The 46,048-nt window shown below is 34.9% G+C and carries 38 protein-coding genes; 26 read left to right on the top strand and 12 right to left on the bottom strand.

Features of this window, described 5'->3' with window-relative positions:
• Positions 1 to 28 precede the first annotated feature (28 nt).
• Both KAOT1_RS06040 and KAOT1_RS06035 read right to left on the bottom strand, forming a co-directional pair.
• The gene (locus tag KAOT1_RS06040) at positions 29 to 967 is read right to left on the bottom strand and encodes a hypothetical protein (protein ID WP_007093856.1); all 939 of its coding nucleotides are present in this window, start codon (positions 965 to 967) and stop codon (positions 29 to 31) included.
• Positions 968 to 1,129: 162 nt separating this feature from the next.
• Entirely contained in the window at positions 1,130 to 1,501 is a 372-nt protein-coding gene (locus tag KAOT1_RS06035) for a DUF2200 domain-containing protein (protein WP_007093855.1), read from the bottom strand.
• Positions 1,502 to 1,616: 115 nt separating this feature from the next.
• Here KAOT1_RS06035 and KAOT1_RS06030 point away from each other — a divergent pair, with 115 nt between their 5' ends.
• The 4 genes from KAOT1_RS06030 to KAOT1_RS06015 all read left to right on the top strand — a co-directional run bounded on the left by KAOT1_RS06030 (position 1,617) and on the right by KAOT1_RS06015 (position 7,468).
• Positions 1,617 to 2,840: a peroxiredoxin family protein gene (locus KAOT1_RS06030; RefSeq protein ID WP_007093854.1), complete on the top strand. Its 1,224-nt coding sequence runs from the start codon at positions 1,617 to 1,619 to the stop codon at positions 2,838 to 2,840.
• A gap of 327 nt (positions 2,841 to 3,167) precedes the next feature.
• Positions 3,168 to 5,282 (top strand): endonuclease, encoded by a 2,115-nt coding sequence (locus tag KAOT1_RS21920; RefSeq protein WP_007093853.1) that lies wholly within the window; start codon positions 3,168 to 3,170, stop codon positions 5,280 to 5,282.
• Between the two features lie 76 nt (positions 5,283 to 5,358).
• Complete coding sequence (locus KAOT1_RS06020) at positions 5,359 to 5,802, top strand: DUF4174 domain-containing protein (RefSeq protein ID WP_007093852.1); 444 nt, start codon at positions 5,359 to 5,361, stop codon at positions 5,800 to 5,802.
• 556 nt (positions 5,803 to 6,358) lie between these two features.
• Positions 6,359 to 7,468 carry a DUF2911 domain-containing protein gene (locus KAOT1_RS06015; protein WP_007093851.1) on the top strand — a complete coding sequence of 370 codons (1,110 nt, stop codon included), beginning with the start codon at positions 6,359 to 6,361 and terminating at the stop codon, positions 7,466 to 7,468.
• 542 nt (positions 7,469 to 8,010) lie between these two features.
• Here KAOT1_RS06015 and KAOT1_RS06010 read toward each other — a convergent pair.
• Together KAOT1_RS06010 and recG are read right to left on the bottom strand one after the other, a co-directional pair.
• Positions 8,011 to 8,382: a VOC family protein gene (locus tag KAOT1_RS06010; RefSeq protein WP_007093850.1), complete on the bottom strand. Its 372-nt coding sequence runs from the start codon at positions 8,380 to 8,382 to the stop codon at positions 8,011 to 8,013.
• A gap of 571 nt (positions 8,383 to 8,953) precedes the next feature.
• Positions 8,954 to 11,059: an ATP-dependent DNA helicase RecG gene (gene recG, locus KAOT1_RS06005; RefSeq protein ID WP_007093849.1), complete on the bottom strand. Its 2,106-nt coding sequence runs from the start codon at positions 11,057 to 11,059 to the stop codon at positions 8,954 to 8,956.
• Between the two features lie 213 nt (positions 11,060 to 11,272).
• Here recG and KAOT1_RS06000 point away from each other — a divergent pair, with 213 nt between their 5' ends.
• From KAOT1_RS06000 to KAOT1_RS05990, 3 genes are all read left to right on the top strand, one after another.
• The gene (locus tag KAOT1_RS06000; RefSeq protein WP_007093848.1) at positions 11,273 to 12,931 is read left to right on the top strand and encodes an acetolactate synthase large subunit; all 1,659 of its coding nucleotides are present in this window, start codon (positions 11,273 to 11,275) and stop codon (positions 12,929 to 12,931) included.
• 4 nt (positions 12,932 to 12,935) lie between these two features.
• The gene (locus KAOT1_RS05995) at positions 12,936 to 14,303 is read left to right on the top strand and encodes an NAD-dependent succinate-semialdehyde dehydrogenase (protein WP_007093847.1); all 1,368 of its coding nucleotides are present in this window, start codon (positions 12,936 to 12,938) and stop codon (positions 14,301 to 14,303) included.
• A gap of 381 nt (positions 14,304 to 14,684) precedes the next feature.
• Positions 14,685 to 16,097, top strand: coding sequence for a S41 family peptidase (locus KAOT1_RS05990; RefSeq protein ID WP_162014338.1), 1,413 nt, complete (start codon positions 14,685 to 14,687; stop codon positions 16,095 to 16,097).
• Positions 16,098 to 16,368: 271 nt separating this feature from the next.
• Here KAOT1_RS05990 and KAOT1_RS05985 read toward each other — a convergent pair whose 3' ends face one another.
• The 5 genes from KAOT1_RS05985 to KAOT1_RS05965 all read right to left on the bottom strand — a co-directional run bounded on the left by KAOT1_RS05985 (position 16,369) and on the right by KAOT1_RS05965 (position 20,188).
• Positions 16,369 to 16,719: a hypothetical protein gene (locus tag KAOT1_RS05985; protein WP_007093844.1), complete on the bottom strand. Its 351-nt coding sequence runs from the start codon at positions 16,717 to 16,719 to the stop codon at positions 16,369 to 16,371.
• Positions 16,720 to 16,942: 223 nt separating this feature from the next.
• Entirely contained in the window at positions 16,943 to 18,457 is a 1,515-nt protein-coding gene (locus KAOT1_RS05980) for a M20/M25/M40 family metallo-hydrolase (RefSeq protein WP_007093843.1), read from the bottom strand.
• 114 nt (positions 18,458 to 18,571) lie between these two features.
• Positions 18,572 to 18,955 carry a DUF3037 domain-containing protein gene (locus tag KAOT1_RS05975; protein WP_007093842.1) on the bottom strand — a complete coding sequence of 128 codons (384 nt, stop codon included), beginning with the start codon at positions 18,953 to 18,955 and terminating at the stop codon, positions 18,572 to 18,574.
• Positions 18,945 to 19,724, bottom strand: a complete 780-nt coding sequence (locus tag KAOT1_RS05970) for a HipA family kinase (protein WP_007093841.1) — start codon at positions 19,722 to 19,724, stop codon at positions 18,945 to 18,947. The genes KAOT1_RS05975 and KAOT1_RS05970 overlap by 11 nt, the downstream gene beginning before the upstream one ends.
• Before the next feature lie 26 nt (positions 19,725 to 19,750).
• Positions 19,751 to 20,188 carry a hypothetical protein gene (locus tag KAOT1_RS05965; RefSeq protein WP_007093840.1) on the bottom strand — a complete coding sequence of 146 codons (438 nt, stop codon included), beginning with the start codon at positions 20,186 to 20,188 and terminating at the stop codon, positions 19,751 to 19,753.
• A gap of 164 nt (positions 20,189 to 20,352) precedes the next feature.
• On the opposite strand from KAOT1_RS05965, the gene KAOT1_RS05960 reads away from it, so the two are divergent.
• Positions 20,353 to 22,650 carry a TonB-dependent receptor domain-containing protein gene (locus KAOT1_RS05960; RefSeq protein ID WP_007093839.1) on the top strand — a complete coding sequence of 766 codons (2,298 nt, stop codon included), beginning with the start codon at positions 20,353 to 20,355 and terminating at the stop codon, positions 22,648 to 22,650.
• A 210-nt stretch (positions 22,651 to 22,860) separates the two neighbouring features.
• Positions 22,861 to 24,483, top strand: coding sequence for a PQQ-dependent sugar dehydrogenase (locus tag KAOT1_RS23730; RefSeq protein ID WP_316927976.1), 1,623 nt, complete (start codon positions 22,861 to 22,863; stop codon positions 24,481 to 24,483).
• 96 nt (positions 24,484 to 24,579) lie between these two features.
• On the opposite strand, the gene KAOT1_RS05950 is transcribed toward KAOT1_RS23730, so the two are convergent.
• The 3 genes from KAOT1_RS05950 to KAOT1_RS05940 are packed head-to-tail and all read right to left on the bottom strand — an operon-like array spanning position 24,580 to position 29,061.
• The gene (locus KAOT1_RS05950) at positions 24,580 to 26,376 is read right to left on the bottom strand and encodes a hypothetical protein (protein WP_162014337.1); all 1,797 of its coding nucleotides are present in this window, start codon (positions 26,374 to 26,376) and stop codon (positions 24,580 to 24,582) included.
• Between the two features lie 58 nt (positions 26,377 to 26,434).
• Complete coding sequence (locus KAOT1_RS05945; protein WP_007093836.1) at positions 26,435 to 27,199, bottom strand: O-methyltransferase; 765 nt, start codon at positions 27,197 to 27,199, stop codon at positions 26,435 to 26,437.
• A gap of 2 nt (positions 27,200 to 27,201) precedes the next feature.
• The gene (locus KAOT1_RS05940; RefSeq protein WP_007093835.1) at positions 27,202 to 29,061 is read right to left on the bottom strand and encodes an ABC-F family ATP-binding cassette domain-containing protein; all 1,860 of its coding nucleotides are present in this window, start codon (positions 29,059 to 29,061) and stop codon (positions 27,202 to 27,204) included.
• A 109-nt stretch (positions 29,062 to 29,170) separates the two neighbouring features.
• On the opposite strand from KAOT1_RS05940, the gene KAOT1_RS05935 reads away from it, so the two are divergent.
• From KAOT1_RS05935 to KAOT1_RS05860, 17 genes are all read left to right on the top strand, one after another.
• Positions 29,171 to 29,971 (top strand): polysaccharide biosynthesis/export family protein, encoded by an 801-nt coding sequence (locus KAOT1_RS05935; protein WP_007093834.1) that lies wholly within the window; start codon positions 29,171 to 29,173, stop codon positions 29,969 to 29,971.
• A gap of 4 nt (positions 29,972 to 29,975) precedes the next feature.
• Positions 29,976 to 32,429 (top strand): exopolysaccharide transport family protein, encoded by a 2,454-nt coding sequence (locus tag KAOT1_RS05930; protein ID WP_007093833.1) that lies wholly within the window; start codon positions 29,976 to 29,978, stop codon positions 32,427 to 32,429.
• 55 nt (positions 32,430 to 32,484) lie between these two features.
• Complete coding sequence (locus KAOT1_RS05925; protein ID WP_007093832.1) at positions 32,485 to 34,344, top strand: carbamoyltransferase family protein; 1,860 nt, start codon at positions 32,485 to 32,487, stop codon at positions 34,342 to 34,344.
• Between the two features lie 4 nt (positions 34,345 to 34,348).
• Positions 34,349 to 35,488: an SGNH/GDSL hydrolase family protein gene (locus KAOT1_RS05920; protein WP_040559350.1), complete on the top strand. Its 1,140-nt coding sequence runs from the start codon at positions 34,349 to 34,351 to the stop codon at positions 35,486 to 35,488.
• 3 nt (positions 35,489 to 35,491) lie between these two features.
• Positions 35,492 to 35,641, top strand: coding sequence for a DUF5989 family protein (locus tag KAOT1_RS23320; RefSeq protein ID WP_007093830.1), 150 nt, complete (start codon positions 35,492 to 35,494; stop codon positions 35,639 to 35,641).
• Between the two features lie 53 nt (positions 35,642 to 35,694).
• The gene (locus KAOT1_RS05915; RefSeq protein ID WP_007093829.1) at positions 35,695 to 36,081 is read left to right on the top strand and encodes a hypothetical protein; all 387 of its coding nucleotides are present in this window, start codon (positions 35,695 to 35,697) and stop codon (positions 36,079 to 36,081) included.
• Between the two features lie 17 nt (positions 36,082 to 36,098).
• Positions 36,099 to 36,968 (top strand): ABC transporter permease, encoded by an 870-nt coding sequence (locus KAOT1_RS05910; RefSeq protein WP_007093828.1) that lies wholly within the window; start codon positions 36,099 to 36,101, stop codon positions 36,966 to 36,968.
• Positions 36,968 to 38,296: an ABC transporter ATP-binding protein gene (locus KAOT1_RS05905; RefSeq protein ID WP_007093827.1), complete on the top strand. Its 1,329-nt coding sequence runs from the start codon at positions 36,968 to 36,970 to the stop codon at positions 38,294 to 38,296. Before KAOT1_RS05910 ends, KAOT1_RS05905 begins: the two co-directional genes overlap by 1 nt.
• Positions 38,297 to 38,302: 6 nt before the next feature.
• Positions 38,303 to 38,950, top strand: coding sequence for a class I SAM-dependent methyltransferase (locus tag KAOT1_RS05900; RefSeq protein ID WP_007093826.1), 648 nt, complete (start codon positions 38,303 to 38,305; stop codon positions 38,948 to 38,950).
• A 1-nt stretch (position 38,951) separates the two neighbouring features.
• Positions 38,952 to 39,809 carry a glycosyltransferase family 2 protein gene (locus tag KAOT1_RS05895; protein ID WP_007093825.1) on the top strand — a complete coding sequence of 286 codons (858 nt, stop codon included), beginning with the start codon at positions 38,952 to 38,954 and terminating at the stop codon, positions 39,807 to 39,809.
• The gene (locus KAOT1_RS05890) at positions 39,810 to 41,012 is read left to right on the top strand and encodes a glycosyltransferase (RefSeq protein WP_007093824.1); all 1,203 of its coding nucleotides are present in this window, start codon (positions 39,810 to 39,812) and stop codon (positions 41,010 to 41,012) included.
• Positions 41,013 to 41,052: 40 nt separating this feature from the next.
• Positions 41,053 to 41,244: a hypothetical protein gene (locus KAOT1_RS05885; RefSeq protein ID WP_007093823.1), complete on the top strand. Its 192-nt coding sequence runs from the start codon at positions 41,053 to 41,055 to the stop codon at positions 41,242 to 41,244.
• Positions 41,245 to 41,415: 171 nt separating this feature from the next.
• On the top strand, positions 41,416 to 42,420 hold the full coding sequence (locus KAOT1_RS05880) for an N-acetylneuraminate synthase family protein (protein ID WP_007093822.1): 1,005 nt from the start codon (positions 41,416 to 41,418) through the stop codon (positions 42,418 to 42,420).
• Between the two features lie 58 nt (positions 42,421 to 42,478).
• Entirely contained in the window at positions 42,479 to 42,850 is a 372-nt protein-coding gene (locus KAOT1_RS05875; RefSeq protein ID WP_007093821.1) for a four helix bundle protein, read from the top strand.
• A 170-nt stretch (positions 42,851 to 43,020) separates the two neighbouring features.
• On the top strand, positions 43,021 to 44,178 hold the full coding sequence (gene neuC, locus KAOT1_RS05870) for a UDP-N-acetylglucosamine 2-epimerase (RefSeq protein ID WP_007093820.1): 1,158 nt from the start codon (positions 43,021 to 43,023) through the stop codon (positions 44,176 to 44,178).
• A gap of 76 nt (positions 44,179 to 44,254) precedes the next feature.
• Entirely contained in the window at positions 44,255 to 44,953 is a 699-nt protein-coding gene (locus tag KAOT1_RS05865; protein WP_007093819.1) for an acylneuraminate cytidylyltransferase family protein, read from the top strand.
• Positions 44,950 to 46,048 (top strand): hypothetical protein (locus tag KAOT1_RS05860; RefSeq protein ID WP_007093818.1); only part of this gene is annotated, 1,099 nt, incomplete at its 3' end. The genes KAOT1_RS05865 and KAOT1_RS05860, both read left to right, overlap by 4 nt.

Here is a 46,048-nt window from a genome sequence, read left to right as displayed (position 1 = left end):
TCAAAGATTAATTAAAAAGACAATAAAGTCATATTTTATATTTTTGATTCATTTCAATGAAACAACCAGTCATGTATTTTAATAAAAACTGACCTTCTTTTTTGTTAGAATATTGAGTTTGTTGTGATGAATCAGAGTCATTATTTTTAATTATCGAATGATCCATATGATAAATACTATATAGATTTTTACGCTTACTAATTAATTTTACTTTTAATAAATCCTTAGTTAAAAAAGTGTTTAATTCTTCAAAACCAATAGGAGCATGATTGAATCTATCTCCTCTTGTACCTTCTCCTGCATTCTTAAAAGTGAAATTAAGTTTAGTTTTATCCTCAAAAAGTAATATTAATGAATCTCCTAATGCAAGAGTGATATCTTCATTTTTTGAATAAAAAGAAATATACACAAAGCCTTGATGATTTATTAAGGTCAGCCCTAAAAAATCATTGGCATTGGAGGTTTCATCTAAATATAATTTAAAATACTGAGTATCTTCAGAACTTACCTTATTTACTTTAATTGTTTTTTCGTCGGTAAATTCGTCTTCAAGCAATACAACTACTGTATCTTCTAATTTAATTCTGCTTTGATTGAATATTGCTTCATCAATCATATTATCATCAATTCTAGTAATAGAAAATATTATTCTATCAAATGAAATAGTTTGAAACAACTTAAAATATACTTTTTCTAATTTACCACTAAAAGGAAGCTTTATGTTAATTAAACCGCTACCATGTATTTTAGAAGTTAAGCAGAATAAAATTTCATTTGCCCTGAAATATTCTCCTTCAGATATGTAATATTCATTTAGATAAAATTTTTCTGAGGAAGGAATTTTTTTATTTATTACAGATTCACAAATATCTTGAGTTAACTTAATATTTTCAAAATTAGTATCATAATCTATAAAGTCATTTACTTTCTTTTTTTGCTCTGATTTAAACCATTTTAAGAACTTCATAAAGTTGTTATGTTAAAAATTTTCATCTAAAAATAACTAAAGATTTTTCTTTCACAAAGTTAATTTTGGTTTAAATTATTTACGTATTGTTCAAATTAGCTAAAATATTATTTAAATGAATTCAAGATAGTGCTACCCAGAAATTAAATATAGTTGTCAATTCTATTTTTTTGGCACTCTCAAAATCTTCTCCATTTTTCGTCCTTTGGCAAGTTCGTCAATCAACTTATCCAAATAGCGGGTTTTTCGAGTCAGTTCGTTATCAATTTCTTCAATTCTGTAACCACAAATCACACCTTTAATAAGCGGCGCGTTTGGATGTAGCGTGGCTTCTTCAAAAAAAGTTTTAAAAGTTACTTTCCGATCAATCATTTCCTGAATCTTTTCATCATCAAATCCTGTAAGCCAAGTAATCACTTCATGCAATTCTTCTACAGTTCGCCCTTTCTTTTCTACTTTGGTAACATAATGCGGATATACCGAAAAAAACTTCATATTGGCAATACGCTCATTGTGTTCAGCTGTAACTTTCATCTTTAAAAATTTTATAATTAAAACTAATGGAATTCTTTTGCAATACAAAATCATCACACAAATTATTGTAATTTGTGAACAATTGTCCGAACTAACCTGTAATAAAACCAGTCGCATGCAAAAAATATATATACTATTACTAGGAATACTACTTATTTCCTGTGGAGAAAAAAAAGCAAAAAAAGAAACCTACAGTCTAAAAAAAGGTTCTTGGCTTGTAGCGTTACAAGTACAAGATGAAAAAGAATTACCATTTATTTTCACGACAACTTCAAATGGAATCGAAATTCACAATGCTACCGAACGAATTCCTGTGAGCGATATTACCATCAAAGACGATTCAATTATCATAAAAATGGACGTATACGAAGGTGTTTTACGAGGAAAATTTACTGATGAAAACACGATTTCAGGAGAATTTGCCAAAGTTTCCTTAGATAGATATGTGCCTTTTTCCGCAACTTTTGGCGAAACGAAACGTTTTCCGAATGGTAACACTGACGCTGTAGCGGATATTTCTGGGAACTGGGAAACCGTGTTTAGTCCAAATACAGAAGCCGATCGTTATATTGCCAAAGGAATTTTTCAACAGAACGGAAACAACGTCACAGGAACATTCCGAACAACTACAGGTGATTATCGCTACCTAGAAGGAACTCTTAATGGAAATCAATTACAAGTCTCTACGTTTGATGGCGCACATGCATTTCTATTTACAGCAACGGTCACAGACAGTACGATGATTGGCGAATTTCAATCGGGAAATCATTGGAAAGAACCATTTATCGCAAAACGCAACGAAAACTATGAATTACCTGATGCTAAAACATTAACGTATCTCAAAGAAGGATATGATACATTTGATTTTTCATTCCCAGACAGCAACGGAAAAATGATTTCACTTTCAGATGAAAATCTACAAGGAAAAGTACGAATCGTACAAATTATGGGAACTTGGTGTCCAAACTGCTTGGATGAATCTACGTATTATGCCAACTATGCAAAAAATAATCCTGAAGTAAAGTTTGTCGCACTAGCATTTGAATATGTTAAAACGAAAGAAAAAGCATTCAACAGCATTCAGCGTTTGCAAAAACGATTAAACATTCCATATCCAATCTTATTGGCACAATTTGGAACATCCGACAAGAAAAAAGCGCAAGAAAAATTACCGATGTTAAATCATGTACTATCATATCCGACGACAATTTTTATAGACAAAAAAGGAAAAGTTCGACGCATTCATACAGGTTTTAATGGACCTGCCACAGGCGACAAGTATCTCAACTTCAAAAAAGACTTTGAAAACTTTATTTCAGCGCTTCAAAACGAAGAATAATTACGGTTTAAATGATTGATTTGTAAGGTATAAACGTAAAAATGCATTTAAAACAATAAGTCAACAATTTGTTAACATAAAATTAGGAATGTAATTGTTAAAACGAAGTATTTTTAGTGTGTAGAAATAGAAACCATGCCAAAAATATTTTCAGATACAACTATCAAAATTCACATATATGATATCTCAAAAGATATCCGACAAAACGTCTTCTTTCCGTTCGGAATTAAGACGTTTTTTTTTGAGAGCATATAAAATTATGTTTAGTTGCTTTAGAATGTTTGCCGTATAGTTTCACAACTAATAAACACAACCAAAATAACTCACATGAAGAAACTTTTACTCTGGCTATTTTTAGCCGTAAGCATCACAGCGTATGCACAAATTCCATCGTATTACAACGATGTCAATCTATCTCAATCGGGAACAGATTTAAAAGACGAATTGGCAACCAAAGTGATTTCAACACACACAACCTACTTATCGTACACGCCTGGCGTTTGGAACGCATTGCAACAATCGGATGTAAATCCAAACAACAGCAACGAAGTCATCTTAATTTACGGTCATAATGACAATGACGGAAATGTAAAAACCGACAGAACACGTGGAAAATATGACAATGGCGGAAGCGTAGGCGATTGGAACAGAGAACACGTATTTGCAAAATCATTGGCAAATCCAGACTTGGGAACTTCTGGAGCAGGAGCAGACGCACACAATTTGCGTCCGTGTGATTTTCAGCAAAATTCCACTCGTAACAACCGTAAATTCGGAACAGGAACTGGAGCTGCAGGATTCATCAACTCTAATGGTGATTGGTATCCTGGAGACGAATGGAAAGGCGATGTTGCACGTATGATTATGTTCATGTACATACGTTACGGAAATCGCTGTTCACCTATAAATGTAGGAACAGGAAGCTCAGTAAGTATTGACAACAATATGATTGATTTATTTTTACAATGGAATGCAGACGATCCAGTTTCTACCTTTGAAGCTTCTCGTAATGATGTCATAGCAAACATTCAAGGAAACAGAAATCCGTTTATCGACAATCCAGCATTTGCAACTCAAATTTGGGGCGGTCCACAAGCAGAAGACAAATTTGGAAATGGTGGCGGCGATTCTGGTGATGGTGGCGGAGGAAATCCTGGCGGAAGTACAGACGATTTATTTTTCTCAGAATACATTGAAGGTTCATCAAATAACAAGGCATTGGAAATTGCCAACTTCACAGGAAGTACTGTAAACTTATCTAGCTACACAATTAAAAAACAAACCAATGGTGCGGGAAGTTGGTCTTCGCCATACAGTTTGTCAGGAAATCTAAGCAATGGAAATGTATATGTAATAGCGCACAGTTCTGCGAGTTCTACCATAAGAAATCAAGCAGATGCCACTACAGGAACTGCAATTATTACCTTTAATGGAAACGATCCTGTAGGATTATTCAAAAACAATGTCTTAATCGATATTATTGGAGATTTCAATGGCGGAAGTTCTAACTTTGCACAAAATGTAACTTTGCGTAGAAAAGCAAGCATCACGAGTCCGAATACAAGCTACACAGAAGCAGAATGGGATGAATATGCTACCGATACTTCTTCAAACTTAGGTTCACATTCAGTTAATGGTGGCGGAAGCGGAAGCGGAACAACAGCAGGAAGTACAACTGTATTACACGAAGGTTTCTTTGAATCTGGCTTAGATGGTTGGGTTGATGGCGGCGGCGATTGTTACCGTTATAGCGGAAGCAGATCGTATGAAGGAAACTACTCTGTACGTATTCGTGACAACTCAGGAACAGCCTCATCAATGACATTAAATAATGTAAATGTTGCTGCGTATGATGAAGTAGAAGTAGAATTCTATTTCTATGCATACAGTATGGAAAGCGGAGAAGACTTCTGGTTGCGTTACTACAATGGTTCTAGCTGGCAAACGGTGAGAGCGTATAGAAGTGGAACAGATTTCCAAAACAATAACTTCTACAGCTCAAAAGTGACGTTGAGCAGCGCGAATTATAACTTTACAAGCAATGCCAAATTCAGATTTCAATGTGATGCTTCGGCAAATGCAGATGAAATCTATATCGATCAGGTGAAAATTACGGGTATTATCAACGCTTCCGCGAGAATGAACTCGGAGCCAACCAAATCATCAGACATTACATTATTGTCAGTTTCCCCAGAAGAAGACGAATTGGCTGTTAATGAAGATTTTACCATCTATCCCAATCCTGTCGTAAATCAATTAGAAATAAAGATTTTTGCTGCAGAAAATGCTTCTTACAAAATCCACAATTTATTTGGACAAGTAGTAAAAGTTGGAAACTTACAAAACAAAACACTCAATGTGAGTAACTTAAAAGCAGGAATGTACATATTACAAGTAAACGATGGAGACGAAATTTTGACAAAGAAATTTATGAAGAAATAAACGTTCAATCAAAATATATGAAGAAAGCCTTGCAATTTTGCAGGGCTTTTTGCTTACGAATGATTAAATTTACGATATGCGAATAACTCTTTTTATCATCAGTATCATCTATTGTTTAAACATAAACGCACAAGATTTAAAAAAGCACCGTTGGGAACACAGAATCTTAATCGTGAAAATGCCAAGTGTAAATTCTAAAGAAGCACAAGCACAACTCAAAGAAATCAATATGTCGCAAGAAGGAATGATTGAACGAAAATTAGTGCTTTACACCATTATCGAAGATGATTTCATTTTTATGAATTACGAAAACTGTCAGCTCAATAACAAAGGGAAAGTATCTAAAAAGATAAAGAAAATCTTAAATTCGAAAGATGATTTTGAAATACTTTTGATTGGTTTAGACGGCGGAATCAAACTGCAACAAAACACTGTATTAACCAAAAAAGCATTATTCAATAAAATAGACGCTATGCCTATGCGTAGTAACGAACTCAGAAGAAAGCAGCAAAAAAACTAACATAACGAGAGTTCGACGTAAGAATTTTAGTTTGAAACTTTTCTTTTCCGCAGTATAGCAGGAGTTTTTTGTTAAAAATTTTCGAAGCCTTGGAGAAATGTTAATTCATGAACTCCATAACTGAAAATAGAGCATGGTGAACTAAAATTTAGAAAAACTCATGCGGTTTTAGTTTTTCCATAAGAGAAAAACTAAAAATACCTCTGGAAATCAAAGATTCATGAGTTCCATAATTGGAAATAGAAATCATACGAACTAAAAGTTCCCTTTCTTTTGTTGATGCCTGTGCTGAACTTGATTCAGTATTCTTTGGGTAAGCAAAGAAAATGAAAATAAAACCTTAAAAATGAATTGTATAGCAGAATTATTTCTAAAATTACTATAAATATAAATTGAATGATTTATATCGAACTGACGTTAACATATCTTTCTATGTTGATGACTTTTAAAAATGTTAATTAACATTTTGATTCTTAAGATTAACAAAGTTATAACAAGCGTACACGCATTGAAATCCTAACTTGTTTTCACAAACCTAATTAACTCACCTAAAATTATGAAAGCAAAAATTACATACATTGCTGGCTTTGCTATTTTTATATTCTTACTCACAAGTTCTACAGTATTTGCACAGCTAAACACACCACGCGGAAGCCAAAAAGCTACAGTTTCTCAAACCGTTGGAATCTCTACAATTGAAGTTACCTATTCAAGACCAAAAGTAAGAGAACGTGAAATTTGGGGGAAATTAGTTCCATACGGAATGAATAATCTCGGATTTGGAACCGCAAAAGAATCGCCTTGGCGTGCAGGAGCAGATGAAAATACCACAATTACGCTATCACATGATGCGAAAATAGGAGGAAAGCCTATCAAAGCAGGAACGTACGGACTACACATGATTATCAAAGAAAATGACAAAGCAACGATTATCATTTCTAGCAATAGCAATTCTTGGGGAAGCTACTTTTATAAACCTTCTGAAGATGTATTGCGCGTAGATGTACTAACTACTAAAATTCCGCATGAAGAATTATTAACGTTTGATTTCATTCAAGTAAACCCAAATTCGGCAACTTTGGCTTTACAATGGGGAACAAAAGAAATTCCTTTTAATATTAGTTTTGATGTAACGAACATTGTTTTGGCAGATATTCGTAAAAAAATGCAAGATCAACCAGGATTCAGTCGTCAAACTTGGGAACAAGCTGCGGCGTTTTCGCTTAACAATGGTGGCGACTTAAACGAAGCGTTAACTTGGATTAATAATGCAATTTCAGGACAATTTTACAGCAAGCAAACGTTTAATAATACACAAATAAAAGCTGCAATCTTGATGAAACAAGGTAAAAAAGCAGAAGCTTTATCTGCTATGGATGAAGTATTGCCAATTGCAACCGCACTTGAAATTCATGGCTACGGACGTCAACTCATTGCACAAGGAATGAAAGACAAAGCGATGGAAATTTTTGAATACAATGCAAAAAAACACAAAGGAACTTGGCCTGTACATTACGGAATGGCAAGAGGATATTCAGCTAAAGGAGATTTTAAAAAGGCAATAAAACACTTAGAAAAGGCGTTAAAAAATGCACCAAATGCTCGTAGTAAAGCAAATGTTCAAGCAAATTTGGACAAGCTAAAAAAGGGAGAAGATATCAATTAGAAAAATGAAAATTGCTATATGAATGAGAATCAATCACCGTCATTCATCACATATAAAAAGCGTCTGTCATTACGATAGACGCTTTTTTTAGTAAATTATTCTGATCTTTTTTTGAATTCTTCATTGTGAATCGAACAACGAACTATTCAACTTATAAACTTTTTGTTATTTTCTGTTGATTCGTTTTGGGTATATTTATTGCAAACCCTATGAATCGTCTTTGCGAGGCGAAAGCCAAAGTAATCTGTTTCTAGGAATATTCAGTTTTTCTAAGAAACAGATTGCCACACATTTTTTCATTTCCGTTACGCAAACTGTAAAATGCTCGCAAAGACGTTTCTTTTTCAATAGAGTAATTTGATAATGTAATAATTTATCCCAAATTTTAATGTGAAACTGAACTTGATTCAGTTTGACGTAGATAAAAAACACCAAAGAAGAAGAAAGAAATCTAACAAAGGAATCTAAAAGCGTTCACACTGAGCTTGTCGAAGTGAAGCGATCTAACAATCTAATATTCTAAGAGCGCTAGCGAGTCTAGACTACACATGCTGATCCATCAAAATCACATTTCCATCAGGATCTTTAATCACAAAACTTGCTGGACCAGAAGTACTTTCGTCAGCTTCTGTAGCAAATTCAAAATTTTTCTCTTTCAATTCTTTTTGAATCTCTCTAACATCTGTGAACGATTCTAATGGTTGTGCATCTTGCGACCAACCAGGATTAAACGTCAGAATATTATCTTCAAACATACCTTGAAAAAGTCCAATAACAATCTGCTCATTCTTCATAATAAGCCAATTCTGTTCAATATCTCCGTGGAATTTGGTAAAACCTAAATTCTCATAAAAAGCTTTGGAAGCGTGAATGTCTTTTACGGCAAGACTCACCGAAAATGCACCTAATTTCATATTGTTTTGTGTTGATTCGTAATAAGGTTTGTTTAAAAATACAATTTTTTTGGATTTGTTTTTTGATGATCTGTGAATCTGTTCTTTGTGTATTCGTTTTCTGTTGATTTGTTTTTATGTGTATTCTAGAATCGTCTTTGCGAGAATTTAGAAGAAATTCGTGGCAATCTGTTTCTAGAAATATTCAGTTTTTCTAAACAGATTGCCAAACATTTTTCGATTTCCGCTACGTGAACTGTAAAATGCTCGCAAGACGTTTCTTTTTAATGAAGTAATTTGATAATTTGAAAGTGTAACAATCGATCTTTAAATTTTATGTGAAACTAAATCAACTTCACACATGTGTAAGTCATTTGTGAAAATCATCAAAACAAAGAGAAAAAAAGAAAAACAATTCGTGAATTCGTGACAAAACCTACAAATTCATCATTCTTAAATTTAAACTTACTGATAAAAGATTCAAATTCAAACAACTTGCTTACACACAAATATTCAATATTATCTAGGCTTCTTAAAAAACAAAAAATACTATCAGAAACAACCTTGAATCCTTGAATTGAGCGAAGCGAACCTAACTAATATAATTCCAAATATTCTTATGTTTTACCAATTGCGCAAAGGTATAGCGAACAGCTTTATGCTCTGGAGCCATCAAACTCGGATCAGCTTTTAAAACTTGTTGCGCAAAGTAACGCGCCGTTTTAAGAATATCATTATCCTTTACAATATCTGCAATTTTCAAATTCAACACGCCACTTTGTTGGGTTCCCATAATATTTCCTGGACCGCGAAGTTTCAAATCGACTTCTGCAATTTCAAATCCATCGCTCGTGCGAACCATTGTTTCTAAACGTGTTTTTCCATCGGCACTTAACTTGTGACTTGTCATTAAAATACAAAAACTTTGTTCTGCGCCACGTCCTACGCGACCGCGTAACTGATGCAATTGTGACAACCCAAAACGTTCGGCACTTTCAATAATCATAACAGAAGCATTCGGAACATTTACACCAACTTCAATCACAGTTGTAGCCACCATAATTTGCGTTTCTCCTTTGATAAAACGATTCATTTCAAAATCTTTATCGGCAGGTTTCATCTTTCCATGTACAATTGAAATTTGATAATCAGGCATTGGAAATTCGCGTGCAATGCTTTCATAACCATCCATTAAATCCTTATAATCCAGTTGTTCTGATTCTTGAATGAGCGGATATACGATGTAAATTTGTCGTCCTTTGGCAATTTCATCACGAATGAATCTGAATACCTTCAAACGATTGCTATCGTAGCGATGAACGGTTTTAATGGCTTTTCTTCCAGGTGGCAATTCATCAATCACAGAAACATCCAAATCGCCATACAAACTCATGGCAAGCGTTCGTGGAATCGGCGTTGCAGTCATTACCAAAATATGTGGTGGAAACGTATTTTTATGCCATAATTTAGCACGTTGCGCCACGCCAAAGCGATGTTGCTCGTCAATAATTGCCAAACCAAGATTTTTAAATTGTACTTTATCTTCCAAAATGGCATGTGTTCCAATAAGAATATGCAGCGATCCATCTTCTAACATTTCGTGAATCACACGTCTGTCTTTCGTTTTTACGGAACCTGTCAACAGCTTTACGTTCAATCCTAATGGTTTTACTAACTCCATGATACCGTTGTAATGCTGAATTGCCAAAATTTCCGTTGGAGCCATAATACAAGCCTGAAAATCATTATCAATCGCTAATAACATAGACATGAGTGCGACAATCGTTTTTCCAGAACCAACATCACCTTGCAACAATCGGTTCATTTGTGCATTGCTGCCTAAATCATTCCGAATTTCTTTAATCACACGTTTTTGCGCATTGGTAAGTTCAAAAGGCAAATGATTTGCATAAAATTCATTAAACTTTTCACCAACTTGATCGAATGGAAACCCTTTTATTTTGCTTTTGTGGATGAGGTTTTTGGTAATAAGTTGAATTTGAATGTAAAAAAGTTCTTCAAACTTCAATCGATATTGTGCTTTCGCTAATAATTCTTGACTTTTTGGAAAGTGAATATTGAACAATGCTTCCGTTTTGGAAATCAATTTCAGTTCATTCAAAATAGTTGGAGGCAAGGTTTCATAAAACTGCGTGCGTGATTCTATGAACAATTGTTGCATCAACTTATTAATCACTCTATTTGTAATGCCTTTGTTGTTTAATTTTTCTGTGGAAGGATACACAGGTTGCATCGCAGTTCGTAGACTTTGCTCGTGTTCTTTAAGCAATTCCATTTCAGGATGTGGCATAGAAAACGTTCCGTTGAACCAATTCGTTTTACCAAAAATCACGTATGGCGTGTTCAGTTTTAAACTGTCTTTAATCCATTTGTGTCCGCGAAACCAAACCAATTCCATTTCGCCAGTAGCATCCACAAAAGTGGCAACCAAGCGTTTTCCGCGTTTTTGCTGTACCATTTTGATATGCACAATCTTCCCAACAACTTGTACTTCCGAAGAATTTCGTTGCAATTCGTTGACTTTAAAATAGCGAGTTTTGTCAATATATCGATTTGGAAACAGGTTGATGAAGTCTTGATACGTATGTATTCCAAGTTCTTTACGAAGCAAATCGGCACGGTTTGGTCCAACGCCTTTTAAGTAATCGATAGGAGTTTGTAATACGTTTTTATTCATCAATTCAAAAGTAAGTCAAACAGAATTGTGAAGCAAACGGAATTGTCATTCCTATATAGGCAGGAATCTATTTTTGATTGAAAAATTATTCCATTTGAAGCATTTTATCAAAAAACAAGTAAAGAATTTTTAATTCAGCTAATTAAAAAACGGATACAGTCAATCCAAAATAATATCAAAAGGTATCTTCACGCAGAATTATTAAAACACTACATGAAAGCATCAGACGTATTTATCAAAGCACTAGAAAATGAAGGCGTAGAATATATTTTTGGACTACCAGGAGAAGAAAACTTAGATATTTTAGATTCCATTCGTAAATCAGACAAAATAAAATTTGTACTTACACGTCACGAACAAGGCGCAGGTTTTATGGCTGCAACTTACGGAAGACTTACAGGAAAAGCAGGAGTTTGTATGTCAACATTAGGACCAGGAGCAACAAATATGGTAACACCAGCAGCGTATGCACAACTTGGCGCAATGCCTTTAGTAATCATTTCTGGTCAAAAACCGATCAAAGAAAGCAAACAAGGAAATTTTCAAATTATAGATGTGGTTGAAATGATGAAACCACTCACAAAATATACCAAACAAGTTACCAACGGCGATCAGATTTCGGCGATTACACGAGAAGCATTTCGCTTGGCGCAAGATGAACGTCCTGGCGCAGTTCACATAGAATTCCCTGAAGATATTGCTAGAGAAGAAGTAAAATCTCCTCAAATATTTGATGTTGTAAGTGTTCACATACCAAATGCTACATCAGCTTCTCTAGAAAGAGCTTCAAAGATGATAGAAAACGCAAAAATGCCACTATTATTAATTGGAGCAGGAGCAAATAGAAAAAGAGCTTCCGAAGCATTGAATTCATTTGTAGATACCATTGGAATTCCATTCTTCAACACACAAATGGGAAAAGGAATTATTGACGAACGTCACGATTTATATCTAGGAACTGCAGCGTTATCAGACAATGATTTTATTCACGAAGCGATCAAAAGTGCCGATTTAATTGTAAATGTTGGACATGACACGATTGAAAAACCACCTTTTTTCATGCATCCTGATAACGAACGTAAAGTAATTCATGTAAATTTCTTTCCCGCAGAAATAGATGAGGTTTATTTTCCGCAATTAAATGTCATTGGCGATATCGCTTACAGCATCAATCAGCTTACAAATGCTTTACGACCTGTGGCAAAATCATGGAACACGGATTTTTTTATGAAAATAAAGAAGCATGTTACAGAACGTTTGGCAAAATATCAAAATGACGATCGTTTTCCAATCTTACCTCAACGTTCCGTAAAAGTAATTCGAGATAGTATGCCTGATGATGGAATTGTAACATTAGACAACGGAATTTACAAAATATGGTTTGCACGAAACTATCCAACGTATGTACCAAACGGATTATTGCTAGACAACGCTTTGGCTACCATGAGTGCAGGATTGCCTTCTGCAATGATGGTAAGTGAATTATATCCAGAAAAAAAAGTAATTTCAATAAATGGTGATGGCGGATTTATGATGAATTCACAAGAACTAGAAACTGCTGTGCGACTCAACTTAAATTTAGTCGTAATTATCTTAAATGACAACGCATACGGAATGATTCAATGGAAACAAGAAAAAGATGATTTAGACAAATATAGTCTCGATTTCAAAAATCCAGATTTTGTAAAATATGCAGAAAGTTTTGGCGCAACAGGATATCGTCCGGAATCTGTTGTAGATTTTACAAACGATCTTGAAACGGCACTTAATACCGATGGCGTTCACTTGATCGATTTGGCAGTAGATTACTCGCTAAATCACAAAATACTAAATGTATTACTAAAAGAATATTCAGAAAATATAAAAAAATAATCCTATGGAAACTACAAAAACAATCAATCCTGCTACAGGCGAAGAAATTGCTTCCTACGATCGAATAACTGCTGACGAAGCAAAAGAAAAAATAGCCAAAGCAAACAAAGTATTTCAATCTTGGAAAAATGAAAGTTTTGAAAAGCGTGCAAAATTAATGCACAAACTCGCAGATATTTTAGAAAATAACACTGACAAATACGCAACATTGGCAACGCAAGAAATGGGTAAAATCATTGGTCAATCGCGAGGAGAAGTTGAAAAATGTGCACGAATCTGTCGTTATTACGCTGACAATGCCGCTTCATTATTGGAAAACCGATCTGTGGAAACAGAAGCATCAAAAAGTTACGTAACATTTCAACCTTTGGGCGTTTTATTGGCGGTAATGCCTTGGAATTTTCCATTCTATCAAGTCATTCGTTTTGCCGCACCTGCGCTTATGGCGGGAAATACTTGTGTTTTAAAACACGCTTCCAATGTACAAGGTTGTGCATTTGCTTTAGAAGAAATGATTGAAAAAGCAGGATTTCCAAAAGGAATTTTTGCCAACTTAAACATCAGTTCGGATGCTGTAGAAGAAGTTATTGAAAACGAACACGTAAAAGCTGTGACCTTAACGGGAAGTGAACCTGCGGGACGATCTGTTGCCGCTATTGCGGGAAAAAACTTGAAGAAAACGGTGATGGAATTGGGCGGAAGCGACGCGTATATCATTTTGGAAGATGTCGATTTGGAAGAAGCTACCGATTTAGCAGTATTTGGAAGATTGCAAAACAACGGACAAACGTGTATTGCTGCGAAACGTTTTGTGGTTGTAGATAAAATATACGATGATTTTCTAGAAATGTTCACAGAAAAAATGCAAGCTAAAAAAATGGGCGAACCAATGGATGAAGATACTTTTCTTGGTCCGATGGCACGTGCAGACTTGCGTGACGAATTACACGATCAAGTAGAAAAAACGGTGATTCAAGGTGCACGATTGGTAATTGGCGGAAAAATTCCGAAGCAAAAAGGCGCTTATTATCCTGCAACCATTCTTGCAGAAGTTGAACCTGGAATGGAAGGATTTGACAATGAATTATTCGGTCCTGTTGCTTCAGTCATCAAAGCGAAAAACGAAGCACATGCTATCGAATTAGCGAACAATTCTACTTTCGGATTAGGTTCAGGAGTTATTACGGGAGACAAAGATCGTGGTGAAAAAATTGCTTTGCAACTTGAAGCAGGAAACAGTTTTGTAAACAAACTTGTCGTATCTGATCCGCGTTTGCCATTCGGAGGCATAAAAAACAGCGGTTACGGACGCGAACTTTCCGGTTACGGAATTAGAGAGTTTACCAACACAAAATCTATTTGGATAGATTAACAAGTATGAAACAATAACCTTAAATAAAGAATTTACTTTTAATTAATTCACCCTAAAAACGCTGAAGTCCATAAAAACCAAACGACTAAATTCTATCACTTCAGCGTTTTTTTAAGACAAAACCAAAGCCGAAATCGATCTGATTTCGGTTTTAGTTTTATAAAATTTTTTTTGAAAATTGATTCTAACTAAACATTAAAAATCTTTTGGATGATTTTGAGGCTAAGTAAGAAAATTGTAGTTTTAAAAATAACTAAATTCTTAAATAAAAACAGGTTTGGTTATAGTAGAAATATACCGAATTTGGTATATGCATATGTTATGCCACATTAAGAATGTAACAAATTAAAAAACTTGATGTCCTTATTGAAACTCAAATCAATGAATATTAGAACTCAATTAAAATTATCTGTTTTACTTTTTATAATTCTGGTTTCTTGTCAAAAAACATTGAAAAATAAAACCATTGACGGAATTTGGGTTCAAGAAGGTTATGGTAGAATGATATCAATCAAAGATTCCATTTACACTTATTTCAACACAACCGAAAACTCCTGCATACCATTGATTTCGAATGGTAATATAACCCATAGATTTAAAATTGTAGATTTCAAAGATGATAAACTTATTTTGAACCCAGGTGGGATTGTTGATTATCATTTCAAAAGGATAGACAAACTTCCTGAATATTGTATAAATCACGACACAAATAAAAACAATTCACCTGAACTAAACTTTGGTGTTTTATGGAATACTTTTGACAAACACTATGCGTTTTTCGAACAGCGGAATATTGACTGGGACAGTGTAAAAATAGAATCCCAAGAAAAACTAAACAACATTCAATCCAATAAGGAATTATACAATTTTTTCGCAGATATTTTAAATAGCTTTAATGACGGACATATCAGATTAGATGTACCAGATTCATTGAGAGTAAAAAACAATATTAGTAAAAAGAGTGATAACATAAAATCAAAAAAGGAAGTAATAAACGACATTCTATCTACTTATTTGAACAGTTTCAAGGGATATAATAATGGAGTTATACAATGGGGAATCCTAAAGAATGAAAATATAGGTTACATTGTAGTTACGGACATGAACAATTTCTCTAATTACATTCCAAATCAAGATTTATCAGTAAAGCAGTTTGACAAAGAATATGAAAAAGTTCTGGAAACTAAATCTGGCATTACTCAATTAGATGATGAGCTTAATGGAGTAAACTTTATTATGAACCGAGTATTATCGGATTTAGTAGAAACTAAATCCATAATTATTGACTTGCGATTTAACGGAGGTGGTTATGAAATAGTTGCATTAAAATTATTGAGTTATTTCATTAAAGAGCAAAAACATATTCTATCAATTAAAGCAAAAAAAGGAAATAATTACACAGATGTGCAAGAACACATTTTAAATCCAGCAAAAAACGTTTATCAAGGGAAAGTAACAGTATTAACGAGTCATAATACAGCGAGTGCCGCCGAAATTTTCGCTCTTGGTACAATGGCGTACCCTGAAATAAAACGTTTTGGCTCTTCAACTAATGGAATTTTCTCAGAAATTTTATGGAAAAGCTTACCTAATGGCTGGGAGTTTAGCTTATCTAATGAAGTCTATAGCGACCCTAAAGGAAATATTTATGAAATTTCAGGAGTGCCACCCGAATATAAAATTGACTATTCAAAAAACAGAACCGATTTTTATAACAGTTTTTATAAAGGAAATAAGTTTAAAGATATTGGAATTGATAAAATAGTAACGTGGCATAACACGGGTAACCGTTGAACAACCCAATAATCTGATAAAAACTGGCTGATTTTAGTCCTTTTAAGGAAGTATTTATTTTCCCTATTCATATTTAAAAATTAGTACCGCTTAAAAATCCAGCTATAGTTGCCAAATAGTGCCTTTATTTTGAAAATGACCAAAGTTAGTATAGAAATTTTGTTAATGTGGCAATTTGATAATTTGAAAATGTATCAATTAGTTTCAAACAAAACTCTATTTCTTCTTAGAAACACATTCAACATTCAACATTCAACATTCAAAATCCAAATCAGTTAAACCAAACGGCATAACGTTTTCTGCGCAATTCCATCGCTACCATTTTCTCCATTTGCAATGCTTGATGTCGCGTTGGCAACGGATCAATATGATTGTACAAACTCGGACGTAAATACAAACCGTATTTTTCCACAATATTCGACGAAAGTCTGTGCCCTTTTTTATTGCGATAACCTATTTTATGTTGCTGAAAACGTTCTCTCGGCGTTTTACTCGTCATTCCGACATACAAACATTGCAACACACCATTAAATTGCGGATTTGCCAATCTAAACTTTGTATTTTCCGTAAAGACACGTTTAGAAAGTTCTACGACATATATGCGATATTCTGTTCTTGGCATAAGGAGTTGTGAGATTTTAGTAGTGAGTTATTTTATAGTTAGAAAGCAAGTCTAAAACTTTATTAACGTGGCAATTTGAAAATTTAAAAATGTATCCATTAGTTTCAAATAATGCTCAATTTCGTCTAAGAAACATATTTAATATTTATTAAGATAAAATAATGATCTCAGAAACAAACCTTAAATCCTTAAATCATTGAATCTTTCAATTAAGCAAAGCGAATTACAATTCCATCGACAAAATCGCCAAACACATTTTAATTCCTTGTGAAATGTTTCCGATACGAATGTTCTCGTTTGGATTGTGCTGATTATTGTCCATATTCACCATCGGAACAATAATCGCAGGAATATCCAATACTTGTATCGCAGGTGTAATTGGAACGGTTCCGCCCATTGTTCGAATCATAATCGGTTCTTCGCCAAACTCGTTGGCAATAGTTTGTCGTAACTTCTTTCCAATAAAGGAATTGATATCCGTTCGAAAAGCATTGATACCAGCATTTGTTTGAATCGTCGCTATTTTAGCATGTTTTAAACGCTCTCTTGCTGTTGGTGTACGCGATAATATTAAATATCCTTGTTTTTCTAGATGTTTTTTAACTTTTTCAAGTTGAATAGCTCCATCCGTTTCCTTTACCAAACGCACATCCAAATACGCCGTAACAATCTCAGGAATAATGGTTTTCAAGCCAGGACCTTTCCAAGAAGTTTCAATATGGCGCACATTCAATGATGGATATTGCAACGCTTCTTGATAACTTCTTCCAACATTATCTTGTTTCACAATGCCCAAATCTGCCTGAATCTTTTGATTGTCGTCAGGAACTTGTGCAAGCAACTTTTGTGTTTCCGCATCTAAGCGAATTCCATCATAAAAACCAGCAATCTGCACTTTTCCTGTTTCATCTTTCATACTTGCCAACAAATGCGACATTTCAAACACAGGATTTGGCGCGTAGTTTCCATAATGTCCGCTATGTTGCGGCAATTTTGCGCCGTACACACTAATATTTATCGTCGCAATTCCACGACAGCCAAAAGTCAACGTCGGTTTATTCGTTGGATGCGCTGGTCCGTCCATAATAATCAAATAATCGGCAGCGTAGCGATTTTTATACTTTTTCAATGTATTGAGAAAACCTTCCGAGCGTGTTTCTTCTTGTAAATCGAGAATGATTTTTACATTATATTTTAAATTTTGTTGTTGCTTCTGAAGAAACTCTAAAGCAGACAACATCATAATAATCGGTGCTTTGTCATCTGCGGCGGCGCGAGCAAACACACGCCAATTGGGATCAATATGCGTTTTTATGCGCGACCAATTGATAATTTGCCAATTGCCTGCTGCATCTTGTTCCTTCAACACAGGACGAAAAGGATCTTTTTGATTCCACTTCCGTGGATTAACCGCTTGTCCATCCAAATGCAGGTAAAATAAAATTGTTTTTGCTTGTGGATCAATTTCTTTTTCCGCCAAAAAAACAGGCAAAGTAGCAGTTTCTAAAACAGAAACTTTAAACTGTAGTTTTTCAAAGGCATTTGTCACCCAATCTACATTTTTCATCATATTTGCTTCGTCGGAAGCTACATTGGGAATGCTCACCAATTCACGATGTTTCTCTAAAATAGTTGGAAGTTCTTCTTTAATTTTCGCGTCCCAATCCGTTTGTGCAATGGTAAAATGGGCAGAAAAGTAGAGTAGGAATATAAGTGTATTTTGAAATCGTTTTTTCATAGCAAAGTAAAGTAGTTTTTTAGCATTTTCTACTTTCTTCACAAGATACTAAAATTGGAATTTAAAACCCAAAAGCAAAGCGACCTAATATCCAACACCTAAATACCCAACACCCTAAAGCACATATTCCTCAAAAATAGCCTCTAATTCCTGTTGCGGATCATCTGTTAAACCAGCATGTGTTGGCGAACACAAAATCATCGTACTTTTGGAAGCGGCTAACCAACGAAAACGATCTGAAACTTCAAATTCGCCAATGGCGCCACCATGCGGTGTTCCTTTGCAGATAGCTTCCCAAGCTTTTAGATATTTGGTGACTTCTTCCAGTGTGATTTCGCATGAAAATGCAGCCAATTTTTTAGGATCAACGTGATATTTTAGATTTAAAAACCGTTTGCGTTTAGAAAATACAATCACGCCAATATTAAAGAATTCTTCACGCTCAACTTTGGGCATGAATCGTATGATTGCGTATTCGAAGGTTACTTTATCTTGCATTTTCCGCTTCTTTTACAAGTGAATCAATCATTGCCAATTTGGCTTCCAAGTAGCTTGTGTATGCTGTTCTCATTTCGTCAGGAGACAAGTCATCAGCTTCGTGTGCTAACCAATCTTCAGGAATAGTTTGTATAATTTCTGCAATCTTTTCTTTGGTAATTAGTTGAAGAAATTCTTTGGCAACTTCATCTAATTGTGTTGCTTGCGTTAACAATACATGATTTTTTATCAACGGAAAAGTGCGTGTCAAATGATTTTCCCAGGTTGCCCAATTGTGATGAAAGTAGAAACTTGCGCCATTATCAATAACCCACAATTCGTTGTTCCATTGCAGTAAATTAGTGTTTTTTACCGTTCTATCGATATTGCTAATAATACTATCTAACAAAACCACTTTGGAAGCTGTGACTGCATCTACCGTAGTGACCAAAGGATCAAATGTGATTGCGCTTGATAAAAAGTGTAATCCTAAGTTCAATCCGACACTAAATTTTAGTAAATCCTGAATTTCTTCATCGGGTTCTGTTTTGCTGAATGAATCGTCTAAATTCATAAAGACCAATTCAGGAATCTTCAAACCGACAGTACGCGCGAGTTCGCCACCAATCAATTCAGCAATCAATGCTTTTTTTCCCTGTCCTGCACCACGAAATTTTAAAACGTACAGAAAATCGTCATCTGCTTTTACAATTGCAGGAAGCGATCCGCCTTCACGCAAAGGTTTTATATATTGAACCACATTTACGGTTCTGATGTCAAGTGAATTCATCTACTTTTTTGAGCTGTACTATTGTATTAATCTTCTTTAAATTCGTCTGTAAAGGAATCGTCCCATTTAAAAGAATTTATCAGCCAACCTTCGTCACTTTTGTAATACGTAAATATGACACGCATAGCATGAAATTTATGTCTGATGATATACGTTTCTCTAATAGCAATGTCTTTAATCGTTTCTCTTTTAACTCTTAAAAACCCTATCGATTTCCCAAAGCGTTGCTCAATAATATTCACATATTTCAATGTTTTTTCTTCCAAGGCTTCAATTTCGTTATATGGTAACGGCCAATACGGAGTAATTAAATCAAAAGATTCAGAAATATCTCCTTTGGTAAATAATTGCATAACATTTTTTGAAACAGCTTCTGTTTCGGCAACATTTTTCATGTACTTTTCTTGCGCGTTTACTTGTAGACTAGCACAGAGTAAGAATGTTGCAATCAATAATTTTTTCATAAGTCAGTAGTTTTCTCAAATGTAATAACTTTATACGCAATCATCAAGAAAGTTTTTACAAGTCTAGCACAAGCTTCACAATTGTAATAATTGTTGTTAACTTTTTTAAAACTGACGACAAAAGAGAAATAATCTATTTATTTTTATACCTTAAAACCCAATCTGTGCCAATAAAACTTCCACAAACGCTTTCCTTTTTTCTATTATTTTTATGTTGTTCGCATATGTTAATGGCTCAATATGTGATAGAAGGCACGGTAATCGATCAATCGACGAATATTCCACTAGCAAATGCAATTATTCAAAATGTGGAATCGAAAGCAGCAATAACAACAAATGCAAGAGGAACGTTTTCTATTGTTACAAAAAATACTGTAGATACAACATTACGTATTTCGCTTAAAGGTTACCAAACACAAACAGTATTGGTATATACAGGCAAAAAGATAGTTGTTGCGCTGTTTCCAACGACAAATGCTTTGGATGAAGTGATTGTAAACGGAATTACCATTCAACAAAAACTAAAGCAAACTACCGAAGCGGTTGCTGTTGTAAACGAACGTGAAATTTACAGCGAAAACACCGTGCAACTAGCACCAATTTTAAATAGAGTTCCAGGTGTTTTTATGCAAAGTGGTACGTTAAACACGAATAGAATTACGATTAGAGGAATTGGCGCGCGAAGTCCATTTTCTACGGCAAATATTCGTGCCTATTATGCAGATATTCCGCTAACAGACGGAAATGGCGAATCGGCAATTGAAGATTTAGAATTAGCCACCATCTCACGTATGGAAATTCACAAAGGACCTTCTTCGAGTAGTTACGGTGTTGGTTTGGGCGGAACTATTTTATTATATCCTGAATATGCAAAATATAATGCGTCAAGCGCGAATTTATATACAACGGTTGGTAGTTTTGGCTTGTTTAGAACGGTTGCCAAAGTCTCGCATGGTGGCGAAAAAGCGAATGTAAACTTAATTTATAGCAATACACATTCTGACGGCTATCGTGATAATAATTCCTTAGATAAAGCTACGGCGACGATTACTTCAAATTGGTTTGTAAATGATAAAAATGAACTCTCTTTTATCGGAAATTATACAAGTTTAAAAGCATTTATTCCAAGTTCATTAAACAGAGAAGATTTTGAAAATTCGCCAAGAAACGCAGCAACTATTTGGCAAAATGCACGCGGATTTGAAGATGTTAAGAAAACACTTTTTGGAATCAATTGGAGTCATCATTATAATGAAACCTTCACACAGAAAACGAGCGTATTTACAAGTTTCAACAATAATTACGAACCACGACCTTTTAATATTTTAGAAGAAAAAGCAACTACATTTGGAATAAGAACACGATTGTTAGCGACCAAAAACTTTGAAAATAGTTCGTTGAAATGGTCTGTTGGTGGCGAATTATTTTTTGATGATTACAACGCAAAACAGTTTGACAATCTGTATCAAGATTTTCCTGATGGTACGGGAAGTGTTGCAGGAGATATTTTGTCAGATATTGATGAAAATAGAAATTATTTTAATCTCTTTGCAGAGGCAATTTACACAAGAAAAAAGCTAACGTTAAGTTTAGGATTGCATTTGAATCAAACAAAATATACGGTTCAGGAGCGACTTAATGCTTCAACAGAAGAAGATTTTACCTTTGATGCGATTGTTTCTCCAAAATTAGGAATCAATTATGCTATTTCAAACAATTTCAATCTTTTTGGAAACATTGCGCACGGTTTTTCTACACCAACAACGGCAGAAACATTATTTCCAAATGGAGCATTCAATCCAAATATTAAAGCAGAACGTGGCTGGAATTTTGAAGTTGGTTCACGATTCCATACAAAAAATAGAAAATTGACAGGTTCAGTTTCAATTTACAGTATGGCGGTAAGCGATTTATTAGTGAATAGAAGAACCGAAACCGATCAAAATATTACGCTCAACGCAGGAAGAACAGCACATAATGGAGTAGAAGCAGCCGTTCGTTATGAGTTGCTTCGCGATAAAAATATCACAGTCTATTCGCATGTAAATGCAAGTATTAATGATTTTAGTTTCAAAGAATTTACGGAAAATGACACAAATTTTTCAGGGAATGACTTAACAGGAGTTCCTAAATCTGTTGTAAATTTAGGAATTGAAGCGTTAAGCACAAAAGGTTTTTACGGACGATTCGATTTTCAAGCTGTTGGCGAAATGCCTGCAAACGACGAAAATACCGTGTATAGCGATGCTTTTCAGTTGTTAAATGGCAAAATTGGCTATCAAAATTCGATAGGAAGTCAGTTTCGTTATGACATATCAATTGGCGCTAATAATATTTTTGATAAATCATATGCGTCACAATTACAAGTGAATGCGTTTGGAAACGATACAAATGCACGTTATTTTTATCCTGGATTACCGTTCAATATGTATGGCGGAATTCAATTAGCATATAAATTATAAAAACTATAACCATCTATATTATGAAACAGTCTTTTAGTTTCCTCGTTTTAGTCACATTTTTCTTTATTTCTTGTGGGCAAAAGCAAAAAGAAGTAGCCAAAGCAGATACGAATCAACAGTTCCGCTAACGGCCATAAAAACCACTGAAGAAATCACAAAAGATCAAGAAAATTACAAAGCAGAACTGGTTGTTGATGGCATTGAGGTTCCGTGGGGAATGACCTGTTGCCAGATGGTAGTATGTTGGTCACAGATCGTTCAGGAGAATTGTATCATGTGAAAAATGGTCAAAAAACTTCGATAAAAAATGTGCCGGACGTCTTTAACAAAAATCAAGGAGGTTTGCTAGACGTGATGATTCATCCAAATTATAAAGCGAATGGTTGGATTTACATTACATATTCTATTGTAGATAAAAAGGAAAAAGGTAGTCATACTGCGTTAATTCGAGCAAAACTCAAAGACAATGCATTGACTTCTATTGAAAAATTATACCAAGGAAGTCCAAACGTAAACACTGCACATCATTTTGGTTCGCGTATTACTTTTGATAGTGATGGATATGTTTATTTTACTATTGGCGATCGCGGAAAACGTGATGTAAATCCGCAAGATATTACAAAAGATGGTGGAAAAGTATATCGTTTGCACGACGACGGACGTATTCCGTCAGATAATCCTTTTGTGGGACAGAAAGACGCAAAAGAAGCAATTTTCTCGTACGGACATCGTAATCCACAAGGAATGGCAATCAATCCGCGTACAGGACAAGTTTGGGTGCACGAGCACGGACCGCGCGGTGGAGACGAGATCAATCCTGTAAAGAAAGCTGTTAATTATGGTTGGCCAGTTATCACTTACGGAATTAACTATAGCGGAACAACAATTACCGAAGAAACAGCTCGTGAAGGTATGGAACAACCGTTGTATTATTGGGTTCCATCTATCGCGCCAAGCGGAATGGCATTTGTTACAAGTGACGTATATCCTGAATTAAAAGGGCATTTATTGGTTGGTTCTTTAAAATTTCAATATTTAGAATTATTACTACTTACGCAGGATGAAAAAGTTGCAAAACGTGAGAAACTACTCAACGGAATTGGTCGTGTGCGTTCGGTTCGTCAAGGTCCTGATGGTTATATTTATGTTGGAATTGACGGAAAAGGCGTATATAAAATGGTTTCGAATTCATCTAAAAAGAAAACTACAACAACAACTGAAAATGTTGCTACTACTGAAACTTCCGACAAAGTTGAAGAAACAACTAAAAAAGAAATCACAGAAACAACTAAAACACTTGATACTACCAAATTAGTCAGCGAAAGTGAAAAGATTGAAAAAGGTGTTGATAAAGAGGAGCTAGCAAATGCAGATAAAGAAGCATTAGAAACCGAACAAATCACCAAAGAAATGGCTGATGATACAGCTAAAGCTACCAAGCAAAACGATGCGGTAATGGAATTTGAAAAAATTGCTAACACAGATAAAGCTGAGTATTCAGAAAGTATGAAACGCGGAAAAGCAGTATATAACAATTATTGTGCACAATGTCATATGGTAAATGGAGAAGGAGTGAAGAATGCATTTCCGCCATTGGCAAAATCAGATTGGTTAAGCGATAAAGTAGTGGCAAGTATACATTCTATCAAATATGGATTGAAAGGAGAAATTACCGTAAATGGTAAAAAATACACAGGAGTCATGGCACCTTTAGGTTTGAATAACAAAGAAATTGCAGATGTCATGAATTATATTTCTAGTTCTTGGGGAAATAAAACTCCAAATTTTTACACTGTGAAAGACGTTAGAAACGTTAAAAAATCAGAGAAATAATTACAAGCTTACGAATATTTTATATGAAGACCTCAAAATCAACATTTTGAGGTTTTTTTATCAACAAAATATTTCAATTGAGCAAAGTGATATGAATCACTTTAATATAAAAATTGGCTTTACAATTGAATGTTTCATAAAGAATTGCTGAATTTCCTCACTATGCATTTCTTTAATGACAATCATGTCGTATGTTGCTAGTTTTTCTTTGATTTCTGGAATCGTATAAGAAGTTGTCAGCGCTTTAAAAGTCAGTGGTTCGCTATTGGTTTGTACAGGCAATAATTCATATTTTAAATGATACAGCGTAATATCTTCAATATTATCATAGGTCATAAAAGCAATCTTCTCCACCTTTTCATTTTGAATAAACGTGTTAAATTGTTCACCCATATGCAATCGGTTTTCAACGCTTTCAATTGGTTTTGAATTGACAAGATTGGAAAAGAATGATCGCGGTAAAACCAACATAAATAACAACAAAATCGTAAAGATATAATACGTGTATTTTCTTTTAGAACTATAAACCAAAATGCTAAAAAAGAAGAAGAATGCCAACAACAAACTTCCCATATATCTATAATAACTCGCCAATTCGCCAGCTTCTTTTTGCGTAATTTCATAAAAAACAAAGGCATAAATAAACAGCAGTAAAATGGCGTACCCAACAATTGCAAGTAACATGGTAATCGCTAAAATTGTAAAGCTGTATTTCTTTGGAAAGTAGGCAAAAACGCGCTTTCTATGGAAAAAGACAATGCTTGCCAAGAAAAGAATCATTACGAGTGCGCTAATTTTTATGTTGGAAGCATCTTCCAGAAACGACAAGTTGATTCCCGTGTATTTTTTAATATCTTTTTGAATGGTAGAAGGTTTCAAAATAGCGCTTCCAATTTCCTGTTCGCCCAAGAAAAAAGCATTGATAAATGAATCGCGAATAGGGAAATAATGTGCTGGCGGATTTGTAATATTTTCAAGCGTAATTTGTGAAGTCGTTTTAGAGATTGGTTGCGTGTTTTTCATTGAAATAAACACTTTCCAGCTTCCAAAACACCCAAAAACGATCAATCCTGTCAAAATTAATGGTTTTATTTTCTGTAGAAACTGCCCACGAATGGTATTCGTAAAAAGATAATTTACACCAATAATTCCCAAACCAATACTACTGAATAAAATGCCAATTGGTTTTGTCAATGTGAGTGCTGCCAAAGGAATTGCCGCTAGTAAGAGTGCTTGGTTTTTATCATCCAATAAAAAATAAATTGCCAAACTAACGCCCAAAAGCATGGCAATTGTATTATCGGCATATGTGTAAAAAATTGGCGTGCAAAACACTTGATACGCTACAAAAAGCACAATACATGTCAATATTAAATTTAGGTATTTTCGTTTGCGTCTGTAGCAAATCATCGGAAGAAATGCCAAGGAAAACACAACATGCGCCGAAATACTGATACCTTCATGCAAATTGCCCGAAATAGTTTTATTGAAATAATATTGAATTAAGGTGGTAATTCGCGGATATTCAGGGAAATCAGTAAAGTTTAATCCGTACATTTTATCGGTCACGACCAATTCTTTTAGTGCAACTGCCCAAAAGCTAAATTCGTCCCAAGCAGAAAAATATGCGCTTCCGTATAGCAAAAAACTAATTCCAAATATTGCTATAAACAATCGCAACGGGAATTCTAGTAAAACTTCAGTTTGTTTGTGTTTAAAATGCTTGTAGATATAATACCCAAAACTTACCAAACCACTTATAAATAGTAGATATGTGATAATTTGAAGCATGTTGAATAATAAGGCAATCGTCAATACAATTCCAATACTACAAAAGGTCAAAATAGGTGAGAAGCCAGCATAAATTTTGAACTTACGCTGTACAAAAAGCATGCTTCCCAAAAGGGAACATAAAAGTAGTAAAGTTGTGAAAACGAGTGCTAACATACAATTACAAACGTACGATAAAATGTTCTTTTACTTGTTCTTTACGGAAAAATACAAATCCCCAAAAAAACGTATCAATCGTTACGGTGACTTTCGGATGATTTTTAATAATTTCCCACGCTTCGGTCATTTCCTTGCTCCAATGAATATCGTCAAAGATAAAAACGCTGTCATTGTGCGCAGTTTTTAATAACTGTTCAAAATACTGTAATGTTGCTTCTTTTTGATGATTTCCGTCAAAATAAATCAAATCATAATGTTGTTCTGCGAATTTTGACAACACTTCTGAAAATTCTGCAACCTGAACTTTTACAGTAGTTGCAGCGTATTTTTTAAGTTGTTTTTGTGCGATTTTTGCCGTTTCAGGACAACCTTCCAAAGTAAAAACTTCGTTAGCTTCTTTCATGGCAATCGTTCCAATTCCCAATGAAGTTCCCAATTCTAAACACTTTTCGATGTTTAAATACGGAATTAATCTAGCTAATAATTTTGCTCTTTTTGGAGTAATTCCTGCGTTTTTTGCAATGGCGGAAACTTTTCTTTTGTAGGAGGAAAAAACTCTGCTTCCTGCGCCAAAATCTTTGATTTCAATGATCGTTTCATCTTTTAATAAATCGTCTCGATACTGTTGAAGCGTCTTGTAGATTTCCTTTGATGATGTATCATAAAAACACTTCGTAATCAACTCATATACAAAAGGTGAATGCACGCCGTGTTGATTGGTCGATTTGAAAAAGAATTTGAAGTAACCAAAAATCTGATACCACATACTTATTCTTCAATTTTAGATGCTAATTCAAACCAACGTTCGGTTTTTTCTTCCGATTCGTTGATGATTTTCTGCAATTCTAAAGATTTCTCCTGAATTTCTTCTTGAGACAATTCTCCTGAAACAAATTCGGCTTCAATCTTTTCTTTTTCTTCTTCCAAACGCTGAATATCTTTTTCCAAACGTTTGTATTCTTTCTGTTCGTTGTAGCTTAATTTCTCGCTTTCGTCTTGTCGCCACGATTTCTTTTCTTTCTTTTCAACTGTAGTCGTTTCAGGTTCGGCGCTATCTTCATACGTTCTAAAATCGGAGTAGTTTCCGGGAAAATCTTCAATGACACCGTTTCCACGGAATACAAACAAGTGATCGACAATTTTATCCATAAAATATCGGTCGTGAGAAACCACGAGCAAACAACCTGGGAAATCAAGTAAAAAGCTTTCGAGAACGTTCAGCGTAACGATATCTAAGTCGTTTGTAGGTTCATCCAGAATTAAAAAGTTCGGATTCTGTATCAAAACCGTACACAAATACAAGCGTTTCAATTCGCCACCAGACAATTTTTCTACAAAATCGTACTGTCGTTTTCTATCAAACAAAAATCGTTCAAGCAATTGCGCCGCCGAAATTAATCGTCCTTTTTTCAACGGAATATATTCGCCATATTCTTTAATGATATCAATCACTTTTTGTCCTTCTTTCGGATTGATGCCGCTTTGCGTGTAATAACCAAATTTAATTGTGTCACCGACAATCACTTTTCCCGCATCAGGTTTTAAATTTCCCGTAATCATATTTAAAAACGTAGATTTTCCGGTTCCGTTTTTTCCAATGATTCCGATGCGTTCGCCACGTTTAAAGACATATTCGAACTTGTTTAACAACACTTTATCTTGAAATGATTTTGAAATATTATGCAACTCCAGAATTTTACTTCCCATGCGTTCCATATTAATTTCCAATTGCACTTCGTGTTCTTTACGACGTTTGTGTGCTTTTTCTTTAATCACGTAAAAATCATCAATGCGCGACTTCGATTTGGTCGTTCGTGCTTTTGGTTGACGACGCATCCAATCGAGTTCCTTTTTGTATAAGTTTTTGGCTTTTTCCACAGAAGCTTGCTCAGATTGAACTCTCGCTTCTTTTTTATCTAAATAGTACGAATAACTTCCTTTGTAATTGTATAATTGTCCGTTTTCCAATTCTACAATTTCATTGCAAACACGTTCTAAAAAGTAGCGATCGTGCGTCACCATAAAGAGTGTAATGCTTTCTTTTTTGAAATAATCTTCGAGCCATTCAATCATTTCCAAATCTAGGTGATTTGTAGGTTCATCCAGAATTAACAAATCGGGTTTATTGATAAGAACTGTTGCCAAACCGAGTCGTTTCTTCTGTCCACCAGACAAATTGCTCACTTTTTGCGATAAATTTTCGAGTTTTAGCTTAAACAGAATTTGTTTGTATTGCGTTTCAAAATCCCAAGCATTGTGCAAATCCATCTTTTCAAACGCTTTTTGGTAGTTTTCGGTATCATCAGGATTGAGCAATGCACGTTCATAATTGGCAATAACATCCAAAATTGGATTATCGGAAGCAAAAATGGTTTCTTCTATCGTAAGATTCGGATCTAAGATTTCATTCTGTGATAAAAAAGCAATGTGAATGCCTTTTCGGGAAACAATTTGTCCGCTATCGGCTTCTTCACGTCCTGTAAGAATATTAAGCAAGGACGTTTTGCCTGTTCCATTTTTGGCAATTAAAGCTACTTTTTGATCTTTGTTGATTCCAAAAGAAATATTGCTAAACAATACGCGTTCTCCAAAAGACTTCGATATATTTTCGACAGATAAATAATTCACTTTGCTGATTTTTTTACAAATTAAAAATAAAAAGATCAGATATGTTGCATAGAATTTTATTATTAGTGCGTAAAACTTATATTTGCTTATTAAACAACAGCGTTTATTAATGAATTGGAAAGCCTCAATATCTATTCTTGCAATAATCTTCTCGTTGACTTCTTGTGTTACCAATAAGGAACTTACGTATTTTGGTGAAAAAGAAACTGACGAAGCGCTTATTGAACAGTCAATACGAATGAATGAAAAGCCATACAGAGTACAAGTTGGCGATTTGTTATCTATCAGTATTAAATCTACAGACAAGAGGTTAGTTGCAATGTTTCAACCTGTAGCTGCCGAAAATGCAGCAGGAATTCAATCGGAACAAAGTTTATATTACAATGGTTTTACCGTAAGCAAGCATGGAAATATAGAAATTCCGATTCTTGGTAAAATGAACGTACTTGCGTATACGCTTGATGAAATTGAAGAATCCGTTAAGAAAAAACTATTAGACGAATATTTTAATAAGGCAGAAGATTTATTTATTGTGGTAAAACTGGCAGGTTTACGCTTTACCGTAACAGGAGAAGTAGTAAATACGGGAATTTATACTTTATTTCAAGATCGTGTCAACATTATAGAAGCATTAGCAAGCGCAGGAGACATTACGACTGTTGGAAATAGAAAAGATGTATTGATAATTCGTCAATATCCGCAAGGACAAAAAATACATCATATTGATTTGACAAGCGTAGATGCTTTTGATTCTCCATATTATTACATTCAGCCGAATGATATGATATATGTAAAACCGTTAAAGCAAAAATCGTTAGGAACAGGAACAACCTTGGTGCAATCTATCACAACAGTTGTTACCGTATTATCGTTGGTAACAAGTGTATTAGTATTGTCTAGAAACTTATAGGAGCATGGAAGATGAATTTGAAGAATTAGGACAGCAAAACTCCTTCGATATCAAAGCACTTGCATTTCGAGCGCTCAATTATTGGTATCTTTTTGTGATTACCTTAGGAATTGCCTTTGTAGCAACCTATTTCTACAACAAACGTTTGGAGCGTATTTACAGTATTGAAAGCTTAATTTCTATCAAAGAAGAACAAAATCCGTTCTTTTCGTCAAGCATGAACCTCACTTTTAATTGGGGCGGCGCAAGTGACAAAGTAGAAACCATCAAAACTATTCTGAAATCGAGAGCGCACAACGAAAATGTAGTGCGTGTGTTACAATCATACATTCATTACAAAGAACAAGGCGAATACCGTTTGGAAGACATTCACACAAACGCACCGTTTATTGCGAGTTTGGATGAAGATTTTCCGCAAATTCTCAATACGCCGATAAAAATCGTTTTTAAAGACGAACAAAATTATACGGCAAGTATCGATTTTACCAATGCAGAAAGTTTTGCAGGCATCAATTACAAACTGAACAAAGCTTCTGGAATCATGCCAAAAGGTGAAAATTACGCAGGTAATTTTGTGATGAATGCAGAAGCAGCAACTGATTATTTCAAGTTTGCGCTGACACCAAGAAGAAACACGCCGATAGAAATCGGGAAAGAATATTACATCTATTTTACGAGTTTAAACTCAGAAATTTCTAAATATCGTTCCATTGCGGTAAACCTAAAAGTACAAGGAGCTTCTATGTTGGTATTGAGTCTTACAGGACCAAACAGAGCTATTTTGGCAGATTATTTAAACGTTACTACAGAAATTTTAAAGGAGAAACAACTCGAAGAAAAAAACCAATTTGCTACAAATACGCTTGAATTTATCGATAAAATGATTATTGGAGTAGAAGATTCATTGCGAAAAGACGAGCAAAAACTCAAAAAATATAAGCAAGACAACAAAGTATTCAATCCATCACTAAAAGGAGAAGAAGTATTTGCAAAGTTGAATCAATACAGTATTGAGAAAAATGGATATACATTAAAGCTTCAATACTACAAATTACTAGAAGATTACCTAACAAATAGTACTGATTTCAGATCGTTGCCCGCGCCAGCATCTTCAGGAATTGATGATCCGAATATTGTAAACAATGTTTCTAAAATTGTCAGTTTATCCATAAAACGAGCAAAATTGGGTGAAACGGTAAAAAATGACATCTTTTTTAAAGAAATAGATCAAGATATTGAAGCCACCAAACGTGTCTTACTTGAAAATGTAAAAACGGCGCGTTCATCCACAAATATTGACATTGCCAATGTGGAAAGCAGAACGGCAAGAGCCAATGCTGAATTTAGAAAACTTCCAGAAGAAGAACAACAACTATTCAATATTGAACGCAGTTACAAGCTGAGTGAAGCTTCATACACACTGTTGCTAGAAAAGAAAAACGAAGCAGGCATTGTAAAAGCTGCCAATGTTTCTGATGTAAAAGTAATTGACAGCGCAAAAGATTTAGGACAAAAATCCATCTTGCCAAACACAAAGAAAAACTATTCCATTGCACTTTTTATAGGTTTATTACTTCCGTTGGCGTTCGTATTTTTGGTAACGGTATTGGACAACAATATCAATACGCCAGATGACATCAAAAAACTATCAAACATTCCTATTTTGGGGATTGTAAGCAGAAGTAGAGCGAGTAATAATTTGGCAGTCTTTGAAAGTCCAAAATCGTCGGTAGCAGAATCGTTTAGAGGAATTCGATCCAGTCTGCAATACATCTATAAAAACCTATCGAAAGACAAAACAAAAACGGTGATGGTAACTTCTTCAGTGAGTGGAGAAGGAAAAACATTCTGTTCCATCAATGTTGCTTCGGTATTTTCGCTTACAGGAAAAAAGACAGTCTTAGTCGGTTTGGATTTACGTAAACCAAAAATTTTCGGAGATTTCGGAATCGATAACGACACGGGAGTTGTCAATTATCTCATCGGACAAAAAACTCTCGATGAAGTCATTCAATCTACCAAATATGACAATCTAGATATTATTACTTCGGGACCAATTCCACCGAATCCTTCCGAATTGTTAATCAGTCAAGAATTAGACGAATTTATAGCGGAATTAAAACTACGCTACGATTACGTCATTTTAGATACGCCACCATTAGGTTTGGTATCGGATGCGTTAGACTTAATCAATCACGCAGACGCCACAATATATATGGTTCGACAAGACTATTCAAAAAAAGCCATGTTGAATATCATCAATGATAAATACAAAAAAGGAGAAGTTAAAAATATAAGTTTTGTGTTAAACGATTACCGTCAAAAAGCCAAATACGGTTATGGTTACGGATACGGTTATGGCTACGGTTACGGCTATGGAAGTTACGGAAATGGTTACCATGAAGACGAACGCAAAACACTATTATCAAGACTTTTAGGTCTTTTTGGAAGAACATAAAAAATAAAATCCCCAACTATGAAATGCTGTAATAGTATTTCAGAACAAAGTGATTATGACGATATTAGGAATATCCGCATTTTACCATGATTCTGCCGCCGCTATTGTCCAAGATGGAAAAGTAATAGCAGCTGCGCAGGAAGAACGTTTTACACGAAAAAAACACGATCCAGCGTTTCCTACGAATGCAGTAAAATACTGTTTGGAATATGCAGGAACATCAATAGATCAGTTAGATGCAGTTGTCTTTTACGACAAACCTTTACTAAAATTTGAACGTTTACTAGAAACATATTATGGCTTTTCGCCGAAAGGTGTCGCTTCTTTCATTACCGCAATTCCAGTATGGTTGAAGGAAAAAATGTTCCTTAAAAAACTGATTAAAGACGAACTAAAAGAAATAGAATCATACAACAAGCGAAATCTCAAATTACTCTTTCCAGAACATCACCTATCACACGCCGCAAGTGCATTTTATCCATCGCCGTATAAAAAAGCAGCAATTTTAACGCTTGATGGTGTTGGAGAATGGGCAACAGCGTCCATAAGTTTGGGAGAAGGAAAAGACATTACCATGTTGAAAGAATTGCAATTTCCGCATTCTGTTGGATTGCTTTATTCAGCATTTACCTATTTCTTAGGATTCAAAGTAAACTCAGGAGAATACAAACTCATGGGATTGGCGCCATACGGAAATCCAGATTCGGAACGTGTGCAAAAATTCAAAGAAATCATCAAGACGAAACTCATCAAAATCAACGATGATGGTTCTATTTGGTTAGATCAAAAATACTTTAACTATGCAGTTGGATTACGCATGGTATATGATGATAAATGGGAAGCATTATTCGGTTTTCCGAGAAGAACTTCCGAATCAGAATATGAACAACATCATTCAGACTTAGGTTTGGCAATTCAAGATGTTACGGAAGAAATCATCATCAAACTGGCAAAACACGCCAAAGAAATTACAGGAGCAGACTTTCTGTGTATGGCAGGTGGTGTTGCACTAAACTGTGTTGCCAATGGAAAACTTCAAAATGAAAACATCTTTAAAGAAATATTCATTCAACCAGCCGCAGGAGACGCAGGTGGCGCGCTTGGAGCAGCATTAACGGCATATCATACGTATTTTGAACAAGAACGTGAAGTTGCTACCAATGATGCAATGAGTGGTTCATACTTAGGTCCAGAATTTTCAGATTTGGACATTGAAACCATCAACAGAAAATACAATGCAAAGGCAACACACTTCTCAGATTTTAACGAATTGACCAAAGAAGTTGCTAAATATATTGCTGATGGAAACGCGATAGGTTGGATGCAAGGTCGCATGGAATTTGGTCCGCGTGCGCTGGGTCGCAGAAGTATTTTGGGTGATGCACGAAATCCTGAAATGCAGAAAAAACTCAATCTAAAAATAAAATACAGAGAATCGTTCAGACCTTTTGCACCTTCGGTTTTGGCAGAAGATGTGAATGAATATTTTGATTACGAAGGAATTTCACCATACATGTTGTTGGTGCACAAAGTACATCCAAAGATCAAACATGAAGTTCCTGCAAACTATCACGAATTGCCAATCCGTGAAAAACTATATGTACAACGTTCGTCGTTGCCCGCCATTACACATATTGATTTCTCTGGAAGAATTCAAACAGTACATAAAGAAACCAATTCAGAATATTGGGAACTCATCAACGAGTTCAAGAAAATCACAGGAGTTGGCGTTGTGGTAAACACAAGTTTCAACGTTCGTGGAGAACCAATTGTTTGTACGCCAGATGATGCATATCGCTGTTTTATGCGTACGGAAATGGACTATTTGGTCATTGGAAATTATGTATATAAAAAAGAAGAACAACCGAGTTGGCAAGATACAGACGACTGGAAAGAAGAATTTTTATTAGACTAATACTGTGTGGAAAACAATTAAATATAATTTGATCGTTTTGCTAGTGCTTTTGGCATTGGTAGAAATTGTGTTGTGGTTTTTTCCTGTGCCAGATCCGTACGAAAATGCAAAGAAGAACATGTTTTATCCACCAATTGGAAACATGTATATAGAATCGCAATTTGACCCGAATTTAAACTTAGAATTTGCTACGGAAGATGGTTTATTAGGTTTTGAAAACTACAAAGAACCTACAAAATTTACGATAAACAATTACGGTTTTCGCGGTGACGAACTTAAGATGCCAAAGCCAAACAGCGAATACAGAATCTTTGCGATTGGCGGAAGTTCTACGGAAAGTCTCTACATTGATGACAAAGACGTGTGGACGCAGGTTTTACAAGAAAATCTCAATAAAAATAATGATTCTGCAAACGTAAAAGTATACAACGCAGGAAAATCGGGTGATAATATTCAAGATCATTTGGCAATGTTGTCACACAGAATCATTCACTTGCAACCTGATGAAGTCATTGTTTTTTGCGGGATTAACGACGTAACACGATTGATGTTGGATAAAAACCCGTTAAAATTTAACGTAAACAAAAAAGAAGAAGCCAAAGTAGGTTTTGGGAAAATGTTAGGCGTTTTTCTCTATGAATTTCAAATTCCACGACGTTTATACTACGCGTTCAAAAGTGAAGAAGACGCGTTGGAAACCATTGAAATTGAATCAAACTATCAGAAAAAAGTAAAAAAGACACAATCGCGACCTGTTGAAAATCAGCTGCCTGAAACAGATTATGGCAATTACACCAACAAACTAAAATCGTTGATTGGTATTTGTCAGGCGAATGATATAAAGCTTATATTTGCGACGCAAGTAGTAACTTGGGATACGGAAGAAGAAACCTTAAAAAACTGGCATTGGATGACGTCTCGTGGCGGAACTCGATACAATGCAAAACGATTGCAACAAAAAGTTGACAGTATCAATGCAATTACTATCAACGAAGGAAAAACATTTGGAATTCCTGTATTTAGAACAGATTCCATCATTCCAAAAACAAGTACGTATTTGTACGACGATTGCCATTTCAATCCTGCGGGAAGCAAAAAAATGGGCGACGAATTAGCAACATTTATCAAGACATTAAATAAATAGATCATGGAGTTTTTGAAAGACATATTCAACTTCTTAAAAGAGCGAAAAAAATTCTGGCTTTTGCCAATGATTATCGTATTAATATTACTTGGAGTTATCTTAGTATTAGCCGCAGGAACAGCCGCAGCGCCATTTATTTACACATTATTCTAGGATTTGAAAAGTGCCTTTGGGTAAATTTCATTTGACTTAATTCAAAATATAAAATGACACAAAAAAAAGAAGAAAATTCAAAAGTAATCTTGGTCATGATTGCAGGTTTTTTAATCATTTCTGCATACCTAGAATTCTATACAGAAAAACAAGATTTAGCAAAATACATTCGTTACGTCGCGTTAGGAGTTGGAGCTGCATCATTTTTTCCTCCTTTAGAACGTTTAGTTGTTTGGATTTGGGATAAAATTGCTTTGGTTTTAGGATGGATCAACACAAAAATTATTCTATCCGTAGTTTTCTTTGTGTTATTGACGCCTTTTGGAGTACTCTCACGATTATTCTCAAAAAGCAATCTCAAACTCAAAAACGATTCCAATACTACTTTTGTAGAACGCAATCATACCTACACAAAAAAAGATTTAGAAAACATCTGGTAACCTAAAAAACAATCTGTTTGGACAAGTCCCAAAAAAATAACACATGGTTATTTGAAATATCTTCAAAAAGCAATCTTCTCGATTTCAAATTCAAGGAAATTTGGCAATATCGCGATTTACTCTTGCTTTTTGTGCGCCGTGATGTCGTTACCTTATACAAACAAACGGTTTTAGGTCCGTTGTGGTATCTTATTCAACCATTATTAACTTCGGTAATATTCACCTTAGTTTTTAACGGAATTGCCGATATCAATACAGGAAACGTAAATGCTTTTCTCTTTAACCTTGCGGGAATTACCATTTGGAATTATTTCGCCGAATGTCTAAAAGCAACTTCCGATACGTTTAAGAAAAACGAAAACATCTTCGGAAAAGTGTACTTTCCAAGAGTCATCATGCCATTATCAATCACGGTTTCTAACTTGCTAAAATTCGGAATTCAAATCTTAATATTCATTGCTTTTTACATTTTCTTTGCTTTCCGTGGAGATGCAGGAACAGTTTCGATTTACTTAGTGCTTTTACCACTAATCGTACTCATCATGGGACTTCTAGGCTTAGGTTTAGGAATGATAATTTCGTCAATGGTTACAAAATATCGCGATTTAACCTTCTTAGTACAATTTGGAATTCAGCTGATGATGTATGTGTCCGCAGTCATGTATCCAATAGCAATCGTAAAAGACAAATTACCATCATATGTTTCGTGGATCGTGGAATACAATCCGCTAGCGCGTGTAATTGAATCATTTCGTTTTATGGTATTTCAAGAAGGCGAATTTTCATTACAATACATATTTATAACCTTAGGAATTTCAGTAATAATCTTCCTTTTCGGTCTTATCATATTCAACAAAACAGAACGTAATTTCATAGATACGGTATAATGCAGGAGAAAGAAATCATATTACGTGTAGAAGGTTTATCGAAACAATATCGTTTGGGCGTTATTGGTACAGGAACCATCAGCCATGATCTCAATCGTTGGTGGCATAAAATTCGCGGAAAAGAAGATCCGTATTTGCGCATTGGCGAGCGTAACAAACGTAGTTCTGTTGGAAAATCAAACTACGTTTGGGCAATAAAAAACGTGAGTTTTGATGTGCGTAGAGGAGAAGTGCTCGGAATCATTGGAAAAAATGGTGCGGGAAAATCGACCTTGCTCAAAATTCTATCAAAAGTAACGATGCCAACGAAAGGAATTATCAAATCGAAAGGTAGAATTGCCTCTTTGTTGGAAGTTGGAACAGGATTTCATCCAGAACTCACAGGAAAAGAAAACATCTTTCTGAATGGTGCTATTTTGGGAATGACCAAAGCAGAAATCAAATCAAAATTTGAAGAAATTGTAGAATTTGCAGGTGTGCAACGCTACGTAGATACGCCAGTAAAACGCTATTCTTCAGGAATGAAAGTGCGTTTAGCATTTGCGGTTGCGGCACACTTAGAACCTGAAATATTAGTAGTTGATGAAGTATTAGCTGTTGGTGATGCCGAATTTCAGAAAAAAGCCATTGGAAAAATGCAAGACATTGCCAAAGGTGAAGGTAGAACGGTTTTATTTGTAAGTCATGATATGGATGCCATTCAAAAACTAACGCAGCGAACGGTTGTGTTGGCTGATGGAGAAGTATTATTCGATGGCGATACCGACAAAGCGATTCAAGAATATCTAAATCAAGGATTGGACACCAAACCTTATCACGAATGGGAAAGTCTAGAAACTGCTCCAGGAAATGACTTTGGTCGCTTAAAAAGTGCCGCAATCCGTGATAAAAATGGCGAATTGTGCAATCGTTTTAGTGTACGTGATGATATTTTTGTGGAAGTTACCTATTGGGATTTAAACACAGAATACAACAATACAGCAATCATTCATGTGGTCAACGAACGCGGGCAACGCTTATTTGCTTCCAACGAATTCAACGCGCCAGATTGGTTAGAATTTCACGATAAAAAAGAAAAAGGGATCGTTACTGCAACCTGTACCATTCCGCGTCATTTCTTGGCAGAAGGACAATTTAGTCTCTTAGTTGCTGTTGGAAACTACAATCCTGAAATTATTCATGCAGTAGAAGACAACTTATTAAGTTTTGAAATATTTGACGATACGACAGGCGATGGTGTTCGCGGACCATACGCAGGAAAATGGCCAGGAATCGTTCGCCCGATGCTTTCTTGGAAGATAAAAAAACAACCTTTAGACTCAAAATAACCCAAAATGAATCAAGCCTACATAAAACTCCGAAAAGATATCATTTCTTTGATTGAAGGTAAAAATCTCAAAGTCTTGGATGTTGGTTGTTCCAACGGAATCAATGGAAAATGGTTGCTCGATCAAGGAATGGCAACAGAAGTGATTGGTGTGGAAACGCATCAAGAATCGGTTGTAAATGCGAAAAAAAATATCACAAAAGTCATTGAAAAAAGCATTGAAGACGAGGCATTATTACAAAGTCTAAAAGGCGAGAAGTTTGATTATATTATTTTGGGAGACGTTTTAGAACACTTACTAGATCCGTGGCATGTATTGTCTGAATTGGAAAAATCCTTGAAATCTTCTGGAAAAATAATTATTTCACTACCAAATGTACAACATATAGAAACGTTGAAACACTTAGTATTCAAAGGAAAATTCCCGTACGAACCAAGCGGATTATACGACAAAACACACATGCGTTGGTTTACGCTCAAAAATATAGAAGAACTGGTCGATCAAGCAGATATGAAAATCGAAGAATTAACGCGTGTTATGCGATACAGCGCTTACAAAGGCGGATTTCCGTTAATTCCGAGAATCTTCAAGAAATTGGGACTATTCAAAAACTTCTTTACATTTCAGTATGTATTTCGCTGTGTAAAAAAATAACATGCTATTTTCTGCCATCATATTATCAAACACTAAAAGTCAGTCGATTTTCGATATGACCTTGCATTGTATGGAAAGTATGATAGATGCTGAAAAAGACAATTCAACAATAAAATTTGAAGTACTTTTAATAGAAAGTAACAAGCAAATTCACGATTCCACATACAAATTTCCAGATTATGTAAAAGTCATCATTCCTTCGGAAGATTTCAACTTTCATGCGTTTTTAAATGTGGGAATCAAAGCTGCTTCAGGCGATTTTGTAGGTTTGTTTAATAATGATCTGATCTTTCAAAAAAACTGGTTTTCGGAAATATTGAAAGTGAAAGAAAAACATCCAAACGTGCAATCGTTTTGTCCGGTAGATTATGATTCTAAATTTACACCTCAAAGTTTCTTCAATGGAAAACCGTATGTATTTGGTTACAAAGTGCGCCGTCATATTGTTGGTTGGTGTATCATTGCAGAAAGGAAACTATTTAATAAAACAGGTTTATTAGACGAGCGTTTTAGCTTTTTCTACGCAGATGACGATTATAGTTTGATGTTGCAAAAACATGGAAAAAAGCACGTAATCGTAGCAAATTCTGAAGTTTCGCACCTAGAAAGTAAAGTTTCCAAAGAATTAGAAAAAAAGAAAAGTGCGTTCTTTGATGACGTGGAAATTCCCGAAAAGGACATTCCGAAATATATCTACACGGAACAAAACCGTTGGATGTTGGAGCGTAAAAAACTATTGGAAGGACACATTATTTTTCATAAAAAATGGGGAAGCCCAAAAAAAGTGGCGATAAAATCAAAAATTGGACGTATTTTCATCGCTTACGGACTCGGTTTTTTAAACAAATACTTCATGTAAATGAACGTTCTATTTCTAGTAAATAACACGAAAATTTCCCCGAACGCTAACGGTGGCGCGTCTGTATATTTCAGTCACTTGCAATTATTGGCAAAACTGAATTACAAGGTTCATGTGTTATTGGTAGATTTTTCAGATAAACCAACGGCGAGACTTTCGTCGGATGTAAATGCTGAGTTCATTCAAGAAATTACGAATTTTTATAGTGAAATACAACATTTTCAAGTCGCACAAATTCATCCAAAAAGTATTTTTGACCGAATCAAAATGGCGATTTTTTCACCTGAAAAATTTGAATATTTCTTTGTAAATTCTGCCAACGAGCAAGTTCTAAAAAAATACATTTCAGAAAATAAAATCGATTTCGTTTGGGCAGAATGGCGATGGACCGCAATTTTGGCAAATTATTCCAATCTAGGCATTCCAATCATTTACGCACATCACGATTGGGAATTTAAATTGCGAAAACTAAAAAGTAAGTTGTCTTTTCTACAAAAATTCCACCTAAAACAAAAGAAAAGAGTAGAGTTAGATTTAGTGAAAAGCGTGAATGCTTGTGTTTCAGCTTCGTTCACGGAAACGCAGGAAATCAAAGAGTACGGAAATCCAAATGCATTGTATATTCCGTTGACATACAAAAAGGTTGAACTTTCAAAAAATAGCTCAGAAACACCATCCATAGTGCATTTAGGCGGCATGGGAACAACGGCAAATCGCATCGGACTCGAACGATTTTTAGAAGTTTGTTGGAAGGAACTCAAAGCGAAAATTCCCAATATTACACTAAAAGTCATTGGAAATTTAAAATATGCTTCCGAATCGTTGAAAAAACGCTTAGAAGATCCACAAATAGCATGTTTAGGTTTTGTAGAAGACTTAAATATTGTATTAAAACCATATGATATTCACATCATTCCGTGGGAATACAACACAGGAACACGCACGCGAATTCCGTTAGTTTTTAACTATGCTCAAGTTTTGGTGAGTACAAAAGCGGCGGCAAGTTGTTATCCGGAAGTTGTTCACGATCAAAACAGTATCTTAAGCAACGATTTACCACAAATGACCACGCAATTAGTAGATTTGTATAACAACACAGAAAAGCGGATATTTATAGGCAATAATGCTCGAAAAACGTTTACAGAAAACTTTACTGTTGAAGAACAAGTGGAGAAGTTGAATGTGTTTTTGAAAACGCTATAGTTATGAGTTTTGGGTTGTGAGTTAAATAGTCAAGTAACTTATGAAATCATATAAAGATTTAGAAGTATATAGAACCGCATTCAGTTTAGCAGAAAAAGTTCATAAAATGTCTTTAAAACTGCATGATGTAAATAAAGTCAAAACGTTGTTAGCTGATTATGAAAATTTAGGCGGAAAATTGTATAATTTTATTAAATATGTAGAAAGAGATTGGAAAGTTAATCAAAATTAAACAATTTAACACACAACACACAACACACAACACACAACACACAACACACAACACACAACACACAACACACAACACACAACACACAACACACAACACGCAACACGCAACACGCAACACACAACACACAACACACAACACACAACACACAACACACAACACACAACATAACAAATGAAAACAACCTACATCATAGCAGAAATTGCGCAAGCACACGATGGAAGTCTCGGAATGGCGCATGCGTATATTGATGCTGTGGCAAAAACGGGTGCGAACGCAATCAAATTTCAAACGCATATCGCTGCGGCGGAAAGTAGCATTCACGAACCTTTTAGAGTAAAATTCTCCAAGCAAGATGCCACGCGTTACGAATATTGGCAACGTATGGAATTCTCCTTATCGCAATGGAAAGAATTAAAAGCGCATTGTGACGAAGTTGGTTTAGATTTCCTTTCGTCTCCATTTAGTAATGCGGCGGTAGATTTGTTGGAAGAAGTTGGTGTGTCGTGTTACAAAGTTGGTTCTGGGGAAGTCAATAACTTTCTATTGCTAGAAAAAATAGCCAATACGGGAAAACCAATCATCATTTCTTCGGGAATGAGTTCGTTTGCAGAATTAGATGAAACGGTCGCTTTTCTCAAAGAAAAAAACTGTGAATTTTCCATATTGCAATGCACAACGTCGTATCCGACAGCGCCGAAACAATTTGGATTAAACGTTATTCAAGAATTAAAAGAGCGTTACCAAGTTAAAATTGGATTCTCGGATCATTCATCAGGAATTGAAGCAGGAATCGCAGCAGCGACGCTTGGTGCAGAAATCTTGGAATTTCATGTAGTATTTGACAAAGAAATGTTTGGACCAGATGCAAAATCGTCACTCACATTTCCAGAAACCACGCAATTGGTTAGTGCCATCAGAAACATTGATGAAGCATTAAATCATCCGATCGATAAAAAAGACAACTCACACTATTCAGAATTAAAGCAAATCTTTGAAAAGTCGTTAGCAATTAACAAAGATTTACCAAAAGGACATGTGTTAACTTTTGACGATTTAGAAGCCAAAAAGCCTAAAAATTACGGAATACTGGCTTCAAAATTCCAAGAAGTCATCGGGAAGAAGTTAGTAAACAATATGAAACAGTGGGATTTTTTGAATGAAGAAGATATTCTTTGAAGTTATAAAACGCTATAGTTATGAGTTTTGGGTTGTGAGTTAAATAGTCAAGTAACTTATGAAATCATATAAAGATTTAGAAGTATATACTACCGCATTCAGTTTAGCAGAAAAAGTTCATAAAATGTCTTTAAAACTGCCCAAATACGAATTGTACGAGCAAGGAAGTCAAATTAGAAGATCTTCTAAAAGTATCAAAGACAATATTGTAGAAGGTTACGGAAGAAGAAAATACAAAGCAGACTTTATAAAATTTTTAATTTATGCTCATGCTTCATTATTGGAATGTATTTCTCAATTACAAATGATTGAAAAACTGCATGATGTAAATGAAGTCAAAATGTTGTTAGCTGATTATGAAAATTTAGGCGGAAAATTGTATAATTTTATTAAATATGTAGAAAAAGATTGGAAAGTTAATCGAAATTAAACAATTTAACACACAACACACAACACACAACACACAACACACAACACACAACACACAACACACAACACACAACACACAACACACAACACACAACACACAACACACAACACACAACACACAACATACAACATACAACATACAACACACAACACACAACAGAACAACCGATAATGAACAAACGAAAAATATGTGCCGTAGTCACCGCACGACCATCATATAGTAGAATAAAAACTGCACTAAAAGCCATTCAAGAACATCCAAATTTAGAATTACAATTGGTTGTAGCAGGTTCGGCGTTATTAGGTCGTTACGGAAATGCTGTAAATGTCATTGAAAAAGATGGTTTTAAGATTGATGAAAAGGTATTTATGGTGTTGGAAGGAGAAAATCCTACCGCAATGGCAAAAACGACAGGCTTAGGTGTGATGGAGCTTTCAAACGTATTCTACAACCTAAAACCCGATGCAGTCATTACCATTGCCGATCGTTTTGAAACGATTGCGACAAGTATTGCTGCGGCGTATCAAAACATTCCGTTAGTACATATTCAAGGTGGAGAAGTTACTGGAAACATTGACGAAAAAGTACGTCATGCAAATACGAAATTGGCAGATTTACACTTAGTTGCTTCTGAAGATGCAAAAGATCGTGTCGTCAAATTAGGTGAAGATCCTGCATATGTAATCAACACAGGTTGTCCATCTATTGACATTGCTAAAGAAGTCTTGGAAAATAACAACTACGAATTTGACCCAATCAAAAAATATGGTGGAGTTGGAGCTGATTTAGACATTTCTAACGGTTATTTAGTTGTAATGCAGCATCCAGAAACGAATCGTTACAAATCGGCGCGAGAAGATGTATTATGTACTTTAGAAGCAGTTCACGAACTCAACATTCCAACGTTTTGGTTTTGGCCAAACGTAGACGCAGGTTCAGATGGAACTTCCAACGGAATTCGCTATTACAGAGAAAATTTCAATCCAGAGAACATTCGTTTCTTCAAAAACATGGAACCAAATGATTTTTTACATTTATTAAAAAATTGTGATTGTTTGGTTGGAAATTCTAGTGTGGGAATTCGTGAATGTTCATTCATCGGAGTGCCAACAGTGAACATCGGAACGCGTCAAAATCGCCGTCAGCGTGGGAAAAATGTAGTTGATGCGGAATATAATAAAGAAGCAATCAAAACAGCAATTCAAGAACGAATTGGTCAAAAAGGAATGCTTTCAGAACATATCTATGGCAATGGAAACTCTGGAAAGCAAATTGCAGACGCCTTGGCAAATACAGAACTAATTGCGCACAAAATGATTATGTATTAACTTGATTCTGAAATTAAAATTTTAAATGATAAATTTTGAATTCTAAATTGAAACAACACACAACACACAACAAAAAATGAACATTCTCGTAGTCATACCAGCAAGAGGCGGAAGCAAAGGTGTTCCAGGGAAAAACAAAAAACTACTCAACGGGAAACCTTTAATTCAATATAGCATTGACGCTGCTTTGCAATCAAAATACATTTCTGAAGTTGTCGTTACAACGGATGATTCTGAAATTATTACTATTGCGAAATCGCTTGGCGCGAATGTCCCTTTTGTACGACCAAAACACTTAGCGGAAGACGCAACTCCAACATTACCAGTCATTCAGCACGCGGTTTCATTCTTGCAAAACGAAGGAAAACGCTTTGATGCGATTTGTTTATTACAACCAACAAGTCCATTTCGACCAAAAGGATTTTTAGATAAAGCGTTGGAAACCTTCAAAGAAAAGCAGACCGATTCGTTGGTCTCTGTCTTGGAAGTTCCACATGAATACAATCCGCATTGGACGTTTAAAGCCAATGAAAATGGTATCTTGCAAATTGCGACAGGCGAACAAAATATCATTCCAAGACGACAGGAATTACCAAAAGCTTATCACAGAGATGGAAGTATATACATCACAAAAACGGAAATTCTCATGCAAGAAAACTCACTCTACGGAAATTCTTTGGCGTATATTGTTTCTGAAAAAAAATACTACGTTAACATTGATACGTTAGCTGATTGGGAAAAAGCAACTGAACTAGCAAAAACCATCACACTTTGAAACTTGTAAAACATCGCATCACCAATTTTCATATTTCTTTTGATAAGAACGAATTTAACGTGCAACTTTTTAAAGAAGAAAACAAAGGAAGTGATCTATACACTTTTGATAGTGAATTGTTTGAAATTATTTGGTGTTCATCAGATCATGAAGAAGAAAAAATTAGGCATTTCATTGAAAATCTTCATCAAGAAACTGACAAAACGCTTGAAACTATATATGATAATTTAGGAGGTGTTTTTGAACTATTTATTTACAATAAAGAAAATAATAACTTATTTATATTAAGTGACTTGAATGGAGTTAACGGAAGTTTTTATTTAATAAAAGATAATCAATTAAAGTTCTTCTTAAACTTTCAAAATTTTAAAGAATTTCAAATTCCATTACAATTTGATGAAGTTGGAATCCAAACACATTTTGCTTTCGGTTACCAAGTGCAACCATTTCCATTACCATACAAAGGAATTTCACGAATTCAAGGAGGAAAACTGCATACATTTCATGCAAATCTTGAACATTCAACCAAAGAATTACCGATTAAATTTTCAACAGAAAAACCATCATTCTCACTAAAAAATGCAATCAATGTTACGGAAAATCTATTCTTTGGCGCTACGGCGGGAAAAGACAGTTTAACATTGTTAAGTCAAGTAACGGAAGGTAACGAACGTATCAAAACGGGAAACTTTGGCGAAGTCTATTCCGCAGATGTCATGCAAGGAAAGGAAATTGCTGTAAAACTTGATCTTTCTTACGAACACACAACTTTATGCGATGAAGATGAATTTGAACATTATGCCAATCAAATAGCCAATATTTCGGGTGGTTTAGGAACGATTTCCTATGTAGATATGCTCAAATTTGTAAACGAAGGAATTCCGCCAAACTACAGTTATGTGATGGGAGAAGCTGGCGAATGTGTCCGAATGTTCTTTGCAGAAGACTCAAATCTCGCGAAAGCGTTATACAACTATTTAACACCAAAAGAATTTCTATTGAATTCATTTACAGATAATTATAAAAAGTATATTGAAGCTTATCCAGACAATATTTCATCAGAAATTACCAAAAACTATCAAGGAAATTCAAATG

The organism is Kordia algicida OT-1 (assembly GCF_000154725.1).
Lineage (GTDB): Bacteria > Bacteroidota > Bacteroidia > Flavobacteriales > Flavobacteriaceae > Kordia > Kordia algicida.
Note: the sequence above shows the minus strand (reverse complement) of the source record. Positions and strands in the feature narration are given on the sequence as shown.

Coding starts and splice junctions, on each gene's coding strand:
- KAOT1_RS06040 (WP_007093856.1), bottom strand. CDS start 967: ATGAAGTTCTTAAAATGGTTTAAATCAGAGCAAAAAAAGAAAGTAAAT.
- KAOT1_RS06035 (WP_007093855.1), bottom strand. CDS start 1,501: ATGAAAGTTACAGCTGAACACAATGAGCGTATTGCCAATATGAAGTTT.
- KAOT1_RS06030 (WP_007093854.1), top strand. CDS start 1,617: ATGCAAAAAATATATATACTATTACTAGGAATACTACTTATTTCCTGT.
- KAOT1_RS21920 (WP_007093853.1), top strand. CDS start 3,168: ATGAAGAAACTTTTACTCTGGCTATTTTTAGCCGTAAGCATCACAGCG.
- KAOT1_RS06020 (WP_007093852.1), top strand. CDS start 5,359: ATGCGAATAACTCTTTTTATCATCAGTATCATCTATTGTTTAAACATA.
- KAOT1_RS06015 (WP_007093851.1), top strand. CDS start 6,359: ATGAAAGCAAAAATTACATACATTGCTGGCTTTGCTATTTTTATATTC.
- KAOT1_RS06010 (WP_007093850.1), bottom strand. CDS start 8,382: ATGAAATTAGGTGCATTTTCGGTGAGTCTTGCCGTAAAAGACATTCAC.
- recG (WP_007093849.1), bottom strand. CDS start 11,059: ATGAATAAAAACGTATTACAAACTCCTATCGATTACTTAAAAGGCGTT.
- KAOT1_RS06000 (WP_007093848.1), top strand. CDS start 11,273: ATGAAAGCATCAGACGTATTTATCAAAGCACTAGAAAATGAAGGCGTA.
- KAOT1_RS05995 (WP_007093847.1), top strand. CDS start 12,936: ATGGAAACTACAAAAACAATCAATCCTGCTACAGGCGAAGAAATTGCT.
- KAOT1_RS05990 (WP_162014338.1), top strand. CDS start 14,685: ATGAATATTAGAACTCAATTAAAATTATCTGTTTTACTTTTTATAATT.
- KAOT1_RS05985 (WP_007093844.1), bottom strand. CDS start 16,719: ATGCCAAGAACAGAATATCGCATATATGTCGTAGAACTTTCTAAACGT.
- KAOT1_RS05980 (WP_007093843.1), bottom strand. CDS start 18,457: ATGAAAAAACGATTTCAAAATACACTTATATTCCTACTCTACTTTTCT.
- KAOT1_RS05975 (WP_007093842.1), bottom strand. CDS start 18,955: ATGCAAGATAAAGTAACCTTCGAATACGCAATCATACGATTCATGCCC.
- KAOT1_RS05970 (WP_007093841.1), bottom strand. CDS start 19,724: ATGAATTCACTTGACATCAGAACCGTAAATGTGGTTCAATATATAAAA.
- KAOT1_RS05965 (WP_007093840.1), bottom strand. CDS start 20,188: ATGAAAAAATTATTGATTGCAACATTCTTACTCTGTGCTAGTCTACAA.
- KAOT1_RS05950 (WP_162014337.1), bottom strand. CDS start 26,376: ATGCTTTTTGTACAGCGTAAGTTCAAAATTTATGCTGGCTTCTCACCT.
- KAOT1_RS05945 (WP_007093836.1), bottom strand. CDS start 27,199: ATGTGGTATCAGATTTTTGGTTACTTCAAATTCTTTTTCAAATCGACC.
- KAOT1_RS05935 (WP_007093834.1), top strand. CDS start 29,171: ATGAATTGGAAAGCCTCAATATCTATTCTTGCAATAATCTTCTCGTTG.
- KAOT1_RS05930 (WP_007093833.1), top strand. CDS start 29,976: ATGGAAGATGAATTTGAAGAATTAGGACAGCAAAACTCCTTCGATATC.
- KAOT1_RS05925 (WP_007093832.1), top strand. CDS start 32,485: ATGACGATATTAGGAATATCCGCATTTTACCATGATTCTGCCGCCGCT.
- KAOT1_RS23320 (WP_007093830.1), top strand. CDS start 35,492: ATGGAGTTTTTGAAAGACATATTCAACTTCTTAAAAGAGCGAAAAAAA.
- KAOT1_RS05915 (WP_007093829.1), top strand. CDS start 35,695: ATGACACAAAAAAAAGAAGAAAATTCAAAAGTAATCTTGGTCATGATT.
- KAOT1_RS05905 (WP_007093827.1), top strand. CDS start 36,968: ATGCAGGAGAAAGAAATCATATTACGTGTAGAAGGTTTATCGAAACAA.
- KAOT1_RS05900 (WP_007093826.1), top strand. CDS start 38,303: ATGAATCAAGCCTACATAAAACTCCGAAAAGATATCATTTCTTTGATT.
- KAOT1_RS05895 (WP_007093825.1), top strand. CDS start 38,952: ATGCTATTTTCTGCCATCATATTATCAAACACTAAAAGTCAGTCGATT.
- KAOT1_RS05890 (WP_007093824.1), top strand. CDS start 39,810: ATGAACGTTCTATTTCTAGTAAATAACACGAAAATTTCCCCGAACGCT.
- KAOT1_RS05885 (WP_007093823.1), top strand. CDS start 41,053: ATGAAATCATATAAAGATTTAGAAGTATATAGAACCGCATTCAGTTTA.
- KAOT1_RS05880 (WP_007093822.1), top strand. CDS start 41,416: ATGAAAACAACCTACATCATAGCAGAAATTGCGCAAGCACACGATGGA.
- KAOT1_RS05875 (WP_007093821.1), top strand. CDS start 42,479: ATGAAATCATATAAAGATTTAGAAGTATATACTACCGCATTCAGTTTA.
- neuC (WP_007093820.1), top strand. CDS start 43,021: ATGAACAAACGAAAAATATGTGCCGTAGTCACCGCACGACCATCATAT.
- KAOT1_RS05865 (WP_007093819.1), top strand. CDS start 44,255: ATGAACATTCTCGTAGTCATACCAGCAAGAGGCGGAAGCAAAGGTGTT.